The sequence below is a fragment of the Pseudobacillus sp. 179-B 2D1 NHS genome, from assembly GCF_045370945.1.
Taxonomy (GTDB): Bacteria; Bacillota; Bacilli; order Bacillales; family Domibacillaceae; genus Pseudobacillus.
Map to the genome: position 1 here is coordinate 57,672 of NZ_JBIQDP010000008.1, position 57,671 is coordinate 115,342.

Genomic DNA, 57,671 nt, shown 5'->3' on the forward strand with positions numbered 1-57,671 from the left:
GACGTCGTCCGAGTGGAATATCCACTTTGCACTCATTTGCGATTTTTACCGTTTGTGCCAGAGCATCCGGCAAGTCTGCGAATAACTGAGCCATCTTCTCTTTGGAAGAAAGGTACGCTTGATTATTATCATCTATCTGTTTATCTGCCAGCTTCACTCCATCCCTGATCGCTTCTAAGCATTGAACGGCAAATGCTTCTTCTTCATTTAAATAAGTAACTCGATTAGACACAAGTAGCGGAATTGAAAGGGAATGACTTAATTCTCTCATTTCTTGGATAATTGTTTCCTCATTCTTTCTCCCGTGACGTGCAACCGATAAGAAAAAATGGCCTGGATCAAATTGCTGTTCTAACAATTTAGCTGCCTTCTTCGCTTGTGCAGGATCGATTAAGAGCCATTGCTCCACCTCTCCTTCTACCCCTGGAGTAAAGGCAAATAAACCAGCTGAATAACCTTTGAGCCACTTTAATGGAATGCCTTCTTTAGCTCTTGTTTGAATGGCACTGGAAATCTTCAATAGATGATGGTAACCTATATTGTTTTTCGCCAGCAGTACAAGCGGATAAGAACGTCCCTCCTCCAGGCTGCTTTCAACATCGGCAATTAAGCCGATAATCGGCTTGATTCCAGCCCGCCTGCATGATTTGTAAAAAGGAACCACCCCGTACATAACATTGCGGTCTGTGATGGCGAGTGCGTCATAGCCCAGCTCTTTTGCCTTGACAGTCAACTTGTCAATAGCTATGGAGCTAGACAATAGGCTGTAGCCTGTTTGAACTTGCAGATGTGTGAACATCCTTCTCATCCTTCCTTGACACTTTTCGTCCCTAGCCTCTTTCTTCATTATAAGACGGCCGCCATAAAAAAGAAAATATGTTCTGCTTTCATAGGAGACTCTTTCTTTACATATATAAATAGAAAGACAAGCTATTATGGAGGGCGTATGGCAGAAACCTTTTTTGATGAATTATTTAAATGTTACTTTATCGCATTTGGCGTTTTACTCGGCGGCTCGCTAATCGGGGGACTAGCATCGTTTGCAACCGGAAGACCGCTTTTTACGGGCATTTCACAAATTAGTGAAGGCTTGCGAATTTGGGCAATTATCGCTGCCATCGGAGGAACCTTTGATACCGTTTATAGCTTTGAACGAGGCTTTTTAAATGGTGAAACAAAAGATTTATTTAAACAATTCTTGCTCATTTTGTCGGCAATGGGCGGAACAGCTACCGGAACGGCTATTATCGTATGGCTGACTGGGGAGCATATTTCGCCATGAGAGTGCCAACTTTGCATAAGCAAAAGAGTTTGCAGCGGCTGCTGGCCGGGGCAGCGATCGGCTTCTGCCTTAGCTGGGTGCTCTTTCTTTATATGTTTGGAGCTTCCCAGGAAAGGCAAGCTGCTTTACTGGAAAAGCAAAAGAAAACGATTGATGAATTAAAGGTCCAGCTAGAAGTTTGGCAGGAGGAGTATAAAGAGCTTAATAAAAAAAACCTGCACAAGCTGATTGTGCAGGAAATTGAAATTGATATTCTCAATTATAAAAAGTATGGCATTGATGACTCCCAAAGCATTTTCAATGCAAAGGAACAGCTAAAAAAAGATCTATCTGTTTTATATGCGAAGGACCTCGAAACAGTTTATTCTCATAAAGAACTGATTCGACAGACAATTGAAAACAAAACACTAAAAATCAATAAACGAAGTTATTCCCTTCATGTAAAAGAGTGGTATTTTTATACCACTATCCATATTCAGCTCGAGATGGATTTAGAAGGCGGTTAAGCCTCCCGGCAAAGCTTATCAAGATCAGCCGCTACGTTTTCTGCCTCTTCCCAGGAATAAACGGAAGCCCCGGCAGCGAGTGGATGGCCGCCTCCTTTATACCTTTTCGCAATCTCATTAATTACAGGTTTTTTAGAGCGAAGACGGACACGGATTTGATCTTCTTCTTCGATGAAAAAAACCCAAGCCTTGATCCCTTTTACATTGCCGAGTGTGCTGACAAGCAAGGAGGCTTCTGAAGGGGCTACTTGAAACTCCTCAAGAAGCTCCTTTCTTAAAACGACAGAAGCCGCTCCACTTGCTGATAGATTGAATGTTTGCAGGATATACCCTTGCAATTTCAATACTTTCTCATCCGTCTCATACATCCGGTTAAACAGCTCGTCACGATCAAAATCAAACTGAAGAAGCTCTCCTGCAAACACCATGGTACGTCTCGTTGTACTAGGATACAGAAAGCGTCCGGTGTCACCGACAATGCCAGCAAACAATAGCCGGGCTGCCTCATCATTCAAGCTTAGTCCTTCCTCTTTGCCGCTTTTATATAAATCATAAATCATTTCACTCACCGAGCTGGCAGAGGTATCTACCCACAGAAGATCGCCATACGGGTCCTCGTTTGGATGATGGTCAATTTTGATCCACTCTTTTCCAAGACGATAACGGCGGTCACAAATTCTCTCCTGATTGGCTGTATCACATACAATCACGAGCGCTCCCTCATATACTTCATCCGCGATGACATCGAGCTTGCGCAAATAAGCAAGTGTCGGCTCTTCCTTTCCAACCGTGTATACCTTCTTATGGGGAAAAGAAGCGAGGATCATTTCTGCCAGCCCCCCCTGCGATCCGTAGGCATCTGGATCGGGACGTACATGACGATGAATAATAATCGTATCATATTCTTTAATTTTTTGGATAATTTGACTTTTCATTCCTGTCTCCTTTGTGACATTCCGTTTTTTTAGTAGAATTTCCTTCTTGTTCTCGTTAAAATGAAGATGTCTGAACAAATAAATGGAGGAAAACTTATGCCCGTTTTAGCATTTATTATTGTTTTATCGTTCGCTTTTTACATTTTTTATAAGGTCCAATACGTTAGAAGCAGACGTCCCATGGAGAAAAAATGGCTATCTGCTAAATCCAGCATGGCGCTTGGCCTATTTGTCGGCTTCTTTGGTTTGAATACATTATTTATCCAGCAGACGACTATATCTTATGTGATTGCTGCTCTGTTTTTGCTTATCGGTTTTTCTAGCTTATGGGCAGGGTATAAAGCTTACCGTCATGTTCTTCCTTACGCCCAAAGAGAAGCTGAAGAATTAAAAAATCAATAATGACCTAAAAGGAGGATGACCTAAAAAAATCTTTGGGACATCCTCTTTATTTATTTGTCACATCCCATCCGCCGGGAAGGTTACAGAACAACCTTCCAAACGGCTCGTCTTGTGCTTGACGGGACATAGCAGTCGGCTTCGCTTTTCTTTGGCTAGCTCCGCCTCCTTGTCCCTCGAGGTCACAATCCCATCCGCCGGGAAGGTTACAGAGCAACCTTCCAAACGGCTTGTCTTGTGCTTGACGGGACATAGCAGTCGGCTTCGCTTTTCTTTATTGCCTATCTAGGATTTGGCACATCATGAGGGCTTTTCCGACGAGCATGCCTCCGTTGTATACTTCCACGTCCACTTTTCCAAATTTTCGGCCGACTTCAAGTACATTTGGATGGATTTCCAACAAGCTTTCCATTTGTACGGGCTTTGAGAAATAGATAGTAATGTTCTCTACGACAATGTCGCCCTTTTTCTTAGCCCGCAGCGAGCGCCTTGCTGCTTCTGTAACAATCGTTGTAAATACTCCATAAGAAATAGCTCCCAGCTGATTGGTCATTTGGGGCGTCACTTCAAATGTATAAGTTTCTTCGGACTTATCGCCCGAAAGATCAATCTGGTTTGTAATCGTATCATCAAGCGTTTCACCCATTTGCGGTTGTCGCTGGGCCATTTGTAATGTTTTCAATACATCTTGACGACTGACAATTCCCTGGATACGACTCTGATCATCGACGACCGGCAAAAGCTCAATCCCTTCCCAGATCATCATATGAGCAGCAGCAGCTACACTCGTTTTCATGGTGACGGTGATCGGCTGCTTTGTCATGACTTTCTCAATAGGCGTCTCCTGTTCTGCTCCCATGATATCTTTCGCTGTCACAATTCCTTGTACTTTTAAATGGCGATCAAGAACAGGAAAGCGACTGTGGAGCGTCAATCGATTTTTGTCAATCCAATGGCTAACTTTATCACCGATAGTGAGTGAAACTGTCTGGTCAAATGGCGTAAAAATATCACCGACAAGCACGATTTCCTTTTTGATCAACTGATCATAAATGGCACGATTGATCATGGTCGCCACTGTAAAAGTGTCATATGTTGTGGTAATGACCGGCAACTCTAATTCATCTGCAAGTTTTGTTACATGGTCATCCGCCTGAAATCCTCCCGTGATCAACACGCCTGCTCCTGCTTGCAGGGCCAGTTCATGTGCTTTCGTCCGGTTGCCGACAATCAATAAATTATCAGGCCCAGTATATCTCATCATGGCCTCTAGTTTCATGGCGCCGATCACGAAACGGTTTAGCGTTTTATGCAGGCCAGCCCGGCCTCCTAGTACTTGCCCATCAATAATATTCACTACTTCAGCGAAGGTCAGTTTTTCAATATTTTCTTTTTTCTTTTGCTCTATCCGGATGGTGCCAACTCGCTCGATTGCTGAGACAAACCCCTTAGTTTCCGCATCTTTTATGGCTCTATAAGCCGTTCCCTCACTGACTGAGAGCGCTTTAGCAATTTGCCGGACAGAAATTTTCTCCCCTATCGGCAGCCCCTCTATGTATTGTAGAATCTGTTCGTGTTTTGTAATCAACTGTTTCACCTGTCCCTTTCAGACTCGCTAATACAGTTATTATACTTTGAAAAGCACAGCGATTCAATTCAATTCAGAAAAGGCTGCAAGGTTCTTCTCGCAGCCTGAATCCTGTTACAATTCGATAGCTTGTCCAGGTTCTAACACTTGTCCATTTTTCGTTTCTAGCTTCTCAATAAATGCATGAGGGTCCTGTTTGATCGGCGGGAAAGTATTGAAATGAATAGGAACGACTTGCTTTGCTTGTAAAAATTTAGCCGCAAGCGCTGCATCATCTGGTCCCATTGTAAAATTATCACCAATCGGGAGAAATGCCAGGTCAATCGGGTGCAATTCACCAATTAATTTCATATCGGAAAAGATCCCCGTATCTCCCGCATGGTAGATTGTTTTTCCTTCAATCATTAATAAAACGCCCGCCGGCATGCCCATATAAAGGAAGGTCCCGTCTTCTTGTTCAATTCCCGAACCGTGAAATGCCTGAGTAAATTTTACGCGGCCAAATTCAAACTCACGACTTCCACCGATATGCATAGGGTGAGTATTAACTCCTTGGTGACTGAGATAAGTAGCCAGCTCATTTACAGCAATAACGAGAGAATTATTTTTTTTCGCAAGTTCTACTGTGTCACCCACATGATCACCATGACCATGCGTCAAAATGATGACATCCGGCTGTTCATTTTCCACTTGCAGATCGGTTAAGTCATTCCCTGAGATAAACGGATCGATTAAAATTGTCTGGCCGTTCGTTTCTACTTTTACAATTGAATGTCCATGATAGGATACTTTCATAGGTAAAACCCCTTTCTTAAAATGATTTCCACTCCTACTATTCGATGAAACAATAAATTCCCCTGCATGTCTACTTATTTACTTACTCATCATTTATTGATACGCTTTTAACTGGTAAATGCATTGTCTAAGGAGGAAACAACATGAACAATCGACTAACAAAATTAATGGAGTGGCTGAAAGAAAAAGACATTTCCTTGGCCTTTATCACTGCTCCTGAGAATGTCTTTTATTTAACTGGTTTCAGAAGCGATCCGCACGAACGTCTGCTTGGCGTAGCCATCTTCCCTGAATCTGAGCCTTTTCTCATTTGTCCAAAATTAGATGCATCCGATGCTAAAAACAGCGGCTGGGCATTTGAAATTGTCGGCCATACAGATATCGAAAATCCCTGGGAAATGATCGAAACCCGTGTAAAAAAACGGTCCGGTCGCATCAATCGAATAGCCGTTGAAAAACAACATTTAAATGTTGAACGCTACGAGGAGCTTTCCAGCCGTTTTCCGGGTGCCGCGTTCGTTGCCGCCGAGGAGAAAATGCAGCAGCTTCGATTGATAAAAGACAAAAAAGAACTTGCCTCTTTAAGAAAAGCTGCAGAGTATGCAGATTTAGCTGTAAAAACCGGAGCAGAAGCCATTCGTGAAGGCAAATCGGAGTTAGAAATTCTCGCTGAGGTTGAATTCGAAATGAAAAAACAAGGCATTGCTGAAATGTCTTTTTCTACGATGGTATTGACCGGTAAGAATGGCGCTTCTCCACACGGGACACCTGGAAACACAAAAGTGAAGAAAGGGGATCTCGTTTTATTCGATCTCGGGGTTGTATATGAGGGCTATTGCTCTGATATTACGCGTACGGTCGCTTTTGGAGAAATCTCAGACAAACAACGTGAAATTTATGAAACGGTGTTACAGGCTCAACAGGCAGCTGTGGCAGCTGTAAAGCCTGGAATGACTGCTAAAGAGATTGACCTGACTGCAAGAAAGGCGATTGCAGACGCAGGATACGGCGACTTTTTCCCACACCGGCTCGGACACGGTCTTGGAATCAGTGTTCATGAATACCCAAGCATCACTGAAACAAATGAGCTGCTTTTACAAGAAGGCATGGTATTCACAATTGAGCCAGGGATTTACGTGCCGGATGTGGCCGGTGTGCGCATTGAAGATGATGTATACGTTACAGCGGACGGCGTTGAAATTTTGACCGCCTTCCCTAAACAATTAACATTTGTTTAAGAATTTTCATATTTTTGGATACATCTCAGCTGTCATCTTTCTCCTTTTCATGTAGAATAAAAGAAAAGGAGGAATGTATAATGAGCATGAAGTATGAAAGCATCCTTGTGGCGGTTGACGGGTCGAAGGAAGCGGAGTGGGCATTTCGAAAATCAATCGAAATCGCTAAACGCAATGATGCGGTACTCAACCTTGTACATGTAATCGACACACGCTCATTTGCAGCCATTGAAGCATATGACCGCTCCATCGCCGAACGGGCTACTACTTATGGCAGTGATTTGCTAAAAGAGTACAAATCGTCAGCTGAATCGGCAGGTGTCGGAACCGTCAACACTTATGTTGAATACGGCTCGCCTAAAGTTATCATTCCTAAAGAAGCAGCAAAGCAAGTAAAAGCAGACTTAATTGTATGTGGAGCAACCGGCTTGAATGCCATGGAACGCTTCCTCATTGGAAGTGTTTCCGAACACATTACTCGTTCTTCTAATTGTGATGTACTTGTTGTCCGCACAGATAAAGGCGAGTAATAGAAGAAAGACCGAAGCATAAGGATGCTTCGGTCTTTCTGGCTTGTAAGCAGCTTTCATATAATCTCTTCTATAGAATTCACGGTACATTTTCCCTTTTTTTGATCACTAACTATTTTTCTTACATCTTCTTTTCTAATGGCTATTTCCTAACTACTTTTAGCAGCCGATTCGGAGCAGTCGTTCATTTTTCAGCATTTTATCCAACTCACTTTGTCTTTGGCTAGCTGTTCTCCCCACCCATCCGGATAAGATGCATCAGAAAAAATATAATCCACTTTGTTTAAATTAGTAATTTGATAAGTAGCTTTTTTGTCTAGCTTCGAGTGATCGGCCAGTACGAATGTCTGGCTCGCTTGCTTAATCATTTGCTCTGACAACGTAGCATTCTCTAATTCATAGCACGAGAGTCCAAACTTTGGCAATATGCCGTCTACTGAAATAAATGCCTTTTCAAAATGAAGTTGGTTCATAATTTGCTGGGACATTGGGCCAGCTACCCGATAGTGCTGAGAACTAACCTTTCCCCCAATAAATATCACTTCCCCCTCAAAAAACTTTTTATTGATTGCTGAAATCAGTTGATTAGCTAGTGCAAAAGAATTTGTAATTACAGTTAAGTTTTTGTAATGGAGCATATAAGGAATCAGTTGCAACGTAGTGCTTCCCTCGTCAATCATCAGCACATCTCCATCGCGTATAAAGGCAGCAGCCTTGTAAGCAATTCTTTTTTTCTGTTCTATGTTCCAAATTTTCCTCTCTATCATCGAAGGCTCCACTAATGGGGAGTTCGCCGACTTAACAGCTCCCCCGTATACCTTCTTCAGCTTCCGCTCTCTATCCAATTCTTCTAAATAGCGGCGGATCGTTTCTGTAGATACAGCAAACTCATTCGCTAAGTCTGCTACCTTCACTTTTCCCTTCACTTCCACTTTTTCTACGATGATCCGCTTTCTCTCTTCACTTATAACGGACACTGCTGCACCTCCAATGCCAGTCTCTTTTTGTTAAATGTGCGGCAGGGCAACTTCTTTTTCTATAACACTTACCTTTTCATGGATAAAAATCTCTCTTTTTTTTAGCTCTTCAAAGATGATAGACGGATTAGCAAACGCTTCTTCTGGCGTGATTATCCCCTGCTTTTTTACATGCCCTTTGGCAATTAAACTAGCTGCGATAGCAAAAGGGATTGCTACATTTCGAGTATAAGCTCTTAACCTCTCCCAACCAGGCACAGATCCATCCGAAGCAGGATGTGTATGATACAATGTATGCCGCATCTGTTTTCCTTGCTTTGTTCCCTCCACCTCTACATGAAGGGCATATCCATATAATTCTGTTGTCTGCCCTTCGTCAGATGCCAATAAATACTGGGATATACAATCCATAATTCCAATCTCTTGACCGTTTACAGTAATCTGTGTATTCTTCAACATTCCATAATCAAATAACGATTTTACTAGACTCATGTTCTTTTCAGGCCATGCTCCCCGGGTTTCAATTAATTTAACCCCTTTATCCTTCAGTGCTTGAGCGAGGGTGATCGTTTCAGCATGTGGAATAATATATTGAATCGTTTCTCCATAAGGGTCCGGCAGCTTGACTTTTCGCGGCCGAGCAAAGGGTGGCACTTGCTTCATTTCTCCGTTTTCAAATACCACTCTTGTCGGCAAGTTCGGGTCGTATTCGTAAGTAGTTGTTTCAGCAATGGAAGCTGAGAAAGCAATCGGCCGGAAAGAACCATGGCTTACCCGTACACTTTCAACGGTATCTAATTGATTGGCCGCATGCATCGCCATCATTTGCGTTAATCCTGGGGTCATGCCGAAACCCGGGAGAAGTGTTTTTCTATTTTTCACAAATAGATTGTTCCACTTTGATTCTTCGCCAAATCCATTTAAGTTAACGCCATGACATCCTGCTTTCGCAATACATTCGGAAGACAAACCATTCAGCTTAATCGTCGTTCCATCTAAAACGATATCGTATCCCTTCATTTTTTCCACAGTTTCGTCTACGTTGGTCACGTCCACTTGGACAAAGTCTATTCTTGGGTCATTCAACCACTTTACAACCGCTTGTCCTTCTTGTTCATTGAAATCAGCTACTGTAATTTTTTCGAATTTAGAGTACTGAACGAGATCTAAAATCGCTTCGCGGCAAATTTTCCCGGCTCCTCCTAAGCAGAATACCTTCATAGACAAACCGCCCTTCTTTCAACAGCTTTTGTTAAGGCCAAAATATCAGCGGCATGCACATTACCAATATTGCCAATTCGAAAAGTATCTATTTGAGAAACCTTTCCTGGATAAATCACAAACCCTTGTTCTTTTAAATAGTTATAAAACGATGTAAAGTCAAACTCTTCGTTCGGAAAACAAAATGACGTGATAATGGGTGAATGGTATTCTTCTTTAATAAAAGGCTGAAAGCCAGCTTCCTTCATCCGTTGCACTAATAAGGTCTGATTCTGCTCATAGCGTGTTTGTCTCGCCCCGACACCACCCTCTTCTTCAAGCTCGAGCAACGCTTGATAAAACGCTCTTACTACATGGGTGGGAGAAGTGAATCTCCATTTTCCGTTAAACTGTTCCATTGTTTGCCACTGATCATACAGATCGAGCGACAGGGAACGTGCCTGTCCCTTGCATTTCTGGAGTTCCGCACGATTAGCAATAACAAAACCAAACCCAGGCACTCCTTGAATGCATTTGTTGGCACTGCTGATTAGAAAATCAATTTGCCAGCTTTCCATATCTATTTCAACTCCGCCAAAACTGCTCATCGCATCAATGATTGTTCGTTTGCCATACTTTTTGGCTGTTTCAGCAATGGCCCGTACGGGATTTAATATTCCCGTAGTCGTTTCACAGTGAACGGCTGCCACATGAGTAATGTCTTTGTTGGCAGCTAAGACATTTTCCAGTTGTTCAATTTCTATCGGTTTATTTTCCTCAGTCCTGCATATAACAGTTGGGATACCGAGAATCCTGGCAATTTTGACAATCCTGTCTCCGTAAGCTCCATTTACACAAACTAATAGTTTACCGGATGATTGAACAACTGATCCTATCGTGGCTTCTACAGTAAATGTTCCGCTTCCCTGCATAAGAACCGCTGTATAGTCATCCGTATTTGTTACAGCCAATGCTACAAGCTTTTGACGAACTTCCTGAACGAGATCATTATACTCTTTATCCCATGTACACCAGTCCCTCATCATTACGGCTTTCACTGTTTCAGTAGTAGTAAGCGGTCCAGGCGTTAATAGTAAATAATGTTTGTTTTCCATATGAACATCTCTCCTTTATGAAACAGTTATAGATTGCTCGAATTCGATTTTATCAATTACCTTTTCCAAGTCATCCAGCTCTAAAATAGTGAAATCGGCTCCCGCTTCAATAAAGCGTTCCCTTACTGCTTGTATTCTTCTGTCTAACTCGTTGATCTCCATCGATTTTACTTCCTCTTCTGAAAGACCGAGTTCACTGCCTCCTAAAATAACCCCTACTGTCCACATTCCAGCGTTTTTTCCCTCTTGTATGTCTGAAATCGTGTCTCCTACCTTAATCATAGAATTCATTGGATAAATCCCTAAGTGTATGGCATTTAGATAACACATCCATGGATAAGGGCGCCCTGCAGGCACTCCATCGGATGTAATGAGATAATCAGGAGCATAGCCTTGTTTCTCTGCTTGGAAGGTAACAACTTTCATCATTTCTGCTGTGTAACCTGTTGTCGAGCCGATCTTGATCCCCCGGTGACGGAGTTTCTCCATGAGTTCTAAACAGCCGGGAACTGGTGTAGCGTAATCAGGAAGAATCGCAAACAATTCTTCTTCAAATCGGTCGTACATCTCTTTAATATCGTTTTCTTCTGGATCGCGTCCATGAATGGTGTGCCATAGCTCCTTGATACGCGGCATTTCAGTGAGTACGCGAATGTGATCTATTTTCAAAAGCCCCATCGGCTTGCGAGCCTCTTCAATCGTAATATCAATGCCTTTCTCCTTAAAAATGCGGATGAATACTTGCACAGGTGCAAAGCACCCGTAGTCTATTGTTGTTCCTGCCCAATCGAAAATGATTCCTTTAATTTTTGTTTTCATCTTGTCTCTCCTACCTTTGCTGCCAACGGATTACCCACAGGCGCATCGTTTTTGTTATTCCTTCATGCAAAATTTTCACAATAATATTCGCTAATAAAATAAGTGAACTCATGGCAGCCGCCGCAGCCAAGTTTCCAGCATCATCCATGTTTACAATTGAGATAGCCGCCAACTTGAAGTCCGGCGAGTACAAAAACATGACCGCAGAAACGGTAACCATGGAATTGACAAAGAAGTACATGGCCATTTCCAGAATAGCTGGCAAGCACATAGGAACCGTTACAGTGAAAAAGGTTTTGTAAAGGGGAATCCCCATGGATTCTGAAACAACTTCATATTCTTTGTCTAACTTTTTTAACGCTGTCGTCGCCGTAACAAAAGCAACGGAATAGAAATGGATAATATTCGCCATAACGACTATCGCTACTGTTCCATATAAGAAATGAAAAGGGTTGGCCAACTTCCATGAAAAAATCTGAATGTCTGGCTGGCTGAAGAAAAATATATATCCAAGACCAATTACAAGGCCTGGCACAGCCAATGGGATGACTGATAGAAAATAGCCCACTTTTCTCAAATGAGATAGCCCACGGATCTTCTCTATTGCGTAGGCGAATAAAAAGGTCAAACAAGTTCCGATAATTGCTGTAATTCCAGCTACGATCAAGCTGTTTGTAAATGCCTCTATTCCGTTGCCTGTATAACTGGAAAACCCGAGGTGTTCAAGGGTAAAGCTTAAATCATATGGCCACACTTTTGTAAAAGCAGCAATTAAAACGGCCAATATCATAAACAAAATGGCTCCTGTAATAGCTGAACAAAACAGGAACAACAATGTATCTCGTAATCTTCCTTTTTTGATTTGAAATGGCTTCGATTTAGCTGAAATGAATGAAGCGTGTTTTTGCTGTGTGAGTCTATCGATAACAAAAGCAAAAATAGCAGGAAGCATAAGAATCATGCCAACAGCAGCCCCCATGGCTATGTTTTGCTGCCCGATCACTTGCTTGTATACGTCTGTTGCCAACACATTATATTGTCCTCCGACGATTTTGGGTGCGCCAAAATCTGTAAAACTTAAAGTGAAAACAACAAATGACGCACTGATCAATCCATATTTCACCCCTGGCATCGTGATTATCCAAAACTTTTTAAGCTTTCCTGCCTGGAGAATATCAGCCGCTTCATACATCTGATAATCTGTTCCTTGAAAGGCGACCAATAAAATTAACAGTGCCTGCGGGAAAGTATAGATAACTTCCGCTATGATAATACCTATCGGGCCATATAACTCCAGTGATACTCCCGGAAAAATCCCCAAAAATCCATTGGTGAGCAGCCCTTGATTGCCAAACAAATAGACAAGGGCGATTCCGTGCATCATGGTTGGGGCAAACAACGGAAGAAGTGCTGCAGACTTAAAGAATCCCTTTCCGGGAATTGCTGACCGAACGAGTGCATAGGCGTAAACAAACGCCAGGGAAACTGAGATGAAAGTGGTAGCGCCAGATATAAAAACCGTATGCTTTAATGACTGAACAAGTGCCGGTGAGGAAAAATACTGAATGAAATTTTCTAAGCCGGCAAATGAGCCATCTTTCCGATAAAATGCATGAATAAATAACTGGCAGAGCGGAAGAACAAGAAGAAGCATAAAAGTGCCGATTAATCCGAGAAGGAGCAATCGCTGCAGCCAGTCATTTTTCCCGCTTTCTCGTTTTATTCTCTTAAGCGCAGCGGCTGTTCCACTTTTTTCTAACCACTCCATTTAAACGCCCACTTTCTCCCGATATGACAGCATCTGCTTTTCACCTAAAGACAAGGTGAGCAGGCTGCCTTTTTTGATTTTTCGCTGCTGAACGATATTTGTAGCTATATCAATCAGCAACAGCCTCTTATGTAATGGTGAATCGACGTCTTCAAGTCTGACTAATCCTCTGTATATCGGGCCTCTAAACTCAAGTTTTTCTACAATGGCACAGATACCTGCTTCATCGGTTAACATGATCTCTTCTGGGCGGATGGCGAGCATCTGTCCATTCTCTGTATCCTGATGAGCATGGATAAAGTTCATCGCTCCAATAAAATCAGCTACAAATGGATTAGCTGGCATTTGATAAATTTCTTGAGGGGTCCCTATCTGCATAATCTCTGCGCTTTTCATGACGATTATCTTATCTGCCATGGTTAAAGCTTCCTCCTGATCATGAGTTACCATAATCGTCGTAATACCAAGTTTTTCTTGCAGGGAACGAATTTCAAATCTGAGTTTTTCCCGCACCTTCGCATCTAGGGCAGATAACGGCTCATCAAGCAAAAGAAAGTCCGGTGACAGGGCGAGTGCGCGGGCAAGTGCTACCCGTTGTTGCTGTCCTCCTGATAACTGTGCAGGATAGCGATCTTTGCTATCTAGCAACCCAACCATCTCCAAAGCTTCAAGCGCCTTCTCTCTCACTTCAGGCCTCGGAATCTTTTTAGCTTTCAAACCAAATTCAACATTTTTTAAAGCAGTCAAATTCGGAAAGAGGGCATACGATTGGAAAACCACCCCGACATTCCTTTTTGCCGGCGGAACAGCAGTCATATCTTTTCCTTTAATAAAGACTCTCCCAGAGGATGGTTTTTCCAATCCGGCAATAATACGAAGCAATGTTGTCTTGCCGCAGCCACTAGGCCCCAATAAACAAAGGAACTCTCCTTGAGACACATTAAAAGAGAGATTATTTAACGTAGTAAGCTCTCCAAACGTTTTTTTAACGTGGTCAATTCTTAAATAATCCTTCATAGCGTTCGCCGTCCTTTCTATCTTATTCTTCTTTTGCTTCTGCCTTTTGGCCGAATTCATTTTCCCATTTTTCTAAAATAGTCTCCCGGTTTTCTGCCGCCCATTTCAAATTATTTTCAGTAAATAATTGATCGGATACACCTTTAGGAAACCCGTCTGGTGTTGTGAAATTATTTTTAATCGTGGCAAATCCATTGGCTTCAAAATATTCCTTCATGGCTTCATCAGAAATGGCCCAATCTAAAAATGCTTTAGCAATCTCTTCATTTTCCTTTTCATCCTTCTTAATTAAGGCATTGGCTTCCACTTCCCAGCCCAATCCTTCCTTTGGCAAAATAACAGCAACTGGTGAGCCTTTTTGTTTCTCTTTTACGCTGCTGTAAACCATGGAAATACCAATCGGATACTCCCCTGCTGAGGCAAGCTTGGCCGGTTTTGATCCAGAATGAGTATACGTCGCTATATTTTTATGCAATTTCTTCATATAGGCCCATCCTTTTTCCTCCCCCATCATTTGCAGCCAAGCAGAAACCGTTAAAAATCCGGTTCCTGAGGATGCAGGATGCGGCATGACGATCATTTCTTTATATTCGGGTTTTACCAGATCTTCATATGATTTAGGCATTGGAATGTTTTTCTTCTCTAGTTCTTTTTTATTCACAGCAATCCCCGTCATGAATGCTGTATTTCCTACCCACTTCTCCGGTTGGTTTGAATCTTTAAATAGGGGTTGTACTCTGTCCACTCCTTCAGGTGAATAGCCCTCAAGCATATTCTTTTCATCAAGCATCAGCAAACTGGAAGCTGCTGTTCCCCAAACAACGTCAGCAGGAGTGTTTTTCCCTTCTGCTAGAAGCTTCGCTGTGATGACCCCAGTTGAATCACGGACAATATTGATGTCTACTTCCGGATACTTCTTCTCAAATGATTCAAGATAGACAGGAACCAGCTCCTCCTCAATCGCTGTATAGATGGTTAGTTCTCCCTCCAGCTTTTCACCGCCAGTCTCTGCAGCAGTTTTTCCTTCTTTGCTTGAGCATCCTGTCATTAAGGCTAAACTGAATATGGCCGCTAGAGCAGCTAATCTTTGCTTTTTCACCTTCAAGTTTCTCTCCCCTTTTTAATTGGTTGTTTCTCTATACATTCACTATAAAAAAGAAAAGTAAAAACCGATTAGGTAAATTGTTAATCGTTTGTTTTTTATGGGAAACCGTTGAATTATGTGTTTTTAACTTAAAAGCAAACGAATACCACAATTTCCGCTCTATATTCTTTACATTGGCTTAACATACGGCATAAACTCCCACAAAAATAACTTGGCTTTTTCACATGAAGGGGATAGATAGAAGAAAATAAATTGGAGAGAGCGGAAGGAGTGTAACATTCAGAGATGCTACTCGTTATTGCTTATGAATGATGAGGGTTTAGTGTGTAACTGCAGGAATAACAACAGAAAGAGCGGGAAAGAAAAGCACAAAACAGGAACAAACGAGGATGTCGCAAATAATAGGCATAACAAAAACAGCCCCTTACTTCTTAAGGGGCTGTTTTTCATTTACCAAATGCTTGGCTGTCTCGATTTGGAGCTGAACCTGGTCGAAACCAGTGCCGCCTAAAGACTTCCTTCTTTTAACGGCCTCATATGGAGACAACACCTGGTAAATATCTTCTTCAATGTTCGCTGATGCTGACTTTAGCTCCTCTAAAGACAGATCGGCAAGATAGCATTGATTTTGAATGCAATGAAGCACAAGTTTTCCAACAATCTCATGTGCCTCCCGGAATGGAATGCCTTTTGACGCCAAATAATCGGCGAGCTCCGTAGCATTGGAGAAATCATTGTGGACAGCTTCCTCTAAGCGGCCCTCATTCACCTTCATGGTCTGAACCATTCCTGTAAAGATCTTCAAGGAACCAATGATCGTATGTACCGTATCGAACATGCCTTCCTTGTCTTCCTGCATATCTTTGTTATATGCAAGTGGCAGGCCTTTTAATACGGTGAGCAAACTGAACAGGTTTCCATAAACGCGTCCTGTTTTTCCACGGATTAACTCCGCCATATCAGGATTTTTCTTCTGCGGCATAATGCTTGAGCCAGTAGAAAACGCGTCGTCCATTTCAATGAATTGGAATTCCTGGCTCGACCAAAGAATCATTTCTTCAGCAAGACGGGATAAGTGCATCATTAAAATAGAGGAACTGCTTAAGAACTCAAGGATAAAGTCCCGATCACTGACTGCATCCATGCTGTTAGCATACACCCCGGAGAACCCGAGCAGATCTGCTGATAATTCACGGTCAATCGGGAAGGTGGTTCCAGCAAGCGCTCCCGCCCCTAAAGGCGAGACATCTATGCGCTTTAAGCCTTCCTGAAACCGCTCTTTATCTCTTTGCAGCATCCAGAAATATGCCATTAAATGGTGACCGAATGAAATCGGCTGTGCTCTTTGCAGGTGGGTATAGCCAGGCGCAAGTGTTTCCACATGCTGTTCTGCTTTTTCCACCAAAGTTGCTTGAAACTGTTCAATCAATCCAATGATAAGTTTGACTTGCTTCTTCAAGTACAAATGCATATCAGTGGCAACCTGATCGTTACGGCTGCGTCCGGTATGCAGCTTGCCGCCGACCGCTCCGATTTCTTCGATCAAGTATTTCTCCAAATTTAAATGGATGTCCTCTTGGGCAACCGAGAATATTAATTCACCTTTTGAAGCTTTCTTCTTTAAAGCTTCAAGGCCGCCCAAAATTTGATTCATTTCTTCTTCTGTTAAAATGCCCGTTTTTCCGAGCATCGTTACATGTGCCATGCTGCCCTCAAGGTCTTCAAAAACAAGCTCCTGATCAAAGTGGATAGAGGCGCCGAATTCATCTACCCATTCTTCAGCTGTTTTTTGAAAGCGTCCTCCCCAAAGCTTGCTCATTGCTGGACTTTCACTTTCTCTTGCTGAACCATAGAATTCACTTTTGTCGGCAGACCCCAAAGCTGGATAAAGCCTACTGCTGCTTCATGGTCAAATTGATCTTCTGTTGTATAAGTAGCTAATTTTTCATCGTATAATGAGTACTCAGACTTTCTTCCTTCAACAATCGCATGGCCTTTGAATAATTTCACACGTACAGTTCCAGTGACAAACTGCTGTGTTTGTTTCAGAAATGCTTCAAGCGCTTTTTTCAATGGTGAGAACCAAAGTCCTTCATAAATTAATTCAGTCAATTTCTTTTCAATGACTGGTTTGAAATGAGCCATTTCTTTAACGAGTGTTAAGTCTTCTAATTCTTTATGCGCCAAAATTAATGTCATCGCACCTGGGCACTCATACACTTCTCTTGATTTAATCCCAACCAGACGATTTTCTACATGGTCGATTCTGCCAACACCGTGCTTGCCGGCAATCTCATTCAACTCAAGAATTAACTGAGCTAGAGAGTAGTTTTGCCCATTCAATGCAACTGGAACGCCTTGTTCAAACTGAATTTCAATGATTTCCGGAACATCCGGTGTGTTTTCAAGAGAGGCGGTTAAATCATAAGCCTCTTCCGGAGGAGCTGCCCATGGATCCTCTAAAATTCCACATTCGTTACTTCTTCCCCACAAGTTTTGATCAATAGAGAACGGGCTGTCTAAGTTAATCGGGATCGGAATATTGTTTTGTTTTGCATACTCAATTTCTTCTTCGCGCGACCATTTCCAGTCACGTACAGGCGCTAACACCTCAAGGTTTGGATTTAATGCTTTAATCGACACTTCGAAACGAACCTGGTCGTTTCCTTTCCCTGTACATCCGTGAGCCACAGCGACCGCATTCTCTTTTTCAGCTACCTCTACTAGCTTCTTCGCGATAAGCGGACGTGACAGCGCGGATACTAATGGGTATTTCCCTTCGTAGAGCGTATGACCTTGAAGAGCAAGCAATGCATATTCATTTGCATATTCTTCTTTTGCATCAATCATGTAACTGGCTACAGCTCCCACTTGCAAAGCTTTCTCTTTTACGAATGCTAAGTCTTTCCCTTCTCCTACATCTAAGCAGCAGGCTACTACATCGTATCCTTTGTCCTTTAGCCACGGGATGGCTACTGATGTATCTAAACCGCCGGAATAAGCTAACACTACTTTTTTGTTCATTGATATTTCCTCCTCTTAGCTGCTATCTATTAGTATAAATATACATTTATTTTTATTTTTATTCTTTTGTATGAATAAAATATAACATGTTATTTCTTAGCTTTCAAGCATTTATTTGAAAAAAATTCATTTTGTTGAATAAATAATCAATCCCCCAAATTCTTTTGCAGAAAATCCGGAAAACAGATACGATAAAAGAAAAAAAGAGGAGACTTATATGCACTTTCTTTTAAATGAACGGCTTGGTATTTTACTTCCTTATTCTGAAAAGGAATGGGAAAAATACCCAGCCGTGGAGCAAGAAAAAATCCTTCAAAAATGGGAAAATATCCGTGGAAGTATTCCCGATCGCATACAAGAGCTTGAGAAGCAGATTAACATCCTACAGCACCAGCTGAATCACGAAGAAGATTTTTCACTCTCCTGCCGTCTTAATGAAGAAATCAGTGAGCTTGCTTCCATTATTAATGATTTATGGCTTTGGTTCCGCACGACTCCTTCCATAAAAAATCAGCCTAGAGAAATCAATGCAGCCGACAATAACAGCCGTCATCAATAAACTGCCGGCTGTTATTTTTTTATACATAAATTACACATTTCCTCAGTTATTCACATAAATGTGAAATTAACCACAATCTTTCCATTAAGATAAAAGTAAAAAAGAGCGTTTGGGCTGCGGCACCCGAACGCTCTTTTTTAGTATCCAATTACCTTTTCTATACGCAGCTCCTAAAAGGCTCTAGACGCTTTCTTTTCCTGCAGCCAACGGTACTGATAATACTTTTCAGCAAATTCGGTCATGCTTTTTGTCAAGCGATAATTCGCTCCGGCACCAATCGCTAGACTAATAAGCGGCAGATTTGCCATTTTTTTATTTTTAAACAGCGTAATAGCTAGCAGCTTGCTAAATTGCTTTATCTGACCTTCCATCCACGACGGATCGATCAGTTGTTCCGTTTCATTGTAAAAATAAGGATGTTCCCTTTCCTCAAGATCAATTAGCAGCTCTTGCCATCCATCGGCTTTGAGTCGTTCAGGCAAAGCAGCAGCATGAAAGACTTTCAGAGAAGCCATCATTTCAAATGGCAACTGAGGATCATATCCGTACGTCATTGCAGTAATTTGGATGGCTCGCAGGTTAAGAACGGCCATGGCCGCAAAGTCAGTGCTAAGCGGAATGGCGCCTCCTGTCCCGGTAATCCCGCCCTGAATGAGTGAATAAAGTCGATGCCTTGATGACTGCTGGCTATTCAAGTAGCGAAGTTGATCAATCGTTAGCTTTTTTAAATCATCCAGTACTTCCACATCTTCTCTAAATACGCGAGCAGATGTTAAAATTCGGTCCCTCGCTTCATTTTGAAATTGTGAGCCTTGAAGCAACGAGTGCATATGAAACAGCACACTGTCTAGCTGTCCGAAAAAAGAAGAAAGCGCCTCTTCAGGAATAGTTGCCAGTGCTGCATTTAACCACTTCGAATATGTATATTGAAAGTCATTGCCGTCATAGTCAGCCATTGACTGTTCCCACGCCATGATTTCTTCCCAAACGGCTTTCTCCCGTTCTGTCCAAGCCATATTCGCGTCCCCTTTCCATGCTATTTCCGTCCTTTCATTTTCTATCATCAACCAGTAAAAGTCAATTTCGACGGATTGACAAAAAACAGTGGTTGACAAGTAGCTTCTCCTTTATTTAGCTGGATTCCCCGTCCTCACTCTGGATCAAGGCGTAGAGTAGTTCAAATGCAGCTTTTGCTTTTCCCTCGGAATAGGAACCCTTTCCATTGCATAGTTTTTAACGAGGACTTGGACAAGGAGAGGATAAGATCGTAAAAAAGATACTTATTATTGGATTTGCAGCTGTGCTCATTGGAATAGGGATTAACGGATTCATTCTTCCCTTTCATCTTCTCGAAGGAGGAGTGTTTGGAATTGGCTTGTTATTCAACTATTTATGGGGATTTAAAATAGGAATTACTATTTTATGTTTAAATTTCCCAATCTATCTTCTCGCTTTTAAGTTGGAAAGATCGTATTTTTTTAACAGCTTATATGGGACTCTTTTAACGCCCGTCGCAATCGATCTACTTCTCCCTCTGAAAGGAACAATTGACCTGCCTATCCTGATGAGTGCTTGTGTTGGTGGTCTATTCATTGGAGCCGGAACCGGTTTAATGCTAAGGTATCACATCTCTCCAGGAGGGGTGGATTTATTAGCTCTTTTGCTGTCAAAACACCTGGCTGTCAATGCTGGTTTTTTTATCTTCTTTATGGATTCGTTGATCCTTGCTTCCGGCTTATGGATTTTTAAGGACCCCACAATGATCTATTCTTTACTTACACTAATGGCTGTTGCCTTTTTAGTAACTATTCTTACTTCGTTTCGCTCAGTAAATATTTATTCAAAATAAACATCCTCTGCCATAGAATGGGAGTTCCATACAATGCCAGAGGATGTTCCTCTTGCTATCATTGAAATTGACAGCTTCCTTATATCATTATAATCCCGCTAGTTTTACCGTATCGCAGGCGATCATCACTTCTTCATCTGTTGGAATAATGATGACTTTAACTGGGGAATGAGGATAATTAATAAAAGCCTCTTGACCGCGCACTTGATTGCGCGCAGGGTCCCAATAGACGCCCATAAATTCAAGTCCGCGAAGTACACGACCGCGAATAACAGGGCTGTTCTCTCCAATGCCAGCTGTAAAAATAATGGCATCAACCCCAGACATCCGTGCTGCATAGGAGCCAATGTATTTATGTATTCGACCGGCGAACACTTCAAGAGCAAGCTCAGCTCGTTCATTTCCCTTGGCTGCTTCTTCTTCAATATCGCGAAGGTCGCTGGAGAAACCGGAAACTCCGAGCATCCCTGATTCCCTGTTTAACACATCTAGTACTTCATCCGCTGTTTTCCCTGTCTTTTCCATAATAAATGGAATAAGAGCTGGATCAATATTCCCTGATCTCGTACCCATGGTAACACCGGCAAGCGGTGTAAATCCCATGGACGTATCAATCGACTTGCCGCCGCTGATTGCTGCAATGCTCGCACCATTTCCGAGGTGACAGGAAATTAAGCGCAGCTGTTCAATGGGCCGTTCAAGCAACTCGGCCGCCCGCTGTGAAACATATTTATGAGAGGTGCCATGGAAACCATATTTTCGAATGCCGTAATCTGTGTAGTAATGATACGGCAGACTGTATAAAAACGAACTCTCGGGCATCGTCTGGTGAAAAGCCGTATCAAAAACGGCAACGGCCGGCACATTAGGAAGCACTTCCCTAAATGCCCGGATTCCGGTTACGTTTGCTGGATTATGGAGCGGTGCTAAATCGGACAACTGTTCGATTTTCTCTATCACCTGATCCGTAATGATGACTGAATCTGTAAATATTTCTCCTCCATGAACCACACGATGGCCGATACCGTTTATTTCTTCAAGCGATTGAATAATCCCCATGTCGGTCAGTTTATCTAAGAGAATCCGGACCGCTTCTGCATGGTTCGGAATATCCATGATTTCTTTTTGTTTGTGCCCGTCTACTGTAATGTTAAATAAGGCTCGTGGCAGGCCAATCCGTTCCACAAGTCCCTTTGTGATAACCCGTTTTTCCGGCATTTCAAACAGCTGAAACTTTAATGAGCTGCTCCCGGCGTTAATGGCAATAACTTTTGACATAAAGACCTCCTCATTTTCACAAAGTGCTGGCACGGCCGATTATATTCAATTATCTAGCTTTTACTTATTTTCTTTGAACCATGTCTCCAATTTTATCATGATCGACTGCATGGCCTTTCTGTCCTTCATAGATGGCATGGTTGCCAAAAATACTTGTTTTGGTGCAAGGCTTTCCACTTGCTGCTTTTGTAAAATCAAAATACTTTTTGCCGCCTGCTTGTTCTTAAACATAGTCATTGGCAATTGAATCAGCCCTTGAATATGAACATGTTTTTGAAAAAAGCGATGCAGCTTATCAGCTCCCGCCTCCTCAAATAAACCATTTGGAACAAGCAAGAATAGATAACCACCTGGCTTTGTATGCTTTACACTTTGCTCTATAAATAAATGATGGGCATAGGAATGTCCCTCTTCCGCTTGCAGCTCATAGTCTGCTGCCCTTCTATCATTAGGGTACCAGCCGACTGGCAAGTCGCAAATAACTGCATCCACTGGGTCAATTAACAATGGCTCTAATGCATCTTGATTATAAAGCTGGACAGACTGCTCGATCAAGTTGGCTCCACACCAGGCGAGTTTTAATAATAAATCATCTATTTCTACCCCTGCAGCGGCAATGGCTGCTTCCGGTTGGCGATTTAAAACTGTCATCAAAAGATTCCCTGTTCCAGCCGCGGGATCAAGAAGGGTAAATTCTTTTTTTCCTTGCATGAATTTTTCCAGTAAATAGCTCATAAATAATCCGATAGAATCCGGTGTCATTTGATGATGCGGCTGTACATTTTCTTGCATTCCTTTTAAAATAGCGAACTGATAAGCTTGACGAACTTCCTCTTTCGAATAATTGTCAAGGTTTGTTTCCTCATATTTTTTACATACCCGTTTCTTCGTAAAATCGCTCATTTCTTCTTGCAAAACTTTTTGTTGAAATAAGTTTTCCGCAGTTTCTGCTAATGCATCTAGATAAGAGCATTCTAGCTCTTGCTGAAGAATAGCCGCTGTTTCATCGAAGATTTTAAATAGGTGTTCAATCGGGGAAAAGTCACTCATATTCGTTCCTCCTGTAAGTCTCTATCGCTTTAAAAAGGCTGACTCATAAAGAGCCAGCCTTTCATTTTTTATTTTTACTTGGCGGATTTTGCTGCCTCAATCGCTTTTTCATAGTCCGGATGGTTCGTTCCCTCACTTACATATTCTACATATGTAACTTTCCCTTCGCTATCTAAGACGAATACAGAACGTGCCAATAGGCGGAGTTCTTTCATATGAACACCATAAGCATCCCCGAACGACATATTGCGATGATCAGAATAAATTTTTACATTTTCCAGTCCCTCTCCCGCACACCAACGCTTTTGTGCAAACGGAAGATCGGCAGAAATAGTAATGACTTCTGCATTGCTAATTTTAGAAGCTTCTTCATTAAACTTGCGTGTTTGCTGCTCACACACGCCTGTATCAATGGAAGGAATCACACTAATTAAACGCACTTTGCCATTAGAATCGGCTAACGTAACCTCTGATAAGTCTGTTGCAAGCACTGTAAAAGCAGGTGCCTGGTCGCCCACCTTTACTTCGTTTCCAAGCAGTGTGACCGGGTTTCCTTTGAATGTTATATTTGCCATATTCCTAATCCCTCCTCCATCTTTTTCACACTTAATATCATACTTGTTTGAACGAGGGAAATGCAAGGAAAAGTCCTGCTATTGCTCAATCTCTCTGCTAAATTGTAAAATCTGAAGAAGATTTTTTAGCTGACGATTGTTTGGACTGATTTTTTTGGTTAAGCATATTTTGAATTTTATCTATGACAGCCGGCGCGAGGTCAATAATCTTGTCTAACAAATGTGTGTTTTCGTCTAGATGAAGCATGCGTACACCGCTTGAATTAACAATTAAAAAAGCGATAGGTGTAATGGACACACCGCCCCCACTACCGCCGCCAAACGGGCTTTTCCCCTGGCCTTCTCCCTGCTTATCAAGCATAAATTCACTTCCGCCTGCCGCAAAGCCAAAGCCAACTTTAGAAACAGTCATAATTACACTGCCGTCAGGTGTTTCCACCGGATCTCCAATAATTGTATTGACATCAATCATATCTTTCAAGTTTTCCATAGCTGTGGTCATTAATCCTTCGATTGGATGGTCGCCCATGTTCATCCCTCCAGTTGTTTACGCATTTTAAAAAAACAGCCCGGTATTCGAACGTTTTTTTCGGCTTCGCCGGTGAAAAAATAGTTGAATAACTGCAGTTATAGCATGCCCTGCACGAAAGGAAATCATACACGAACATTCCACTTTCCAAATAGATTGGCCAAAAACGGGTGTGACCTCGATTTCAGGAATGGCAGTCATATTCATCATGCGATGTGCGGCTGAAAGGACACTTCCTTTTATAGCCCAGAGCGAACCTGCTGCCACACCTGTCCAGGCGGCGTCCTTCATACCGATAGCTGTCCGCCACAAAAAAGTGTGGATTTCTATTTTATTTAAAAATGAACGAATAATATAATGAAGATTTTCAATGTGCTCCAACTTCTCCTTCACTTGGATGAAAAATTTTTCCGCCTCCTCAGGTGTCACTTCTTCATCTGCTCTTTTTCTTTGAGTCTCAGAAATTGAACTGTCTGTAAGTGGAATATAGAGAGTATAAGATAGCAGTCCGTGAAGGAAGGAAAAACGGACATAGGCCTCTTTGCTTTCAGGTACGCGAAAAAAGTAAAAAAGGAGCCTGATTTTCAGGAAATATATAGATAAACAAAGAATTAAAAAAACAGCCAGTCCCCACCATACGTAACCCATACGGTTCCCTCCTTTTTCGCTAAACAGTTTGTCCGCAGGAAAAAGAAAGTAAACATGAGGAACCAACGTATTCTCTAATGGTTACAAAGAGCATAAAAAAGCCGCCGGCAATCAGCCGACAGCTTTTTTATAAGGAATGAACAGGAGACTGAACAGCTAGTGAATACTCGTGGATAACTGTTGTACCCGCAAAATAGTCATGCAGTCCTTGTTTTCTTGATAAAAAGGCAACAAGTACATATAAAAAAGGTATGGTTACAGATAAGTAGCGGCCAATCCACTCGCGGAATAAAATCGTCTTCCATGAAAGACCGGAGTCCGTCAATGAAATAACTTTTAGGCCAAACACCATTTTTCCCACCGTTTGCCCCCACCATTTTGTCATTAAAACAAAATATAAATAAAAAACAAGGGCGGTCGCTATATTAACTGCGGAAAAGAGCCCATCGCCTGTCGTATCGATCCCAACGGCCCGAAATAACGGATAGACGAGAAGGCGGGAAATGCTTCCGACTACAATTAAATCGAGAAGATACGCCCAGAACCGCATCCAAAAGCCGGCATAATGTAAAACAGGTGGAGCAGAAACAGCCAACGGCGCTTTTTCTTCTACCGGTGGACCGAACGCATGCGCAGGCTCTTCTGTTGGCTGCTCCTCCTCAGGACGCTTTGTCTCTTCCGTTTCATTGTTCCAATCTTCTCTCATCATCTGTCCCTCCTTTATTCCGCATATAAATACATCAGCCGCGGAGAATTTGGATGTGAAAAGATTTTCATTAACGCTTGGACTTCATCATTTCCACCGATCAGCTGCTGCGCTTTCGCTGTTAAGAAAGACGGCAGGCCAAGATTAGACTCATACGTCACCACTTGGGCACCTTTTAAGTTTTTATCCTGTTTCAATGCATCAATGGTATCTTCAAGATAACCAAAATCATCAATCAAGTTAAGCTTTTTTGCCTGGCGGCCATCATAGATGCGGCCATCAGCAATTTTTTTGACTTGCTCTTTCGACATCCCGCGCCCACTAGCGATAACATGAACGAAACCTTCATAGGAGTTATTAATCATTGATTGTAGAATTTTTCTTTCTTCTTCTGTCATTTCACGCGTCGGGCTCATAATGTCTTTGTGAGGACCGCTTTTTATGGTAACAAAATCAACTCCATACTTTTGCGCAAGCTTTGAATAATTGACGCTTTGCATAATGACTCCAAGTGAGCCAGTCAACGTTTCAGGGCTCGCATAAATTTTATCAGCGGGAGCTGAAATATAGTAGCCGCCTGAAGCTGCCATCGAACCCATGGATACATAAAATGGTTTTTTCGTTTTTTCTTTAATCTCTAAAATCTTCTCGCGAATTTGAGCGCTTTCTACTACTCCGCCACCCGGTGAATTTACTTGTAGAATGACAGCTTTTACCGTGTCATCCTCCTGAACCTTATCGAGTTTTTTCATAAACTGTCGATGATTATAGCCGGGAGACGAAAAAAGTGATTCAGCCGTGCCCGTATCTTGGATAACTCCCTCCACTGGCAAAACGGCAATCTTTTTCGCAGCATTCCCTTCTTGCTCCACCTGCTCGGTGAAATCCTCATCACTGGCTCCCATCGCGCTTTCGAACGCTTTAGAAAAGTCTGTTTTCATTGCCATGGATGCTACATTAACAATAATGGAAACAATAAATAATCCAGCAGCCAGTGCGAGGGCAACCATTCTCTTTTTGTTCAATTTACTCTCTCCTTCCCTATCTTTTTAGTTCACCAGCTTCGAAAAAACAGCTGGCACATGGTAAACTTGAAACAGGTACACCTTATTCTAACAAATCATTTAATAACAACCATACTAACTTTCCCAAAAAAAGGAGACTTTCTTATGGATCAGCGCCGGAATGTCTATTTTTACGAAACCCGCCGAAAAAATGTGGCAGAAAAAGTAGCAGAAATAAAAAAGCTTGCCGTAAAACACGGCTTTACTATCGTTGAAAAATCAGCAGATGCAAATATCATTGTCAGCATCGGCGGCGATGGCACATTTTTGCAGGCTGTTCAAAAAACCGGATTCCGCGAGGATTGCCTATATGCCGGTATTTCTATTTTTAATGAGTTAAATATGTATTGTGATTTTCATGCAGACAATATCGCAAGCCTCATTGAAGTGATGTCTAAAGCAGAAATGGAAGTTCGCCGTTATCCCGTTTTACAAATTTCTGTCGATGAAGAAGCTGTCTTTTACTGCTTAAACGAATTCAGCATTAAATCTAGCATTATTAAGACAATGGAGATGAATGTGTATATCGATGACCTCCATTTCGAAATGTTCCGCGGTGACGGGATGATCATTGCTACACCGACAGGCAGTACAGCCTACAATAAGTCCGTAAGCGGAGCGGTAGTCGATCCGCTGCTTCCTTGCATGCAGGTGAGCGAGCTAGCCTCGCTAAACAATAAGCGCTACCGCACACTCGGCTCCTCTTTTATATTGAGCGGCGATCGTACACTAACGCTGAAAATGCTGAAAGGGAGCAACAACTATCCAATTATGGGGATCGATAATGAAGCACTGAGTATCCAGCATATTGAAGAAGTAAACATCTCATTAAGCAATAGACGCGTAAAAACATTGAAACTAAAAGATAACTCATTCTGGCACAAAGTAAAACGGGCCTTTTTATAAGAAAAGCGCAAGGCACATGCTCCGTATGACATCGGATTGGACTCCCCAACAAGTAGGCGTTTTTCAGCCTTCGATAGAGAGTGTAAAATCAGCTCACTTGCTAGTGTATGCAGCTAGAACAAGAAAAAAGAAGCGCCTAATGGACTATCGTCTATTAGGCGCTTCCTTTTTCTTGTTTTCTCGTCATTAAATGTCTTTTTTGATACCATTTTGTCTGAGAAAGTGTAAACACAACCAGCGCTAGCCAAATAAATGAAAAAGAAACAAACTGGATAACAGAAAATGGCTCCTGATAAACAAACACACCAAGCAACAGCGTCATAGTTGGTGTGATGTATTGCAAAATGCCAATCATTGACAACGGAATTTTCGGTGCACCCGCTGCAAACATCAGCAATGGAAGTGCTGTCACGGCTCCGCCAAGCATTAACAGTACATCGGTAGAAAATGAGCCAGAAAACAACAATAGCTCTCCTTTGGACCACCAATAAACAAGAAAGGCAACCGCAATTGGCGTAACCGAAAAAGTCTCAAGCGTTAAACCGACAGCTGCCTCCACTTGAATGGTTTTCTTCATTAATCCATATAAAGCGAAAGTTACAGCGAGCCCCAGGGATACCCATGGCAGTTGACCATAGGATATCGTAATAATCGCTACACCAATGGCTGCCAAAGCAACAGAAAATACCTGTGCTTTAGACAAAGACTCTTTTAGAACAAAAACTCCGAGCAGCACACTCATGAGCGGGTTAATGTAATAACCTAGACTTGTCTCTATCACACGTTCATCATTGATCGCCCAAATAAACAAAAACCAGTTGCCGCTCACAAGAAAAGAAGCAATGACAAGAGCCGCTGCCTGCTTTGGCTTCTCTTTCATTGTTTGGAGCGTAGCTTTTAAGTCTCTTAGTTTTCTAGTAAACACGAGCAGCAGCACCATTGAAACAAACGACCAGAGTACACGATTAGCAAGAATCTCATGAGCGGTTACATGCTCCAACATCTTCCAATATATTGGGAATAGTCCCCATAGTAAGTAAGATAAAAATATGTATAGAGCCCCTTTTTTTGTCTGCTCATTCATGTGATCACCTATTTCCTTCCACTCCCGAAATAAATTTCATTATACTCCTTTCCTTTTAAAAATCAATAGAACAGCTAAGAAAGAACCGGGCTAAACAAAAGTAACTTATCCAAAGGCCAAACTAGGTAAGTTTCCTAAGATAGCCTGCAGCAATTCGTCTGCAGGTTTATAGATGAGACACAACAAAGATCGAACGGTAAAAGCCGTTGAACATAAGAAAAACAGCAATACTACATTGCTGTTTCCCCTCGTTTCCTATTTTAGCTGGAAGTCTCCTGATTTGGTTCGTACGATAAGCTGCAGTTTGCCATTGGCAATTTTCCCGATCACTCGATGCTCTTCCTTCGTTGTGTAAGTCACATTGGATGCACGAATGCTGGCCTCCCCGGATCCGGCTTTAAAATCAATGGAAAATGGCAACGAATTTTGACTTGTATCTATAAGGACAGTGCCACTCGATGTTTCTAAATTCACGTTGCCTGCTTGCTCATTAGGACGAATCTCGATGTCTCCAGACTGTGCTTTCGCTAAAACTTCTCCACTTATATCCTTAAGGTTAATATCTCCTGATTTAACCGACAGATCAGATTTTTCTGCGTCTAATTGATTGGCTATAATAGCTCCGCTTTCCCCTTGTATCTTTACCTGTTTTTCAACTTTCGTATGATCTATTGAAATATCCCCACTGCTACTTTTGAGTGACAGGTTGTATGCATGATTGCTTTCGCCCTCAATATCTCCGCTGGTTGTTTCAGCGTTCAATTCTTCCTTTAAAACAGTCTCTTTAATGATTAGGTCTCCCGAATTGGATTGGAATGTCGCCTTGTTTGCCTGGCCGTCTTCCAACGTAATATCACCCGATGTAGTCTTTAAGGCAATGGATTTATACATTTTTTCTGGTAGTTTTACATGCAATTGAACATGGCTATAGAAGGTAATTCCCCACTTGATATGATGCTTCACCTTAACTTTCAATGTATCACGATCCTCATCAATGACTAGATCATATTCTCCGTCTCTTTTCCTGCTTTCTTTTCCAATTAATTCAACTTTCACACGATCACTATTTCCTTTTTCAATTATAGTATCAACAGCAGCCGAATCGATATCGATTTTGTCTATTGAACTGGCTTCAACCGTTTGCTCTTCCTTCCATTTAACAGGTTCAAGCAAGTGTATATCTGAAAAGTAAAGTGAAGAGGCTGTGCCGATCAGTCCTATGATAATTAGTGCAAACGCAACAATAACCAGTTTTTTCATGATATTTTCCCTCCTTTCATCACTTTTATATTAAATTTTGTATATTGCAGCATGATTTTGTAAGAAAATTTCCCGATATGAATGATAGCTATACTTAGTAAAATTCCAATGCCGCATAAAGTAACGGACATAAAAAACTGAATCATAAAGTCCTCAAAACCCGTAAAAATTCCCCAAAGCACAGCCAACAATGGAGAGACTGTGAATGAAAATGCCGTTACACATAGGCTAAAATATACTCCAATCAGCCCAATGACTGGTCCTAGCAGAAATACTAGGTTAAAAAAGCTTAAACCTATCGTTGCGAAGACCGTACGGGATGTATTAGGAACAGATGGTCCTTTTTCTGCCCTTATCATCTGATAATCCGCAATTAAATCCTTGGCAATGAGATGAGGATCTCCGAGTTCCTCTACGACTTCTTCTTCTGTTTTTCCATTTTCTATTCCCACTGTAAAATGCTCGTCAAAATCATAAAGCATATCTTTTCGATCATGTTCAGGAACCTTCGCAAGATAGGCCTCCAGTTTTTTCATGAATTCATTCCTTTTCATTTTTCATCCCCTCCTCAATGAACTGATTCACTGCATTTGAAAATTGCTGCCATTCTTGAATTAAACTATTCATATAATCGATTCCTTTTGCTGTAATTGAATAATATTTTCTTGGCGGCCCCTCTGTTGACTCTAAAAGATAAGTTGTTAAGAGGTCCTCCTTTGTTAATCGTCTCAATAATGGGTAAAGTGTTCCTTCAGCCACTTCAATTTTCCCGGAAATACTTTGTGCTAATTCATATCCGTACTGGTCCTTTGATTTGATTAAAATCAAAACACACAATTCTAAAACACCTTTTTTAAATTGTACGTTCAAGGATTTCACCTCCTATAAACTAATAACAGCTATTAAATATTATTCACTAGTCGATAGCTATATCATATCCGATAGTACTGATCAATGCAAGGTACCGAACAATAAAAATGGAAAATGATTCAATCACCCATCATTCAAGCAAAAAAATAAGCCGGATCTATAGCGATGATCCGACTTAAGGGGTACTTTTATATGATCTAGCTCTCGCTCATTCGGGCATTGATGAGCGAGGTGCTTTTCGAATTCTTTAGAAACAGACGCTTTTATTTCACGGCAGTATGTTTAATTTTTCTAAAATTAACTTTTCACTTGCTGTTCGGCCTGACGCAATTCAATGCGGCGAATTTTTCCGGAAGTAGTTTTAGGCAAGTCTTCAACGAATTCTATCTTTCTAGGATACTTATACGGAGCGGTTAATTCCTTGACATGGTTTTGCAGCTTTTCCACCAATTGAGGATCTTTTGCATCCACCCCTTCTTGCAAGACAACAAATGCTTTAACGATGTGGCCACGAATTTCATCCGGACTGGCCACAACGGCACACTCTTTAACATCCGGATGCTTAACGAGCGCGTCCTCTACTTCAAATGGTCCGATCGTATAGCCTGAACTGATAATAATGTCATCTCCGCGCCCTTCAAACCAATAGTAGCCGTCCTCATCTTTTTTAGCTTTATCACCAGTTAAGTAGTAATCTCCCCTAAATTGCATAGCCGTTCTTTCTGGATCTTTATAATATTGTTTAAATAGAGCCGGTGTATCGATGTGAACAGCAATATCTCCTACGACCCCTGCCTCTACAGGCTCCCCTTCATCGTTAATAATCTCTACACGGTTGCCCGGCGTTGGTTTTCCCATAGATCCAGGTTTGACTTCCATTCCTTTTAATACACCAATTACAAGTGTACTCTCTGTCTGGCCATACCCATCTCGCACGTCAACGTTAAAATATTTGCGGAACGTGTCAATGACTTCGCGGTTTAACGGTTCGCCAGCGGACACAGCGCTATGAAGGCTTGATAAATCATAGTCTGCCAAGTTATCTACTTTCACCATGAGTCGGTATTCGGTTGGTGTACAGCATAATACATTGATTTTATTTTGCTCAAGCAGCTCCAGATATTTTTTCGGTTCGAATTTTCCATTGTATACAAATCCTGTAGCTCCAGAACCAAGAACGGACATAAACGGGCTCCATGTCCACTTTTGCCAACCAGGACCTGCAGTGGCCCAAACAGTATCTCCCTCTTTGATACCGAGCCAGTTTGGCGCTGCTGTTTTAAGATGCGCATACCCCCATGCATGCGTATGAACGACACCTTTAGGATTGCCGGTTGTACCTGATGTGTAAGGAAGAAAGGCAATGTCGTCTTTCGATGTGTCAACGATTTCCAACTCATCGGAAGCTTCGGCCATCTTTTCCTCAAGGTTTATCCATCCTTCTACCTTTCCTCCGAATGAAAAGGCAGTTAATTCTTTTATCTTTTCTACTTGTTTAAATTGCTCGGTAAATGGCGCGTAGCAGACAACCCCTCGTACACCAGCATGCTCGATGCGATAATTTAAATCTTTAGTACGCAGCAATTCTGCACTTGGGATAATAATCAGGCCTGTTTTTAAGGCGGCAAGAAACACCTCGTATGCTTCAATTAAACGCGGCACCATAATAAGAATCGGATCTCCCTTTTTTAATCCGCTCGCAAGGAAAGCGTTTCCAATCTTATTTACATTTTTTATTAATTGAGCATATGTAATTTCCTTTTTTTCCCCGGCTTCATTCTCCCACTTTAGCGCCAGTCGATCGGGGTCTTTTGCAAATTTTTCTACTTCCATGACGATGTTATATTTTTCAGGTGCAAGCAAGTCTTCTCTTTTCATTATTCTACCCCCTTAATAATATGTCTCCATTATACAGAATAATGGAAAACTTTTAAATATTTTAACATAGCAATCTGTTACTTTTATCTTTTTAATACTTGTTTTGCGCAGACAACAGCTTTTAAAAAAGCCTATGGAACATTCGATCCCATAAGCCATTACATACGTACAGGTTGTTCAACAATAAAGCTCAACCAACCTTCTCTATATTCCGCATGAATAATACCATGATGAAGTTCAACAATCCTCTTTGAGATAGCAAGTCCAAGTCCCGTGCCTTGATTATCTTTTCTTGCCTTATCGCCCCTGAAAAACCGTTCAAACAATTTATTTGCCTCGTTAACAGGGAGATTCTCCACTTTGTTTGATACTTTCAAGATCGCTTTGTCTGCTTTAAGTTCCAGGCTTATTAATAATTCAGATGGTTTTCTACTGTATTTTATTGCATTCATAAAAAGATTATCATAAACACGAACCATCTTTTCTATATCCATTAAAATAGGGATATTTTCTTCTGTAATTGATTTTTGAACACTTAATTGTTCCTTTTCAAAAATAGGCATGTATTCTCCAACTACTTGTTCCAACAAACCTGACAAGTCTACTTCATTAAGGTTTAACGTAACATCTGGACTTGATAAATGAGTATACTCAAACAGTTCATCAATTAGGTGTTTTAGTCTTTGCGATTTTGAATAAATAGTTTCAACGTATTCTTGAAATTGCGCTTTACTCACGTATTGTTCTTTTTTCAGTAAATCTAAATATCCGATAATAGATGTTAAAGGTGTCCTTAATTCGTGAGAAACATTTGTAATCAGTTCATTGGTTTAGATTTGTAATCCTACTTTAAAATTCAAACCTGAAGAAAAAGGAACAAAAATCCTTAAAAATTCTTAAGCTTTGATCTATCTCTTTTCTGAACACGGTTACCCTTACTTTAAAAGGACAGGTGTTTATTGTTATTTATGAAACAAACACTTGTTTTATAATTCTATGTCCATTCACCTATTGATGTTTATCTTACAAGATAAATAAAGAAATTCGTTGATTTTCTAATGTGAAAACAACCGGATTTTAAAAACAGATGCGAAAAACACTTTAAAAAGGAATAACTAGCAAGAAAACCAATCAAAAAACCTTACATTCATCAGACTTAATGAATGTAAGGTTTTTATGATTACAGCAAATCCAAAAACTCACTGGCTGTTTTTTCTTGAGGAAGCTGAATTGTTTCCATTTCTTCTATCGCTTGATCAATCATCTCTTCAAAGTTAACGAAGCTCTCGAAATGCTGTACTTTTTCAAGCTTTGGCCGTGTTTTTGGAGATGGTGGTGTAAAAATTGTGCAGCAATCTTCATAAGGCAAAATCGAAATGTCATGAGTGCCTATTTTTCTGGCTATATCGATAATATCAAGCTTGTCCATTGCAATGAGCGGACGTAGTACCGGTGTAGATGTTACATCATTAATGGCTCTCATGCTCTCAAGCGTCTGACTTGCCACTTGTCCGAGACTTTCACCGGTTGCAATGGCCAGTCCACCACGTTTCTGACGAATTTTGTCGGCAATGGCTAGCATCATGCGTCTTGTTGAGGTCATCGTATAATTCTCGGGCACTTGCTCTTGAATTTTTTGCTGAATGGCGGTAAAAGGAACGATATGAAGCTTGATTTCCGCTCCAAATGCAGTCAGCCTCTCAGCTAAATCAATCACCTTCTGCTTTGCTCGCTCACTCGTATATGGCGGGCTGTGAAAATGAATAGCTTCGATTTCTACCCCTCTCTTTAACATGAAATAGCCAGCTACAGGGCTATCAATTCCTCCAGAAAGCAAAAGCATTGCTCTTCCGCTTGCCCCTGACGGCAGTCCAGCAGCCCCTGGATACTTCTCACATGATAAAAAGACGCCTCCCTTGCGAACCTCTACAAGCAGATTAATATCAGGGTGTTTAACATCCACAGTTAAGTCTTCGATGTTCCTGAGCACGTGGCTGCCAATAGCGTAATTAATTTCATTCGTATCCAACTCAAATTGCTTATCGGAACGGCGGGCAGATACTTTAAATGTTTTTCCTGCACTAAAATTTCGTTTAACGAGTTCAAGAGCAGCTACTTTCATCTCTTCGATATCATGGGCTGTACGGACCACAGGGCTGAATGATTGGATGCCAAACACGTGACTTAGCCGATCCTTTATCGCTTCGAACGGTACGTCATTTAAATGGATAAACATCCGATCATGACTTAATTCAATCTTTATTCCCGCAAATTCTTTTAACGCCAACAAAATATTTCTTTTTAATTTAGTTATGAATTGTTTACGATTACGTCCTTTCGTAGAAAGCTCACCGTATCGAATTAATACGCGGTCGTAATTCATCGTTGTCACCTCTGGACTTTCGTTAGTTTAGGAATGATTTCTTTTAACACCCGGATAAATATCTGCGCTTCTTCTTTTGTATTCTTATAAGATAGGCTCAGTCGGACACTGCTATCAGCTACGGCTGCCGGCAGTCCCATCGCTGTTAATACGGTACTCGTTTTCTTCTGTCTGGAGGAACAGGCGCTCGTTGTGGATAAATAACAACCTTGTTCTTCAAGAGCATGAATGAGTACTTCCCCTTTCATTCCAGCAATTGAAAAGTTTAAAATATGGGGAGCACAGCCTGTTTTCGGTGTATGGATGGTTACCCCGCTGATCCTTTCCAGTTCCGTACGCAAAAATTGCTGAATGCCCCTCATTTCTTGGACGCTTTTCACTCGTTTTTCCTCTGTCAGACGCAGCGCCTTAGCCATGGCAGCAACCCCGCCTGTATTTTCTGTGCCGCTCCGCCAGCCTCTTTCCTGATCGCCACCGGATAAGAGTGCAGAAAGCTTGACTCCTTCTTTCTTGTACAGCACACCACTTCCTTTTAACCCGTGAAACTTGTGCGCAGATAGAGAACAAAGATCGATCCCGTCAAGATCTAATTCTACTTTCCCGCGGCCTTGTACATCGTCCACATGAAATAGGGCTTTCGGGTACCCTTTCAACAGCTGGCTGATTTCCGCTATTGGCTGAATCGCCCCTGTTTCATTATTAACATGCATAATAGAAACGACAATCGTTTCATCTGTCATTGCTTCTTTCAGCTCTTGCACAGAAACTTTTCCCGATTCATCAACCGGCAAGTAGGTTACTCGAAATCCAAGCTCTTCAAGCTGCCGGCACGCATTCAACACTGAAGGGTGTTCAGTTTGCTGGGTAACGATATGATCTCCCCGTTGCCTGTTCGCAAGAGCCGCTCCTTTTAATGCTAAATTATTTGCCTCCGTTCCCCCAGAAGTAAAGACTACCTCTTCTGGCTTTCCGCCTATCAATGAAGCAATTTGCTTACGAGCTTCCGCCAACAGGCGATCCGCCTGCATGCCTAGCTGATGAAGAGAGGAGGGATTACCAAAAAATTGCTCGTTTGTCTTTATAAAAGTTGCCAAAGCTTCTTTGTATGGTTTTGTCGTTGCGCTATTATCAAAATAAATCATGATCGCACCTGCTTCATTTCAGTTTGTTCAACTATTTATCATAACATAGCTATGTGTTGAAGAAAACTTCCCATATACATAGCTGTAAACATAACAAAAGCGATCCCGGCTAAATTGAAGGCCAATCTGCCGGCACCGCTTCTGTTTATTTTTTATTCATCATATCCTCAAGCTGTTTCAACCCTTTTGGATCAACTTTATCGATCGCTGTAGCCGCTTCTTCAAGAGCGGAGCGATAGTCATAATTGCGAAAAGCACGTTCCGCCTCGTAAAGCTGATCACTAATAGCCGGATGGGAACGCTTATATCTGTTTCCGTATTGGATAATACGCTCAGCAAGCTCGGCTTGCTCGATCACTTCCTCTGTTTTACGCTCAAGGTTGCTTACAGAGGAAACCGCCTCACTTAGTTTTTCCTGAACGGCTTTCATATTTAATGGCTTTTCATTTAATGCCTGTACAACCTCGCCAATACGCTCTGTTGTTTCTTCTGTCAACGACTGATAAAACCCCGGTACGCCTGGCATGTTGCTTTTATTGACCATACGGAAGATTTCATTGATCTTCTTGCGGAGTGCCGCCAGACTTTCACGGGCAGCCATCTCATCCTTGCGCAATGTTTTTAAGAAGCGGCTAAAACTCGCTTGTTCTTTTTGCAGCTCTTCAAGTTGAGATTGCAGTTCTTGTAATTCTTCATGTAAAAAAGAATAGGCCGTATTCTGTTCGGTAATTCTGGCTTCTAATAAATCGTACCGCTTTACAAGGCGAAAAATATCTTCTTCCAGCTTTTGAGGGACGACCCATTCATCTTTTGCTAGCTGATAGCTTTGTCGCACATGTTCCGTCTCCGCCTGCAACTCTTCATTGGCAGTCCGCACATTGTCTAACTGCTCCCTCGTTGCCTTCTCATTTTTCACAAGAAAGTGCTTGGCGTCGACTTCTTTCTCAAGCAGCTCATAAAAGAATTCTATGTTTTCTTTTACATCTTGAATTCCCACTTCTACTTCGTTCGTCTCCGTTTTAATAATAAAATCTTTATAAAGAGAAAGCTGCTGACGCAAGCTGGCAACTTCTTTTTCAATCTGTAAATGGTCAAGCAAATAGCCCTTTTGCTTCATTTCTTTGTAGCCAGATTCAATTTCATTTAACTGTGCTGGCAACAAGTTCGTTGTTTCAGCCATCAACACCGGAATAACTTCCATCTTATGTAGAATGGTATCCATATCATGAGTCAGCTTTAAAATGATCTCCCTAGCTGCGAGATAGTTTCCTTCATTAGTCAGCTCTTCAAATTTATCAAACTCCGAGGATAGAGCATCAAGCTGAATTTCAAGCACGGATGCAGCTTTGCCAAATGTGTGGCGATGAGCAAGCAGCTGCTTTCTTGCCGACCGGCGCTTTTCTTTCAGTTCTTCACTCTCTTCACGGTTATTCTCCTCACTGCCAATTAATTCATCCAGCTCGGTCAGGATGCCTTCCACTTTCTGTTCAGCCTCTTCCAGCCTGCTGACGATGGTTTCATTGATCTCTTTTGCTTTGCCAAATCTAAATTGATCCAATCGTTCTTCTGATTCAAATAACTTTTCTTCAACGTCGGCTAAATCGACAGCAAGCACCTCGTCCCATGTTTGCCGCCAACGGTCGAAAAGTTCTTCCGTCTGACCCGTCATGTTAAGGCGCTTCACTTTAGCCAATTCGTCAGTGACTGGCCGATTCATAATTTCCGTTTTCCTTTTTTCTAACATATTAATTTCTTTGTATATTTTTTTTCTATTAAAATAGGCGATAATCACTAAAATGGCTGCTATTAAAATCGCAGCAATGATGAATTTCATCGTAAGCCCCCTGTTCTTCTGCCAGCAAAAGTAATCGTTTCATCTATGTGGTAAGATATAAATTTCACTCAATTATTACTAATGATACCACAGGATGTAGCATTTTTTGACGACAAAACTCGTTTTTTTTTAAGCTCCTGATTAAAATTTTTGTTACACTATAAATAGGATTATTTTTCAGGAGGTTGTTCTATGAAAAGAGACGGACACATTCACACACCTTTTTGTCCTCACGGAACGAAGGATTCGCTGAACAGCTACATTGAGGAAGCAATTAACCAAGGTTTTTCCCAGCTCACTTTCACTGAACACGCTCCCTTGCCCTTCGGCTTTGTAGATAGTACGCCTACAAAGGACAGCGGAATGAAACGAAGCGATTTAGATGCCTACTTTTCTGCTTTGCAGCAAGTAAAACAAGAGTATGCAACCGATGTAGCTATCCAAATCGGACTGGAAGTTGATTATATTGAGGGCTTCGAAAAAGAAACGTCCATTTTTTTGAATGAGTATGGTCCACTTCTTGATGACTCTGTTTTGTCTGTTCACTTTTTAAAAGAGCAATCTAACTGGTACTGTCTTGATTATAGCGTGGATTTATTTGGAGAAATGATAAAAATCTTTGGATCGACTACTGTTCTATATAGAAAGTATTTTGAAACTGTACAGCGCTCTATTGAAGAGGATCTCGGCCCATTCAAACCGAAGCGAATTGGCCATTTGACGCTCGTGCATAAATTTCAACACCGCTTCCCGTGCGAAGCAGACTTCAGCGCTGAAATAGAAAATCTCTTAACAACGATAAAAGCCAATGGCTATGAAATTGACTTTAACGGCGCTGGTCTGATGAAACCGTTCTGCCTGGAATCTTATCCACCGTTAGAAGTTGCCCAAAAAGCCCGGGAAATGGGCATCCCGCTTGTATACGGGTCAGATGCTCATCAATCTAAGGATATCGGACAAGGCTACAAAGAAATGTTTCCTCTGCAAGAGCAAGCCGTTCCTCGTCCATAAAATACGTTTGATAAAGGAGCCATCCATCATGTTTCAAACAACTAGTTATACAGGGAAAAAAACAGAAAACTATCAACTCGTTATTAAACAATTGCGAGCGCTGCTCGCAGGAGAAAGCAATCAAGTCGCTAATTTAAGCAATGCTTCCGCCTTATTAAACCAGTTTCTCGACCGCATAAATTGGGTCGGCTTTTATTTAGCTGAAGGGGAAGAGCTTATACTCGGTCCTTTTCAGGGTCTTCCAGCATGTGTGCGCATTCCATTTGGCAAAGGTGTATGCGGGACAGCGGCCAGTGAAAGAAAAACGCAAAGAATTGCAGATGTTCATTCCTTTCCAGGCCATATTGCATGCGATGCTGCCTCTCAATCTGAAATTGTTGTCCCCTTGCTAAAAGACGGGCGTTTGATTGGCGTACTTGATATTGATAGCCCGGAAACAAACCGTTTTGATGAAACAGACAAAGAAATGCTTGAAGCTTTTGCGACTGCTTTAGTCGAATACTTGTGATGTCTGTACTGCCAAATAAGAAGTTTTTTTAAAATTGACAGTCATAGCGTAAAAAGAGCTGGATAACCAGCTCTTTTTTCTATAAACAGCAATAGCCGATAGCCACTCTGTTCTTTCCAGCTTCCTTCGCTTTATATAAGGCCGTATCGGCATAATTAAATAATTGTTTTTTGGAGGGAGGATTCGCCTTTGACCAACAGGATAATCCACAGGAAATAGTGACTGCAGGCTTAGTATTTTCTGCTACTTCACTTATGATTCTTTTAGCTGTCATCGCCCCTTCCTCTAAAGAGCAATTGGGCAAATAGACAGCCAGCTCCTCTCCTCCCCAACGGGCAGCTACGTCTTCTTGCCGAATAGCCGTTTTCAAAATTTGAGCAACTTGAATGAGTATCTCATCTCCAGTTTGATGCCCGTATGTGTCATTAACCTTTTTAAAATTATCAATATCCATTAACAAAAAGACACCCTTCTCATCTTTCTCAACGGACTTTTGAAGCAATTGATCTAAATAGTTTCTTGAATATAAATGTGTTAGATGGTCAGTAATAACCATTTCTTCTAATTTTTCTCTGAGCATGGCATTGGCTAAGGCAAGTGTAGAATGATGGATCAGTGACTGCAAAAGCTTATACATTTCAAACGTAAAGCTATATGGCTCTTTTTTTAATACGATACAAAATCCTCTCAGCTCATTCCCCTGTTCCATAGGAACAGCCATCATCGCATGGAAAGTCAAGCAGTCCCTTTCTAGCTTATTCGCCAATTCACCAATAAAAAAAGCTTCTTTATCTTTTATCAGCTTCTCAGCAGTAAAATGAATGAGTTCTTTTCCTTCCATCTCGTAAAAAAAAGAACTGCTGCCCGGCAATGTTTCTGTTTCTTTTCCATTTAAAAAAATAAAGCCAACGGCACAAGCGTTAAAGGAACGAATGATTTGAGAGTGTAAAAAATTAGTGACATCGGAAAAGCGCAAGCTGGAGTTTAATTCGTGGGATGCATCATTAATTAACTGCAAATCTGAATTAAGCTGTCGCGATTGATCATATAGCATTACTTTCTCAATGGCGCCTCCTCCTGCGTTAGCGAGCATACGGATAAATTCTTTTTTTGTCTCAGGGATATTTTTTTCTTCGGAAAAATTCACTTTCAGTACACCATATACTCCCTGTTTGCCAATTAAAGGAGCATAGAGAATCTTCGAAATATCATCAACTTGGATTGTTCCATTTGTATATGAGGCCATCCCCGCTTCACTTACTTCATCAAAATTAAAGTGAGTTACTGGCAGGCCGGTATAGGATCCCTCCATTGCCATAAGGAAATGATAGGAACATAGCGGGAAAATCTTCTGTAAGGTGGTAATGATTTCTTTCAGCACAAATTCAATGTCTGTAGAGGAATGCAATCTTCCTGTTACATTAAACAACTCTTTATATCTATTGACTCTTCCTTCCATCACATGGACATAGTTCGCCCATTCAATTAAGCGGCTGCTTTCTTCCGTAAAAAACAACAAATCCTCTTCTGTAAGGACGGCCATTACCTCCTTATCCGCCCGCAAGAATAAATAAGTGTTTTTTTCTTTACAAAAACCTGTTAGTCGAAATCCTACATTGTAGGCAGCAGGTAGCGGCCATCCGTCTATTTCTTCCTTACAAAAAAGGTATGGCTGTGTAAAAGCCTGGCTCAACGCCTCCTTTTGTTCTCTAGTCCAGTCTAACTTCTCTTGGCTACTTGCATTAAACAAGTACAGTTGAGACGTGCGAAACTGTCTGCTGACGAGGCGAAGCCATTCCTTCTGAAGTTGTTCTACATCGAATAAAGCATCCCGGAAGCCGGCCATCAAGTCATATAGCAATGCTTTCCAGCTTATCGCCCACTTGCTTTCATAACGCTGATTCATGTAGTAATCACCTGCCATTCAAATTGGACAAAACAGCTGTTCTTCCTTTTTATACCACTATTGGAACATTATTCACTTTTACAAATTTAAACATCTAAAGAAGAGCTGACCTACTCATCAATAGGATAATTATACCACACGAAATGAGCCTAAAGACTTACTAAATTTATTATTTTTTCATATATTGCAATCTTACCTTGACAGAAGGGCCTGTCAATTATATACTAGCATTTGTGTAAAATATCGCAGCCTATGTGAACACCTTTATGTGCTCATTTTGTTCCTTTGCCTTTAAATGCAAATGGTGCATCGCGTAACCCTCTGCTGCTGGGGCGATGGTGCATGAAAACAAAATGACCTAATTGCTGTCTCACCGGTTTTTATTTTACAACAAAATAAAACCATTAAAGGAGGAGCTATATTATGGCTCGCTATACTGGCCCAAGCTGGAAACTTTCCCGCCGTCTTGGAATCTCTCTAAGCGGAACTGGTAAAGAATTAGAAAAACGCCCTTACGCACCTGGACAACACGGTCCAAACCAACGTAAAAAATTGTCTGAATACGGACTTCAATTACAAGAGAAGCAAAAGCTTCGTCATATGTACGGTGTAAATGAGCGCCAATTCAAAAACTTATTCGTAAAAGCTGGTAAAATGAAAGGCGTTTACGGCGAAAACTTCATGATCCTTCTTGAAGGCCGCCTAGACAACCTTGTTTACCGTCTTGGCTTAGCTCGTACTCGTCGCCAAGCACGTCAGCTTGTTAACCATGGTCATATCCTTGTTGATGGAAAGCGCGTTGACATTCCATCTTACCAAGTAAAACCTGGTCAAACAATTTCTGTTCGTGAAAAATCCAGAAACCTTGCTATCGTTAAAGAAGCTGTTGAAGTAAATAACTTCGTACCAGATTATTTAACATTTGATGCAGATAAGCTAGAAGGTACATTTACTCGCCTTCCAGAGCGTTCTGAGCTTCCAGCTGAAATCAACGAAGCTCTTATCGTAGAGTTCTACTCTCGTTAATTCTATTGCTTATCAAATAGCAATAGGCAAAACCCTAGAAATATTGGTATACCAATATTTCTGGGGTTTTTATTTTACCTTAGAAACTCACCAATCGACTCTTCTCTTAGAATAAAGAATTGACTTTTTCTCTTTTGTCGGGGGCAGTTTTCTTGCTTTTTATTTCAAATGCTATATGGGTCCAGCGCTAGAGACTAAGTCTTTTGTTTGTAGCAAAAACAAGTAAGTATCCATATTATAATCAAGTAAACTTGCGTCATTTCCTTTCTAATTTCCCCTGTATGATGGAGGCTCATAAATGATTATTAGAAAATCAAATAGGAAAGAGACAGATTTTATTTTAGCTTTTTCGCAAAAGGTAATCGAAGAAAGTTCAATGGGATATCTTAAACCCGGTCATCATAATATCGTAACTGAGATGTTTGAACCTGCTCTTCAAAACGGGGCTTACTATTTGGTGGCTGAGAAAGAAAATAAATTGCTAGGATGGATCTTAGTCGGAACAACTATTGACCCTTATTCTCTTGAAGAAATTGGGTATCTTCTCGATATTTATGTTTTTCCCGACTATAGAAAATCCGCGATAGCCAAAAAGCTTACACATGAAGCCTTAACACGATTAAAACAAGACCATTACAAGAAAGTTCAATTAAGTATTTTTTCTGGTAATCACTCAACAGCTCTTTGCCAACAATTTGATTTTAAAGAAGTACTAACTGTTTTTGAAAGACCTCTCTAAACTCCTTCTTTAACCTAAAATAAATGTCGCCAGCTTTTATTTAGATTAGCTTCCCCCAATTACTTTTTGACCAGTGTAAAGCTATGATCCCCCCTTTTAATCATCTATCAAAACTGTTACCAATTTAGCTATCATTGATTCCTAAAAATATACGTCTCTCCTCTTTATTTGTATACTAATTGTATAGAAAAACTCATTGCGTGTACCGCACAATAAATAGTAAATAAGGGGAAGAATTTTGAATGTCCATTCTAATTGTTGATGACAACAAAGTCAATTTATTTGTAATCGAGAAAATATTAAAAAACGCAGGATATGAGAACTGTGTTTCTCTATCATCCGCTCAGCAGCTATTCAATTATATTGAGAAAAATGAGCAACACGCCAACAAAGTCTCTATTGACCTTATCCTGCTTGATATCATGATGCCAGAGATTGATGGTATAGAAGCTTGCCGCCGCCTTCAGCAGGATGACTGCCTTAAAGATATCCCGGTTATTTTTATTACAGCTCTTGAAGACTCCAATAAACTTGCCGATGCGCTGGACGCAGGTGGAATGGATTATATTACAAAGCCGATCAATAAAGTTGAGCTGCTGGCGAGAATAAGAGTGGCACTTCGCTTGAAATATGAAAAAGACTGGCATGCAGAACAAGAACAAAAGATTCAAAATGAACTTGATCTGGCCATGCAAGTTCAGAAAGGACTCTTGAATCCTCCTTTAGAGACAGACAATATCACAATTAATGTCTCACACCTTCCCTCCTTCAAACTTGCTGGTGATATGTATTATTGGCACAAATTTGAGGATCACAGATACGGCGTTATTCTTTTAGACATGATGGGACATGGCATTTCTTCCTCTCTTGTCTGCATGTTTATCTCTTCCGTCTTGAGAGATATTATTAAAGAACTGTCTGATCCTGAACTGGTCATTAAAGAATTAAACCGCTATATGGCACTTCTGCATCATCCGAAAATTGATTACAATTACTATTTTACCGGCATTTATCTTTTGGTTGATACCGAAAGAAAAATCGTTGAATATGTGAATGCAGGTCACCCAGAAGGGTACGTTCTCGTTGATAATGCTTCATTATGCACAATTGAAAGAAGCAGCTGTGCCGTGGGATTTTTTGATCAAATGGAAGTCAAAAAGTCAGTCATCAGTTATGAAGACAACATTCAGCTTCTGCTCTTTACCGACGGCGTAATAGAAGTGAATCGCAATGACGAACAGTCTATGCTGAACAAGTTAAAATATATTGCCTCTCAAAAATGGAGCAATGTACGCTCTCCCATCCATCTTGTCATCCCGGAAGAGCAGCATGCTGGACAAGGCGATGATATGTGTATCATGATGATTCATGCTAAATAAGAAAGTGAAAAGCAGAATAAAAAGGAGAATGATTCTCCTTTTTATTCTGCTTTTAATTTTTTTGATAAATTTTTACATGTTCAGCAAAACTTTTATATTTTTCTGCGCAACTTGCAAATTGAAGGGACTCTTTATCCCCCAAACCAAGAAATCCCTTCGGGCAAAGACTGTCAAAGAATAGTTGGTGTACTTGATTTTGCAGATCAACTGTAAAATAGATCAGTACATTTCGGCATAAGATGACATGAAATTCATTAAAGGACTGGTCCGTGACAAGATTATGCTGGGCAAAGCTGATTTTATTTAAAATCGAAGGATTTAAATAAGCAAAATGCCCATCAGCTGTATAATACTCAGAAAAAGCTCGCGCTCCTCCTGCAAGCATATAATTCTTCGTGTATGTCTTCATTTTACTGAGTGGGATGAACCCTTTACGAGCCTTCTTTAGCACCTCTTCATTCATATCTGTGGCGTAAAGCTTCGTCTTATGCCCAAGCCCTTCTTCTTCTATTAAAATAGCCATTGAATACACTTCTTCACCTGTCGCACAGCCTGCATGCCAAATTCGTATTTCCGGATAATCCTGTAACTGGGGAAGGACCGTTTGTCGGAAAACTTTAAAAAACTCCGGATTTCGAAACATCTCGGTTACGTTAATAGAAAAATCATTAAGTATTTTTGTCACGAAGGACGGATCATGAATCATTCTGTCAGTAATCTGAGAAATCGTTGAGATCTTCTCAAGCTGCATGCGATTTTTAATGCGCCTGTAAATGGAGGACCGCATATATTTCCGAAAATCAAATCCAGATACACGGTAAAGTCCCTCCAGCAATAAATCCATCTCGATTGCTTCTTTAAAACTAAAGTCTTGTTCTTCTTCGTTATTCCACATACTGTTCATTTAAAATCTTATCCTCACTTACCTTGTCATCCAGACATTCATAACGGAAAATAGCTGCTCCAGCTTCAGCGGCTTGCTAATGTAGTCAGATGCCCCTGCCTCGAGACATTTTTCGCGGTCATTTTTCATCGCCTTAGCCGTCAGAGCAATAATTGGTAAATCATCGTATTCTTTCGACTGGCGAATTCGCTGCATCGTTTCATATCCATCCATGTCCGGCATCATAATATCCATTAAAATTAGATCAATGCTCTTGCTGGAACTGAGAATATCCAAACATTCAATCCCATTGTTTGCCACTAGTACATTCATTCCTTTTTGTTCAAGCGCTGTCTTTAGAGCAAAAATATTGCGGTTATCATCATCTGTGATCAATGCCGTCTTTCCATAGAATACATTGTCCTGAGCCTTTGGCTTTTCTTGCAGTCCTATAACTGGAGTGGTCTCCTCCCCCATAGAATCTGGAGGTGAAATTGTGGCTGCAATTTCTCTCGATGCCTCTGTGAATAAGTCAGCAGGTATGTTTCCATCTGAAATATTAGGAAGGAGAAGAACAAATGTACTTCCCTTTCCTTCTTCGCTAAAGAGCTGAAGATTGCCGCCTAACAGTTTGGCAAATTGACTGCTGATCGACAACCCTAAACCGGTGCCGCCATATTTTCGGATAGTAGCTCCTTCACCTTGCTGGAATGCTTCAAAGATGAGCGCATGCTTTTCTTTTGGAATGCCGATCCCTGTATCCGTTATGGCGATTTCAAGCCAATAATCTACATTTGTCTGGTTGGCGTCCGCCCCCACCTTCTTAATATTTGCAGAGACAGAACCTTCTTCTGTGAATTTAAAGGCGTTAGACAATAGATTTCTAATAATCTGCTGAAAACGCTTTTCATCCGTTTGAAAGATGGCCGGCACATCTGGGCTCATGCTAATGTTAAAATCAAGCCCCTTTTGGTTAGCAATATGGGTGAAATTCCTTTCAAGACTCGCAGGAAGCTCCGTCATATTTACTTCATTGATCACAACGTCCAGTTTTCCAGCTTCCACTTTTGATAAATCCAAAATATCATTGATTAAGTTCAGCAAGTCTTGTCCAGAAGAATGAATAATTCCCGCAAACTCTAATTCTTCCTCCGAAAGGGAACCGCTGCTGTTTTCGGCGAGCATTTCTGACAAAATCAAAATGCTATTCAATGGTGTGCGCAGCTCATGAGACATATTAGCAAGGAATTCTGATTTGTATTTAGAGCCAAGTGTCAGTTGCTTTGCTTTTTCTTCCAAGTCTTTTTTTGCCACTTCAAGATCTTTCGTTTTTTGCTCAGCTTCTTGTGTGCGCGATTCCAACTGCTCATTGATCATCTGCAGTTCTTCCGATTGCATCTTCAACTCTTCAGACTGCGTTTGCAATTCCTCTGATTGCGCCTGTAACTCTTCTGTCATGGCCTGGGATTCGGACAGCAATCGAGCAATTTCCATTCGGTCAATCGCTCTATTAACCGTTAATCCGAATGTTTCCAGTACTTTTTCTATAAAAGCAACGTGCAGTGAAGTATATTCGTTAAGGCTTGCAAACTCCACCACCGCGATAATTTCCTCCTCATATACGATAGGAGCAATTAAAATACTCCTTGGCTTTGTTTCTCCCAGTCCAGAGGAAATTAGCCGGTAGTCTTCGCCAACTTTGTTAATCACTTGTATCCGTTTTTCTAGTGCACATTGACCGATCAAGCCTTGGCCAAGAGCAAAACTACTTCGGCCTACGTCATCAGCTGAATCAGCAAATGCAGCCTTTTTTACTAAAATAACATCATTTTCTTGTTGCTCTCTGCTATAAAAAGCCCCAAACGATGAACCTGTAATCTGTGCGGCTATCGAGAGAAATGTCTCCGCGAGATTTTCTAATGAAGAAATCCCCTGATTCTTGCTCATAACATCTGCCACACTTCTTTGCAGCCAATCCCGTTCTTCTAAAGAATCCAAAAGCTCATTTGTCGCACTTCCCAGATCCCTAATTTCATCGTTCGTTTTCACTTGAATACGGCTGCTAAGATCTCCACCCGTAGACATGGCACGAATAGTATTTACTACCGCTTTAATCGTTTTAATAATAGAGCCTGAAATGATCATGGCCAGAATAAAAGAAACAATAATAACAAAAGCCAACAAGCTGTACAGCCCAATATCTAGATACTTATTCTGTTTATTTAGTTTATCAGCACGTTGGTCAATCAGCTCTTTCTCCTTGTCTCGGAAAGAATCAAACTGCTGCTGTACTTGCTCAATTTTTTGTCTTCCAGTATCTTCTTTAAAAAATGTCATAATGCTTGTTGTATCGTTCTGCTGTTTCATTTTAATGGATTTATCACCGGCATCCGATACCCAATCTTTGATGTTCTCGTTAATCTCAGCTACCTCTTTTTGCTGCGCCGGATTATCTGACAGAAGATTGTCCAGTTTATTGAAATTCTCCGTCCATCGAGAACGCGCTTCATTATACAACCGGAGATATTCTTCCCCTCCCGATATGATAAAACCTCTCTGTCCAGTTGCCATCTTAAGCAGATCCTTTTCTATTTCATTCGTCAGATCCCTTACGACAAAATCACGTTGAATGATAAAATTTCTTTCTTCCTGCATCGTGTCCAACTGTTTATTCACAGCAAGAATCGCTATAACCAAACAGATAATGATAACCACATAGCCGGTAATAATCTTCTGGCGTATTCCAAATCTAAAGTTCTTCATCCTTATGTATTCCTGCCTTTTTATAAAATATGCTCTGTTGTTAATTATAATGTTTTTACGGTTGATTAGATAGTATGGCCGCATTGTAGGTACAAGAAAGAGATGCACTACCATTATCATACGTTTCAGCGCTATTAATCTAAAACTAACCTGTCCTGTTAATTTTAGATCAGTACGCAAAAAGTGGTTTTGGCTATTTATCCTCTCTGGATTTCTGTCTTTTCAGGTTGACTGCTTTTTCTCTCTAAACCATTTGTACCTTTCCATAATAAAAAAATGGATGTGGCTAGCACATCCATTTTTTATTCAACATCGTATCCTTGATCATCAATCGTCTCTTTAATTTTATCTAAGTCCACTTTGTTTAAATCATACTGTACTTCAACTTTTCCACTTTCTAGAGCTACTTTTACGCTCTCCACTCCCGGCAATTCGCCAACGCTCCCCTCAATCGCTTTCACACAATGGCCGCATGACATTCCGCTTACTTTTAATGTGATATTATTCATAAATTTCCCTCCATTATTATTTTTTCATTAATTTTTGTACGGTAACTAATACTTCGTCAAGAACTTCGAAATCGCCTTCCTGAATTCTTTCAACAACGCAACTCTTCATGTGTCCTTCTAAAAGAATTTTCGCCACACTGTTTAACGCTGACTGTGTAGCTGATATTTGTGTAATGACGTCATCACAATACGTATCCTTTTCAATCAAACCTTTAATACCACGGATTTGCCCTTCAATCCGGTTTAAACGGGTCGTTAAATTCTTTTTCACCTTATCAGAATGATGGCTTTTTCGCTCAGAATGATTGAAATCACCATGATCAGCTTCGAAAAGCTCTTCGTATTCACTATTCATTAACATTCCTCCCCCTCTCCTTTAATTGTACATTACCCCCCTACCGTATGTAAAGAGAGAGTTCGAAAGATGATCTACTATTTTCTTGGTTTGTAGAAAAACGAACGAATTTATCACCTTCACAGATGATTTGTTTTAAACTGAGACTAGCGCAGCTAAAATGGGGAATCTAAAAGCAAATAAGGTGTCAATTTGCATTGTTTTCTGTTGAATAAGCCTCCATTTTTATCAGACTTTCCTCTTCTAAAAGGTGGATTTTTTAAAAACAAACTTTATACTATTAGCTTAACGTATACTTTTGAAGAATGCGGTCTCCCACTTTATTTTTGTCCGGACTCATGGATTTACTAAAAACTCATTTAAAGAAAAGGCATTCCATTTGAGTCTTGATGCTCGAATTAGTTAGTGTTACAACCATTGCTCAGTAAATTGGATGAAAAGTATCATTTCATGTGAAGTTATTTTAGGACCGTATAACAGCATTGTGCCGATAGAAAAGAATAACACGCCAATGTGAACGAGGGAACAGGAGGATTGGATGTATAAAATATTAATTGTTGAAGATGAAATAAATATCTCCCATACATTGAAAAGTCATCTTGAAAAGTATGGTTATCAATGCCGGCTTGTAGTAGATTTTGAAAAAGTATTTGAGCTGTTTCAGGATTTCCAGCCGCATCTTGTCATAATGGACATTAATCTCCCTGCTTTTGATGGCTATTATTGGTCCCGTAAAATAAGACGGGTATCAAATTGCCCCATCATGATTCTCTCTGCTCGTATAAGTGAACTAGATCAAGTGTATGGTATTGAAAATGGGGCAGATGACTTTATTACAAAACCTTTTTTAATGAACGTAATACTTGCAAAAATAAACGGACAAATTCGCCGTATATATGGTGAGTATGCAAAGGATTCACAAACCCGGATTTTAAAGAAAGGGAATACAACTTTAAACCTGGATACTGTTCGATTGTCTACACGTGAAAAAGAGGTGTTATTGACAGTAAAGGAACTCCAGCTATGTGCCCTGCTTTTAGAAGCATGCCCGAATGTAGTGGCAAGACAGCAGCTACTTACGGCTATTTGGGATGATGAGACGTTTGTTGAGGAAAATACACTTACGGTTAATATCGTAAGATTGCGAAAGAAATTAGAGGCGATTCATTCCTCATTAGAAATTATAACAATCCGAGGAATTGGCTATCAATTAACGGAGAAAAGTGTATGAAACTCTTTTTACGGGACCATTTCAGCTTTATTATCCTTTATATCATTACATTTATTAGCTTGCCAATTGTCATCCATCGACTAGATGGCATGGAAAATCATTATCCCTATTTTATATTTTTAGCCATCACTCTGCTGGTTATTTTCCTTTTCTTTCGTTATATACGCCGCAAGAAAATGTATGCAAGTGTCAAAGGAAGGAGCCTGGAGACAGGGGACTTTCTCATTCATCAGCCAGTTGCTCCAATTGAAAAAGCATATGCAGCTCAATTGCAATCAATTCAGTCTTTTCTTCTTTCAAAAGACGATAGTTACAGGGATTTCTTACAAGAACAGCAATTGATGATTTCTCATGCTGTTCATCAAATGAAAACCCCCCTCTCTGTCATTCAGCTACTTATACAATCTAATCAGTTTGAAGAGCCAAGTGTACTACTAGAGTGGCAGAAAGTTAAAACGGAATGCAACAAGTTGAATTTTTCTTTAAATCAATTATTGACGTATAGTCGCTCTACAAAACTATTGGCGGATCTAAAGATAGAATCAATTTCATTAAAGAGTGTTGTACAGGAAGTTATTAATGATTTAAAAGACTATTTTATTGAAAAAGAAATATATCCTAAAAGTACCATTGGAGAAAATATAGTGATCTATTCAGATCGCAAATGGCTAAAAGTCGTTATTTACCAGCTGTTAAGTAATGCAATTAAATATGGGGAGAAACAGTCTTCCGTTATCATTCTTTATGAAAATGAACAATTATACATCAAAAACAAAGGGGAAACGATACCTGAAAGTGAAATCAAACGCGTTTTTGAATTATTTTATACAGGCACTAAAGGACGTACTAAGGGTGAAGCAACCGGCATTGGGCTTTACTTAGTAAAGAAGATTTTATCTACCTTAAGCCATCCATACACATTGTCTTCTATTAATCATGAAACAACGTTTGCCATTGACTTTTCTGGAAGAGTAGAAACGGCTGCCAAATGAGGCAGCCATTTTGAATGTGACGTTTTTGTCATATTGCTGTCACGTTCAGAGATTTTAGGGAACAGAAAGGTTTGTCTATACTAAAAGCAAAGAAAGACGCAAGGGAGCGAAAAGCTAATGGCAGATACTATTTTACATGTAAAACAACTTCAGAAGGAATATACAGGGGAAATCACATATAAAGCCTTAAAAGGCATTGACTTTGATTTAAAGGAGAGGGAATTTGTTGCAGTAATGGGACCATCCGGCAGTGGGAAAACAACATTCCTTAACTGCATTTCAACCATCGATCGTCCTACAAGCGGCTTCATTACAGTCCGCTCAAAAAATCCATATGAATTAAATGATGATGAACTAGCGAAGTTTCGCCGCAAGGAATTAGGCTTTGTTTGTCAGGATTTTAACCTTGTTCATACGTTAACAGTAGAAGAAAATATTTTATTGCCATTGACACTTGATTCTGTAAATGAGAAAGAAATGAGAAAACGCTTAGCAAGAATTGTAGACTTTTTAGGTATTGAGGAGATAGTAAAGAAACGCACATTTGAAATTTCAGGTGGACAGAAACAACGTGTGGCCATTGCAAGAGCAGTTATTCATGAACCCGGCTTATTGTTAGCGGATGAGCCGACTGGAAACTTGGACTCTAAATCGGTAAATAGCGTTATGACATTGTTTGAATCGATTAACCATGTGTTTCACACAGCTATTTTGATGGTGACGCATGATGCCTATGTCGCTAGTTTTGCGCAGCGTGTCATCTTTATAAAAGACGGTATTCTTTATAATGAGATACACCGAGGTGAAAACAAGCAGCAGTTTTATCAAGAAATTATGGACACACTCACGTTTTTGGGCGGTGGTCAACATGAGTTTTAATCATATTGTCGTTCAAAACATTTTACGTGATAAATCCACATATATTTCCTACTTTTTAAGCAGTGTATTCTCTATTTTGGTCTTTTTCTTATTTTCAACTACAGCTTTTCATCCAATGATGACGAAAATTGATCATACGAGTACACTTGGACTGACAATGATGCTCGCTAGCTTTTTTATTTATATTTTTTCATTTGTCTTTATCATTTATTCGCTGTTTGCTTTTTTGAAAAAGAAAACAAAAAATCTTAGCGTATTTATGATTACCGGTGCATCCACGAAGCAAATCAGCAAAATGATTTTCAGAGAAAATATGCTCATTGCCGGTGCAGCGATCGTAACAGCCATTGCAGTTGGACTTATCGTTGCCCCCTTATTTTTAATGGTAGCCAAAAGGGTTTTGCGTGCGGATAGCTTTGGTATGTATGTACCATTACAGTCCATCGCATTAACGGTTGTCTTATTTACTATATTATTCTTTATTGTTTCTAAATTGATGACGCGCTTTATCAACAAAGAAGAAATGGTCCAGCTGTTAAAAGCAGATATAACACAGGAAAAGCTAATTGCACCGGCACCATTGAAACTGTTGCTATCTCTTATGGTGAGTGGATTTTTATTCCTTTCAATTATAAAGGAAATGAATTGGATAAAGTCTTTTGAAACCATTTGGTATATGAGCTTATTTGCCAGTTTGCTATTATCCATTTATCTCCTTATTACTCAAGGAACACTATTGATTATTCGCCTATTACAGAGACGGCCAGCGTACCTTCGAAAAACAAATATGCTTTTTATTTCTAATTTAAAAGCTAAAGAGCGTTCTCATGCACATATCATTTACTTATTAACCGTATTACTATTAGGTGTTTTTGTATGTACGAGCGTTCTATATAGCTCCTATTATAATGTGAAGGAAAAGACAGAAGTGCTATATCCTTATAGTGTCCAATATACTTCACTTCCTGCCAATAAGTCAGGAGCTGAGCAAGAAGATATTGCGTTTATTGAAGCGACATTAGATAAAGCAGGTACGTATGATGTCTATTATTCGGCATTTAAAACCGATGAAGATCGCCGGATTGCCTTTATGTCCGTTTCAAATTACAATGCGCTTGGCCAGCATAAGGCGATCACACTAAGTGACAATGAGTATTACGTTGCAGCTGGACATGAAGGCGTACTGCCCAATCGAGAAGCTATTCATGATTACCCGCTTGGAAAGCTTGAGTATGTAGGTTTGGAAGAACAAAATATTTTATCAACGGGCTTACAAAATGTGTATTATATCGTACCCGATAAGGTTTACGAAACAATCGATTATCCAGTCTATAAAGTATTTGCCTATGAACTGGAAGATTGGGTAGAAAAGATCGATGTTGCTGAAACCATTTCATCAGAAGTTCCTACAGATCCCAATGTTCGCTTGGTGGCTTCTAAAATTGAGTTATATGATGCGGAGAAGTTTGTGAAAAGCATCATGTTTTTTATCGGTTTTATGCTCAGTCTGATCTTTTTGAGTGCGGCAATGAGCATTCTTTACTTCTACTTACAAACGTCACTTGAAGGAGAAAAGAAAAAATATGAAGGCATTCGAAAAATTGGCCTTTCTTTTAAGGAACTAGCTTCTGTCGTAACAAAAGAATTAGCAGCTTTAATTTTTATTCCATTTACAGTGGCAGCTATTATTTTATTTGCAGGGATGTTTGGCATGCGAAACTATATTTCACCGACATTTTATCAAATGACAGCGATCGGTGTAGGTATATTTTTATTGCTGTTCATTATAAGCTTTTTTACTATTCGACGGGGTTATTTAAATAAACTTGTGAATTGATCATGCTCGGTTTTGCCCAACAAAAGAACCATGAGAATAATGTTTTTTTCTTCCCCAGTTCTTTCAAACTGAATTTAAATGGGTGTATGTAAAAATCTATGCTCTTCATTGAAATTAAGAAACCGTAAACATGAAAACCATTCATTTTTATCTATATTTAGTTGTCTAGTCATTTCTATGTTGGTTGGTTTGGGTAAAACAGATAGTATGTTTGAAAAAGATCATTATTTGCAAATTTAAATTGCCTAAAGAGCTTAAAAAGAACTTTTATCTACAATAAATAGAACTTATAACGATTAAGTTTCACTCTTGTTAATAAAAGAGAGGATGTCCCCAACTTGTTGGAGCATCCTCTTTTTTGATCACTTGTTTTTTACTTATTTGTATTTAATTAAGTAGTACTTCTTTTTGCCACGACGAATGATTGTAAATTCGCCTTCCATTTTATCCTCTTCCGATAAAACATAGGCTGTGTCTGTTACTTTGTCGCCATTAATAGAAACCGCACCATTTTGGACATCTTCCCGCGCTTGGCGCTTCGACGAAGAAATACCAGCAGCGACAAGCAAGTCTACAAGACCTATTTCCTCTTCGCTTGCCTGTTCAAATGATGGCACATCTTTAAATCCTTGTTTAATTTCTGAAGCTGTTAAGCTTCTGACATCTCCGCTAAATAGAGCATCTGTAATTTTCTGCGCTTGCTCCAGTGCTTCGCCGCCGTGAATTAAACGAGTCATTTCTTCAGCCAGTGCCTTTTGAGCTTTACGCAAATGCGGCTCTTCCTGTACTGCTGTTTCAAGCTCTTCAATTTCTGCAGGGCTTAAAAACGTGAATATTTTCAAGTATTTAACAACATCTGCATCGGCTGTATTAATCCAGAACTGGTAAAACTCATAAGGTGTTGTTTTTTCGGGATCAAGCCAGATGGCTCCGCTTTCTGTTTTGCCAAACTTCGTACCATCTGCTTTTGTAACGAGCGGGATTGTCAAACCGTACGCCTTCTCGCCTTCTGGTTTCATTTTGCGGATTAGCTCCAGCCCGGTTGTAATGTTTCCCCATTGGTCACTGCCGCCAATTTGCATTTTACAATTATGATCTTCATATAAATGCAGGAAGTCCATTGCTTGCAAAATCGTATACGTAAATTCCGTGAAGGAAATACCAGTATCCAGTCGGGACGCTATAGTATCTTTTGCAAGCATGTAATTGACGCCAATATGCTTTCCGAAATCGCGTAAAAATGTCACGATATCCATAGAACCAGCCCAGTCATAGTTGTTCACAAGCTCGGCTCCGTTTTCTCCATCAAAGTTAAAAATCTTCTCTAACTGCTTTTTAATGCAGGACACGTTATGCTGAACCATCTCAAGCGTCTGCAGCTTCCTCTCTTCTTTTTTACCGCTTGGATCTCCAATTAATCCCGTTGCTCCTCCCACAAGAACAATCGGGCGATGTCCATTATTTTGGAAACGACGCAGCGTTAAAAATGGCAGCAAATGGCCAATATGCATGCTGTCTGCTGTTGGATCTACTCCGCAGTAAAGTGAAATTTTCTCTTTTTCTAACAGTTCTTTAATTCCTTCTTCATCTGTTTGTTGATAAATAATCCCTCTCCATTGCAATTCTTCCAATAGATTCATCTCTTATCTTCCCTTCTTTTCTATATTTTCACAAAATAAAAACGCCCCTGCAGTTACTGCAGGGACGCTATTAAGCGCGGTACCACCCAAGCTTGAGAAGATGATCTTCTCCACTCATTTAGATAACGGTTGTTCCGTTTGCTGCTACTGATCTGGTAAACACGTTTCACAGCAAAAGCTCCAGGAGGTAATTCATTCAACTATTTGTACCGGTTTCCACCAACCACCGGCTCTCTTTTAACAGGGATAGCGAACTACTTAATCCTTTCATGGCTTAAATATGTAAATGTATACGTTATATTTAAACAAAGCGTTATAGAAAAGTCAAACCCAATTTAAGAAAAGTTGATCTCCCACTGGATGGTTGATTTTGTTGAAGTCGCCGAATACAGTGAACACTTCCTATAAAAAACTTTATTTATCTTTAACAGAATCCAAGAAAAAACCGGTCTTAAAGCGTTAGAAAAGTCGCTTCAAACCGGTTAGATCCTTCTTATTAATCTTCCATTGTTGACAAATCACCTGTAGGAAGATCAAGCTCCCAAGCTTTTAAAACACGGCGCATGATTTTTCCGCTGCGTGTTTTTGGCAGCTTGTCACGAAACTCAATTTCACGCGGTGCCGCATGAGCAGCAAGTCCCGTCTTAACGAACTGACGGATTTCTTCTTTCAGTTCATCTGTTGGCTCGTATCCTTCTTGAAGAGCAACAAATGCTTTGATAATTTCTCCACGAACAGGGTCTGGCTTACCGATAACACCTGCTTCGGTCACAGCCGGGTGTTCAATCAGCTTGCTTTCTACTTCAAACGGTCCGACCCGCTCACCAGCTGTCATAATTACATCATCCACACGACCCTGGAACCAGAAATAGCCATCTTCATCCATGTAAGCAGAGTCTCCGGATACATACCAATCGCCCGGCATAAAGTAAGATTCATATTTTTCCGGGTTATTCCAAATAGCAACCATCATAGATGGCCAGCCCTTTTTGATAGCCAAGTTGCCCATGCGGTTTGGCGGCAATTCATTTCCTTGATCGTCAACAATTGCGGCCTTTACCCCTGGAACTGGCTTACCCATCGATCCAGGGCGAATGTCCATGGATGGGTAGTTACAAATTACGAGAGCACCTGTTTCCGTCATCCACCATGTATCATGAATACGGCGGTCAAATACTTTGGCTCCCCAGCGAATAACTTCTGGATTGAGCGGCTCTCCCACACTGACAATGTGGCGAAGAGAACTTAAGTCAAACTTCTTCACAACCTCATCTCCGGCTCCCATCAGCATGCGAAACGCAGTTGGAGCGCTGTACCAGACAGTAATCTTATAATCTTCAATGGTTTGGTACCAAGTTTCCGGTTTGAAACGACCTCCGACAATAACGTTCGTTGTGCCTGTAAGCCATGGCCCGAAAATCCCATAAGATGTTCCAGTTACCCAGCCTGGATCAGCTGTGCACCAATATACGTCATCCTCTTGCAAATCAAGTACCCATTTAGCTGTCATGTACTGCTGAACCATCGCTCGATGAACATGCAAGACGCCTTTCGGCTTACCTGTTGAGCCAGAAGTATAGTGGAGAATCATGCCATCATCTAAATTCATCCATTCAATATCGAATGAGGCGTCTGCTTCTTTCATTTTGGCGTTAAAATCCACATATTTATCTCCAGTCGGCACACTGTCACCGACGATAAAGATCTTTTCTAAGGCTGGTAGATCATTAATAGGCACACGATCAAGCAAGTCTGGAGTCGTAACGAGCACCTTTGCGCTGCTGTCCTCCAAACGGTCGCGAACAGCCCCTTCCATGAAGGCTTCAAAAAGCGGACCGACAATCGCTCCAGCTTTAATGGTTCCAAGTACGGTAAAATAGAGCTCTGGTGAACGCGGCATGAACACGAAGACCCGGTCTCCCTTTTCTACTCCGCCTGCTGTCTTTAAGACGTTGGCTGCCTTGTTCGTATATTCTTTCATTTCTTCAAATGTATATTTTTCATCTCTATCCGCGTCTCTGTAATAGAGAGCAATTTTTTGTTTAAGGCCGGATTCCGCATGACGGTCAATTGCCTCGTAAGCAATATTGATTTTACCGG

54 protein-coding genes, 1 pseudogene and 1 other annotated feature (2 of these 56 cut by a window edge) are annotated in these 57,671 nt (G+C 40.7%); of the genes and pseudogenes, 17 read left to right on the forward strand and 38 right to left on the reverse strand.

Going from position 1 to position 57,671, the window contains the following annotated elements; genetic code table 11:
- Nucleotides 1-799 carry the beginning of a DNA polymerase III subunit alpha gene (gene dnaE, locus ACH0BF_RS10075; RefSeq protein ID WP_406909339.1) on the reverse strand. It extends 2,555 nt beyond the left edge of the window, so 799 of the gene's 3,354 nt are visible here — the first part of the coding sequence; its start codon is at nucleotides 797-799; its stop codon lies beyond the left edge, outside the window.
- Between the two features lie 147 nt (nucleotides 800-946).
- Here dnaE and ytrH point away from each other — a divergent pair, with 147 nt between their 5' ends.
- Both ytrH and ytrI read left to right on the forward strand, forming a co-directional pair.
- On the forward strand, nucleotides 947-1,282 hold the full coding sequence (gene ytrH / locus ACH0BF_RS10080; protein ID WP_120033753.1) for a sporulation membrane protein YtrH: 336 nt from the start codon (nucleotides 947-949) through the stop codon (nucleotides 1,280-1,282).
- Entirely contained in the window at nucleotides 1,279-1,788 is a 510-nt protein-coding gene (gene ytrI, locus ACH0BF_RS10085) for a sporulation membrane protein YtrI (protein ID WP_120033755.1), read from the forward strand. The genes ytrH and ytrI overlap by 4 nt, the downstream gene beginning before the upstream one ends.
- Here ytrI and ACH0BF_RS10090 read toward each other — a convergent pair.
- Nucleotides 1,785-2,723 carry a DHH family phosphoesterase gene (locus ACH0BF_RS10090; RefSeq protein WP_406909340.1) on the reverse strand — a complete coding sequence of 313 codons (939 nt, stop codon included), beginning with the start codon at nucleotides 2,721-2,723 and terminating at the stop codon, nucleotides 1,785-1,787. The genes ytrI and ACH0BF_RS10090 overlap by 4 nt on opposite strands.
- A gap of 96 nt (nucleotides 2,724-2,819) precedes the next feature.
- Here ACH0BF_RS10090 and ACH0BF_RS10095 point away from each other — a divergent pair, with 96 nt between their 5' ends.
- On the forward strand, nucleotides 2,820-3,125 hold the full coding sequence (locus tag ACH0BF_RS10095; protein WP_120033757.1) for a YtpI family protein: 306 nt from the start codon (nucleotides 2,820-2,822) through the stop codon (nucleotides 3,123-3,125).
- 46 nt (nucleotides 3,126-3,171) lie between these two features.
- On the opposite strand, the gene ACH0BF_RS10100 is transcribed toward ACH0BF_RS10095, so the two are convergent.
- The 3 genes from ACH0BF_RS10100 to ACH0BF_RS10110 all read right to left on the reverse strand — a co-directional run bounded on the left by ACH0BF_RS10100 (nucleotide 3,172) and on the right by ACH0BF_RS10110 (nucleotide 5,505).
- The gene (locus tag ACH0BF_RS10100) at nucleotides 3,172-3,375 is read right to left on the reverse strand and encodes a hypothetical protein (RefSeq protein ID WP_406909341.1); all 204 of its coding nucleotides are present in this window, start codon (nucleotides 3,373-3,375) and stop codon (nucleotides 3,172-3,174) included.
- 21 nt (nucleotides 3,376-3,396) lie between these two features.
- Complete coding sequence (locus tag ACH0BF_RS10105) at nucleotides 3,397-4,710, reverse strand: DRTGG domain-containing protein (RefSeq protein WP_120033761.1); 1,314 nt, start codon at nucleotides 4,708-4,710, stop codon at nucleotides 3,397-3,399.
- A gap of 114 nt (nucleotides 4,711-4,824) precedes the next feature.
- Entirely contained in the window at nucleotides 4,825-5,505 is a 681-nt protein-coding gene (locus ACH0BF_RS10110; RefSeq protein WP_120033763.1) for a metal-dependent hydrolase, read from the reverse strand.
- A gap of 143 nt (nucleotides 5,506-5,648) precedes the next feature.
- Here ACH0BF_RS10110 and ACH0BF_RS10115 point away from each other — a divergent pair, with 143 nt between their 5' ends.
- Both ACH0BF_RS10115 and ACH0BF_RS10120 read left to right on the forward strand, forming a co-directional pair.
- Nucleotides 5,649-6,743 carry a M24 family metallopeptidase gene (locus tag ACH0BF_RS10115; protein WP_406909342.1) on the forward strand — a complete coding sequence of 365 codons (1,095 nt, stop codon included), beginning with the start codon at nucleotides 5,649-5,651 and terminating at the stop codon, nucleotides 6,741-6,743.
- Nucleotides 6,744-6,823: 80 nt separating this feature from the next.
- Nucleotides 6,824-7,273: a universal stress protein gene (locus ACH0BF_RS10120; RefSeq protein ID WP_340852913.1), complete on the forward strand. Its 450-nt coding sequence runs from the start codon at nucleotides 6,824-6,826 to the stop codon at nucleotides 7,271-7,273.
- Nucleotides 7,274-7,464: 191 nt separating this feature from the next.
- On the opposite strand, the gene ACH0BF_RS10125 is transcribed toward ACH0BF_RS10120, so the two are convergent.
- From ACH0BF_RS10125 to ACH0BF_RS10165, 9 genes are all read right to left on the reverse strand, one after another.
- Complete coding sequence (locus tag ACH0BF_RS10125) at nucleotides 7,465-8,250, reverse strand: DeoR/GlpR family DNA-binding transcription regulator (protein WP_120033769.1); 786 nt, start codon at nucleotides 8,248-8,250, stop codon at nucleotides 7,465-7,467.
- A gap of 30 nt (nucleotides 8,251-8,280) precedes the next feature.
- Nucleotides 8,281-9,471: a saccharopine dehydrogenase family protein gene (locus ACH0BF_RS10130; RefSeq protein WP_340852909.1), complete on the reverse strand. Its 1,191-nt coding sequence runs from the start codon at nucleotides 9,469-9,471 to the stop codon at nucleotides 8,281-8,283.
- Nucleotides 9,468-10,565, reverse strand: coding sequence for a 2-aminoethylphosphonate--pyruvate transaminase (gene phnW / locus ACH0BF_RS10135; RefSeq protein WP_340852907.1), 1,098 nt, complete (start codon nucleotides 10,563-10,565; stop codon nucleotides 9,468-9,470). Before phnW ends, ACH0BF_RS10130 begins: the two co-directional genes overlap by 4 nt.
- Before the next feature lie 15 nt (nucleotides 10,566-10,580).
- Nucleotides 10,581-11,384: a phosphonoacetaldehyde hydrolase gene (gene phnX / locus ACH0BF_RS10140; RefSeq protein WP_406909343.1), complete on the reverse strand. Its 804-nt coding sequence runs from the start codon at nucleotides 11,382-11,384 to the stop codon at nucleotides 10,581-10,583.
- Nucleotides 11,385-11,394: 10 nt separating this feature from the next.
- Nucleotides 11,395-13,152 (reverse strand): putative 2-aminoethylphosphonate ABC transporter permease subunit, encoded by a 1,758-nt coding sequence (locus tag ACH0BF_RS10145; protein ID WP_340852905.1) that lies wholly within the window; start codon nucleotides 13,150-13,152, stop codon nucleotides 11,395-11,397.
- Nucleotides 13,153-14,169 carry an ABC transporter ATP-binding protein gene (locus ACH0BF_RS10150; RefSeq protein WP_340852903.1) on the reverse strand — a complete coding sequence of 339 codons (1,017 nt, stop codon included), beginning with the start codon at nucleotides 14,167-14,169 and terminating at the stop codon, nucleotides 13,153-13,155.
- Nucleotides 14,170-14,191: 22 nt separating this feature from the next.
- Nucleotides 14,192-15,268 carry a putative 2-aminoethylphosphonate ABC transporter substrate-binding protein gene (locus ACH0BF_RS10155; protein WP_406909365.1) on the reverse strand — a complete coding sequence of 359 codons (1,077 nt, stop codon included), beginning with the start codon at nucleotides 15,266-15,268 and terminating at the stop codon, nucleotides 14,192-14,194.
- A gap of 430 nt (nucleotides 15,269-15,698) precedes the next feature.
- Nucleotides 15,699-17,093 carry an argininosuccinate lyase gene (gene argH, locus ACH0BF_RS10160; RefSeq protein WP_340852902.1) on the reverse strand — a complete coding sequence of 465 codons (1,395 nt, stop codon included), beginning with the start codon at nucleotides 17,091-17,093 and terminating at the stop codon, nucleotides 15,699-15,701.
- Nucleotides 17,090-18,298, reverse strand: coding sequence for an argininosuccinate synthase (locus ACH0BF_RS10165; RefSeq protein WP_120033779.1), 1,209 nt, complete (start codon nucleotides 18,296-18,298; stop codon nucleotides 17,090-17,092). The genes argH and ACH0BF_RS10165 overlap by 4 nt, the downstream gene beginning before the upstream one ends.
- Nucleotides 18,299-18,515: 217 nt before the next feature.
- Between ACH0BF_RS10165 and ACH0BF_RS10170 the strand changes: the two genes are divergently transcribed.
- Entirely contained in the window at nucleotides 18,516-18,857 is a 342-nt protein-coding gene (locus ACH0BF_RS10170; RefSeq protein ID WP_406909344.1) for a hypothetical protein, read from the forward strand.
- Nucleotides 18,858-19,027: 170 nt separating this feature from the next.
- On the opposite strand, the gene ACH0BF_RS10175 is transcribed toward ACH0BF_RS10170, so the two are convergent.
- A complete protein-coding gene (locus ACH0BF_RS10175) occupies nucleotides 19,028-19,873 on the reverse strand; it encodes an EcsC family protein (protein ID WP_340852899.1) in 846 nt (281 codons plus the stop codon).
- A 269-nt stretch (nucleotides 19,874-20,142) separates the two neighbouring features.
- Here ACH0BF_RS10175 and ACH0BF_RS10180 point away from each other — a divergent pair, with 269 nt between their 5' ends.
- Entirely contained in the window at nucleotides 20,143-20,706 is a 564-nt protein-coding gene (locus ACH0BF_RS10180; RefSeq protein ID WP_259455790.1) for a YitT family protein, read from the forward strand.
- Nucleotides 20,707-20,793: 87 nt separating this feature from the next.
- On the opposite strand, the gene ACH0BF_RS10185 is transcribed toward ACH0BF_RS10180, so the two are convergent.
- The 7 genes from ACH0BF_RS10185 to sppA form a co-directional block, all read right to left on the reverse strand.
- Entirely contained in the window at nucleotides 20,794-21,984 is a 1,191-nt protein-coding gene (locus ACH0BF_RS10185; protein WP_340852897.1) for an acetate kinase, read from the reverse strand.
- A 60-nt stretch (nucleotides 21,985-22,044) separates the two neighbouring features.
- Nucleotides 22,045-23,034: a class I SAM-dependent methyltransferase gene (locus ACH0BF_RS10190; RefSeq protein ID WP_340852895.1), complete on the reverse strand. Its 990-nt coding sequence runs from the start codon at nucleotides 23,032-23,034 to the stop codon at nucleotides 22,045-22,047.
- A gap of 74 nt (nucleotides 23,035-23,108) precedes the next feature.
- Nucleotides 23,109-23,609: a thiol peroxidase gene (gene tpx / locus ACH0BF_RS10195; protein WP_120033795.1), complete on the reverse strand. Its 501-nt coding sequence runs from the start codon at nucleotides 23,607-23,609 to the stop codon at nucleotides 23,109-23,111.
- Nucleotides 23,610-23,706: 97 nt separating this feature from the next.
- A complete protein-coding gene (ytfJ, locus tag ACH0BF_RS10200) occupies nucleotides 23,707-24,138 on the reverse strand; it encodes a GerW family sporulation protein (RefSeq protein ID WP_340852891.1) in 432 nt (143 codons plus the stop codon).
- Nucleotides 24,139-24,165: 27 nt separating this feature from the next.
- The gene (locus tag ACH0BF_RS10205; protein WP_340852889.1) at nucleotides 24,166-24,786 is read right to left on the reverse strand and encodes a DUF2953 domain-containing protein; all 621 of its coding nucleotides are present in this window, start codon (nucleotides 24,784-24,786) and stop codon (nucleotides 24,166-24,168) included.
- 127 nt (nucleotides 24,787-24,913) lie between these two features.
- Complete coding sequence (locus ACH0BF_RS10210) at nucleotides 24,914-25,492, reverse strand: RDD family protein (RefSeq protein ID WP_406909366.1); 579 nt, start codon at nucleotides 25,490-25,492, stop codon at nucleotides 24,914-24,916.
- Between the two features lie 14 nt (nucleotides 25,493-25,506).
- Complete coding sequence (gene sppA / locus ACH0BF_RS10215) at nucleotides 25,507-26,517, reverse strand: signal peptide peptidase SppA (protein WP_406909345.1); 1,011 nt, start codon at nucleotides 26,515-26,517, stop codon at nucleotides 25,507-25,509.
- A gap of 144 nt (nucleotides 26,518-26,661) precedes the next feature.
- Between sppA and ACH0BF_RS10220 the strand changes: the two genes are divergently transcribed.
- A complete protein-coding gene (locus ACH0BF_RS10220; RefSeq protein ID WP_120033805.1) occupies nucleotides 26,662-27,462 on the forward strand; it encodes an NAD kinase in 801 nt (266 codons plus the stop codon).
- 154 nt (nucleotides 27,463-27,616) lie between these two features.
- Here ACH0BF_RS10220 and rarD read toward each other — a convergent pair whose 3' ends face one another.
- From rarD to ezrA, 9 genes and pseudogenes are all read right to left on the reverse strand, one after another.
- The gene (rarD, locus tag ACH0BF_RS10225) at nucleotides 27,617-28,546 is read right to left on the reverse strand and encodes an EamA family transporter RarD (RefSeq protein WP_340852881.1); all 930 of its coding nucleotides are present in this window, start codon (nucleotides 28,544-28,546) and stop codon (nucleotides 27,617-27,619) included.
- 255 nt (nucleotides 28,547-28,801) lie between these two features.
- Nucleotides 28,802-29,806: a DUF4097 family beta strand repeat-containing protein gene (locus ACH0BF_RS10230; protein WP_340852879.1), complete on the reverse strand. Its 1,005-nt coding sequence runs from the start codon at nucleotides 29,804-29,806 to the stop codon at nucleotides 28,802-28,804.
- Nucleotides 29,803-30,360 (reverse strand): DUF1700 domain-containing protein, encoded by a 558-nt coding sequence (locus ACH0BF_RS10235; protein ID WP_406909346.1) that lies wholly within the window; start codon nucleotides 30,358-30,360, stop codon nucleotides 29,803-29,805. The genes ACH0BF_RS10230 and ACH0BF_RS10235 overlap by 4 nt, the downstream gene beginning before the upstream one ends.
- Nucleotides 30,347-30,676 (reverse strand): PadR family transcriptional regulator, encoded by a 330-nt coding sequence (locus ACH0BF_RS10240; RefSeq protein ID WP_120033813.1) that lies wholly within the window; start codon nucleotides 30,674-30,676, stop codon nucleotides 30,347-30,349. Before ACH0BF_RS10240 ends, ACH0BF_RS10235 begins: the two co-directional genes overlap by 14 nt.
- 297 nt (nucleotides 30,677-30,973) lie before the next feature.
- The gene (gene mbcS, locus ACH0BF_RS10245) at nucleotides 30,974-32,554 is read right to left on the reverse strand and encodes an acyl-CoA synthetase MbcS (protein WP_340852875.1); all 1,581 of its coding nucleotides are present in this window, start codon (nucleotides 32,552-32,554) and stop codon (nucleotides 30,974-30,976) included.
- Between the two features lie 158 nt (nucleotides 32,555-32,712).
- Nucleotides 32,713-33,381 (reverse strand): annotated as a pseudogene (locus tag ACH0BF_RS10250) (sensor histidine kinase); the annotation flags it as partial.
- A 353-nt stretch (nucleotides 33,382-33,734) separates the two neighbouring features.
- Nucleotides 33,735-34,937, reverse strand: coding sequence for a tRNA uracil 4-sulfurtransferase ThiI (thiI, locus tag ACH0BF_RS10255; protein ID WP_340852874.1), 1,203 nt, complete (start codon nucleotides 34,935-34,937; stop codon nucleotides 33,735-33,737).
- A 5-nt stretch (nucleotides 34,938-34,942) separates the two neighbouring features.
- Nucleotides 34,943-36,079: a cysteine desulfurase family protein gene (locus tag ACH0BF_RS10260; RefSeq protein WP_340852873.1), complete on the reverse strand. Its 1,137-nt coding sequence runs from the start codon at nucleotides 36,077-36,079 to the stop codon at nucleotides 34,943-34,945.
- Nucleotides 36,080-36,224: 145 nt separating this feature from the next.
- Nucleotides 36,225-37,913: a septation ring formation regulator EzrA gene (gene ezrA / locus ACH0BF_RS10265; RefSeq protein WP_340852872.1), complete on the reverse strand. Its 1,689-nt coding sequence runs from the start codon at nucleotides 37,911-37,913 to the stop codon at nucleotides 36,225-36,227.
- Between the two features lie 192 nt (nucleotides 37,914-38,105).
- Between ezrA and hisJ the strand changes: the two genes are divergently transcribed.
- A complete protein-coding gene (gene hisJ, locus ACH0BF_RS10270) occupies nucleotides 38,106-38,924 on the forward strand; it encodes a histidinol-phosphatase HisJ (protein WP_340852870.1) in 819 nt (272 codons plus the stop codon).
- Nucleotides 38,925-38,952: 28 nt separating this feature from the next.
- A complete protein-coding gene (locus ACH0BF_RS10275; protein ID WP_406909347.1) occupies nucleotides 38,953-39,432 on the forward strand; it encodes a GAF domain-containing protein in 480 nt (159 codons plus the stop codon).
- 79 nt (nucleotides 39,433-39,511) lie between these two features.
- Here ACH0BF_RS10275 and ACH0BF_RS10280 read toward each other — a convergent pair whose 3' ends face one another.
- Nucleotides 39,512-41,338 (reverse strand): sensor domain-containing diguanylate cyclase, encoded by a 1,827-nt coding sequence (locus tag ACH0BF_RS10280; protein WP_340852865.1) that lies wholly within the window; start codon nucleotides 41,336-41,338, stop codon nucleotides 39,512-39,514.
- Nucleotides 41,339-41,761: 423 nt separating this feature from the next.
- On the opposite strand from ACH0BF_RS10280, the gene rpsD reads away from it, so the two are divergent.
- The 3 genes from rpsD to ACH0BF_RS10295 all read left to right on the forward strand — a co-directional run bounded on the left by rpsD (nucleotide 41,762) and on the right by ACH0BF_RS10295 (nucleotide 44,482).
- A complete protein-coding gene (rpsD, locus tag ACH0BF_RS10285) occupies nucleotides 41,762-42,364 on the forward strand; it encodes a 30S ribosomal protein S4 (RefSeq protein ID WP_120033832.1) in 603 nt (200 codons plus the stop codon).
- 298 nt (nucleotides 42,365-42,662) lie between these two features.
- Nucleotides 42,663-43,103, forward strand: a complete 441-nt coding sequence (locus tag ACH0BF_RS10290) for a GNAT family N-acetyltransferase (RefSeq protein ID WP_340852860.1) — start codon at nucleotides 42,663-42,665, stop codon at nucleotides 43,101-43,103.
- Nucleotides 43,104-43,345: 242 nt separating this feature from the next.
- A complete protein-coding gene (locus ACH0BF_RS10295; protein WP_120033836.1) occupies nucleotides 43,346-44,482 on the forward strand; it encodes a SpoIIE family protein phosphatase in 1,137 nt (378 codons plus the stop codon).
- A gap of 52 nt (nucleotides 44,483-44,534) precedes the next feature.
- On the opposite strand, the gene ACH0BF_RS10300 is transcribed toward ACH0BF_RS10295, so the two are convergent.
- From ACH0BF_RS10300 to ACH0BF_RS10315, 4 genes are all read right to left on the reverse strand, one after another.
- A complete protein-coding gene (locus tag ACH0BF_RS10300) occupies nucleotides 44,535-45,386 on the reverse strand; it encodes a CheR family methyltransferase (RefSeq protein WP_340852854.1) in 852 nt (283 codons plus the stop codon).
- A gap of 18 nt (nucleotides 45,387-45,404) precedes the next feature.
- Nucleotides 45,405-48,128, reverse strand: a complete 2,724-nt coding sequence (locus tag ACH0BF_RS10305) for a response regulator (protein ID WP_340852852.1) — start codon at nucleotides 48,126-48,128, stop codon at nucleotides 45,405-45,407.
- A 302-nt stretch (nucleotides 48,129-48,430) separates the two neighbouring features.
- Nucleotides 48,431-48,637, reverse strand: coding sequence for a copper chaperone CopZ (gene copZ, locus ACH0BF_RS10310; RefSeq protein ID WP_340852850.1), 207 nt, complete (start codon nucleotides 48,635-48,637; stop codon nucleotides 48,431-48,433).
- 16 nt (nucleotides 48,638-48,653) lie between these two features.
- Entirely contained in the window at nucleotides 48,654-48,992 is a 339-nt protein-coding gene (locus ACH0BF_RS10315; RefSeq protein ID WP_120037860.1) for a metal-sensitive transcriptional regulator, read from the reverse strand.
- 538 nt (nucleotides 48,993-49,530) lie between these two features.
- Here ACH0BF_RS10315 and ACH0BF_RS10320 point away from each other — a divergent pair.
- From ACH0BF_RS10320 to ACH0BF_RS10335, 4 genes are all read left to right on the forward strand, one after another.
- A complete protein-coding gene (locus ACH0BF_RS10320) occupies nucleotides 49,531-50,223 on the forward strand; it encodes a response regulator transcription factor (RefSeq protein ID WP_120033844.1) in 693 nt (230 codons plus the stop codon).
- Entirely contained in the window at nucleotides 50,220-51,215 is a 996-nt protein-coding gene (locus tag ACH0BF_RS10325) for a sensor histidine kinase (RefSeq protein ID WP_120033846.1), read from the forward strand. The genes ACH0BF_RS10320 and ACH0BF_RS10325 overlap by 4 nt, the downstream gene beginning before the upstream one ends.
- Before the next feature lie 117 nt (nucleotides 51,216-51,332).
- A complete protein-coding gene (locus ACH0BF_RS10330) occupies nucleotides 51,333-52,094 on the forward strand; it encodes an ABC transporter ATP-binding protein (protein ID WP_406909348.1) in 762 nt (253 codons plus the stop codon).
- A complete protein-coding gene (locus tag ACH0BF_RS10335) occupies nucleotides 52,084-53,931 on the forward strand; it encodes an FtsX-like permease family protein (RefSeq protein WP_120033850.1) in 1,848 nt (615 codons plus the stop codon). The genes ACH0BF_RS10330 and ACH0BF_RS10335 overlap by 11 nt, the downstream gene beginning before the upstream one ends.
- A gap of 377 nt (nucleotides 53,932-54,308) precedes the next feature.
- On the opposite strand, the gene tyrS is transcribed toward ACH0BF_RS10335, so the two are convergent.
- Both tyrS and acsA read right to left on the reverse strand, forming a co-directional pair.
- Nucleotides 54,309-55,571 (reverse strand): tyrosine--tRNA ligase, encoded by a 1,263-nt coding sequence (tyrS, locus tag ACH0BF_RS10340; protein WP_120033852.1) that lies wholly within the window; start codon nucleotides 55,569-55,571, stop codon nucleotides 54,309-54,311.
- A gap of 57 nt (nucleotides 55,572-55,628) precedes the next feature.
- Nucleotides 55,629-55,851, reverse strand: a binding site (T-box leader).
- 216 nt (nucleotides 55,852-56,067) lie between these two features.
- Nucleotides 56,068-57,671: the 3' portion of an acetate--CoA ligase gene (gene acsA, locus ACH0BF_RS10345; protein ID WP_120033854.1), read on the reverse strand. It continues 115 nt past the right edge of the window; 1,604 of the gene's 1,719 nt are visible here — the last part of the coding sequence; its start codon lies beyond the right edge, outside the window; the stop codon is at nucleotides 56,068-56,070.

Excerpts from the sequence above, each read along its gene's own strand:
- ytrH (WP_120033753.1), top strand. The coding sequence starts at position 947 with ATGGCAGAAACCTTTTTTGATGAATTATTTAAATGTTACTTTATCGCA.
- ytrI (WP_120033755.1), top strand. The coding sequence starts at position 1,279 with ATGAGAGTGCCAACTTTGCATAAGCAAAAGAGTTTGCAGCGGCTGCTG.
- ACH0BF_RS10090 (WP_406909340.1), bottom strand. The coding sequence starts at position 2,723 with ATGAAAAGTCAAATTATCCAAAAAATTAAAGAATATGATACGATTATT.
- ACH0BF_RS10095 (WP_120033757.1), top strand. The coding sequence starts at position 2,820 with ATGCCCGTTTTAGCATTTATTATTGTTTTATCGTTCGCTTTTTACATT.
- ACH0BF_RS10100 (WP_406909341.1), bottom strand. The coding sequence starts at position 3,375 with ATGTCCCGTCAAGCACAAGACAAGCCGTTTGGAAGGTTGCTCTGTAAC.
- ACH0BF_RS10110 (WP_120033763.1), bottom strand. The coding sequence starts at position 5,505 with ATGAAAGTATCCTATCATGGACATTCAATTGTAAAAGTAGAAACGAAC.
- ACH0BF_RS10115 (WP_406909342.1), top strand. The coding sequence starts at position 5,649 with ATGAACAATCGACTAACAAAATTAATGGAGTGGCTGAAAGAAAAAGAC.
- ACH0BF_RS10120 (WP_340852913.1), top strand. The coding sequence starts at position 6,824 with ATGAGCATGAAGTATGAAAGCATCCTTGTGGCGGTTGACGGGTCGAAG.
- ACH0BF_RS10130 (WP_340852909.1), bottom strand. The coding sequence starts at position 9,471 with ATGAAGGTATTCTGCTTAGGAGGAGCCGGGAAAATTTGCCGCGAAGCG.
- phnW (WP_340852907.1), bottom strand. The coding sequence starts at position 10,565 with ATGGAAAACAAACATTATTTACTATTAACGCCTGGACCGCTTACTACT.
- phnX (WP_406909343.1), bottom strand. The coding sequence starts at position 11,384 with ATGAAAACAAAAATTAAAGGAATCATTTTCGATTGGGCAGGAACAACA.
- ACH0BF_RS10145 (WP_340852905.1), bottom strand. The coding sequence starts at position 13,152 with ATGGAGTGGTTAGAAAAAAGTGGAACAGCCGCTGCGCTTAAGAGAATA.
- ACH0BF_RS10150 (WP_340852903.1), bottom strand. The coding sequence starts at position 14,169 with ATGAAGGATTATTTAAGAATTGACCACGTTAAAAAAACGTTTGGAGAG.
- argH (WP_340852902.1), bottom strand. The coding sequence starts at position 17,093 with ATGAGCAAGCTTTGGGGAGGACGCTTTCAAAAAACAGCTGAAGAATGG.
- ACH0BF_RS10165 (WP_120033779.1), bottom strand. The coding sequence starts at position 18,298 with ATGAACAAAAAAGTAGTGTTAGCTTATTCCGGCGGTTTAGATACATCA.
- ACH0BF_RS10170 (WP_406909344.1), top strand. The coding sequence starts at position 18,516 with ATGCACTTTCTTTTAAATGAACGGCTTGGTATTTTACTTCCTTATTCT.
- ACH0BF_RS10175 (WP_340852899.1), bottom strand. The coding sequence starts at position 19,873 with ATGGCTTGGACAGAACGGGAGAAAGCCGTTTGGGAAGAAATCATGGCG.
- ACH0BF_RS10185 (WP_340852897.1), bottom strand. The coding sequence starts at position 21,984 with ATGTCAAAAGTTATTGCCATTAACGCCGGGAGCAGCTCATTAAAGTTT.
- ACH0BF_RS10190 (WP_340852895.1), bottom strand. The coding sequence starts at position 23,034 with ATGAGTGACTTTTCCCCGATTGAACACCTATTTAAAATCTTCGATGAA.
- tpx (WP_120033795.1), bottom strand. The coding sequence starts at position 23,609 with ATGGCAAATATAACATTCAAAGGAAACCCGGTCACACTGCTTGGAAAC.
- ytfJ (WP_340852891.1), bottom strand. The coding sequence starts at position 24,138 with ATGGGCGACCATCCAATCGAAGGATTAATGACCACAGCTATGGAAAAC.
- ACH0BF_RS10205 (WP_340852889.1), bottom strand. The coding sequence starts at position 24,786 with ATGGGTTACGTATGGTGGGGACTGGCTGTTTTTTTAATTCTTTGTTTA.
- ACH0BF_RS10210 (WP_406909366.1), bottom strand. The coding sequence starts at position 25,492 with ATGAGAGAAGATTGGAACAATGAAACGGAAGAGACAAAGCGTCCTGAG.
- ACH0BF_RS10220 (WP_120033805.1), top strand. The coding sequence starts at position 26,662 with ATGGATCAGCGCCGGAATGTCTATTTTTACGAAACCCGCCGAAAAAAT.
- rarD (WP_340852881.1), bottom strand. The coding sequence starts at position 28,546 with ATGAATGAGCAGACAAAAAAAGGGGCTCTATACATATTTTTATCTTAC.
- ACH0BF_RS10230 (WP_340852879.1), bottom strand. The coding sequence starts at position 29,806 with ATGAAAAAACTGGTTATTGTTGCGTTTGCACTAATTATCATAGGACTG.
- ACH0BF_RS10235 (WP_406909346.1), bottom strand. The coding sequence starts at position 30,360 with ATGAAAAGGAATGAATTCATGAAAAAACTGGAGGCCTATCTTGCGAAG.
- mbcS (WP_340852875.1), bottom strand. The coding sequence starts at position 32,554 with ATGAAAAGAGAAGACTTGCTTGCACCTGAAAAATATAACATCGTCATG.
- thiI (WP_340852874.1), bottom strand. The coding sequence starts at position 34,937 with ATGAATTACGACCGCGTATTAATTCGATACGGTGAGCTTTCTACGAAA.
- ACH0BF_RS10260 (WP_340852873.1), bottom strand. The coding sequence starts at position 36,079 with ATGATTTATTTTGATAATAGCGCAACGACAAAACCATACAAAGAAGCT.
- ezrA (WP_340852872.1), bottom strand. The coding sequence starts at position 37,913 with ATGAAATTCATCATTGCTGCGATTTTAATAGCAGCCATTTTAGTGATT.
- hisJ (WP_340852870.1), top strand. The coding sequence starts at position 38,106 with ATGAAAAGAGACGGACACATTCACACACCTTTTTGTCCTCACGGAACG.
- ACH0BF_RS10275 (WP_406909347.1), top strand. The coding sequence starts at position 38,953 with ATGTTTCAAACAACTAGTTATACAGGGAAAAAAACAGAAAACTATCAA.
- ACH0BF_RS10280 (WP_340852865.1), bottom strand. The coding sequence starts at position 41,338 with ATGAATCAGCGTTATGAAAGCAAGTGGGCGATAAGCTGGAAAGCATTG.
- rpsD (WP_120033832.1), top strand. The coding sequence starts at position 41,762 with ATGGCTCGCTATACTGGCCCAAGCTGGAAACTTTCCCGCCGTCTTGGA.
- ACH0BF_RS10290 (WP_340852860.1), top strand. The coding sequence starts at position 42,663 with ATGATTATTAGAAAATCAAATAGGAAAGAGACAGATTTTATTTTAGCT.
- ACH0BF_RS10295 (WP_120033836.1), top strand. The coding sequence starts at position 43,346 with ATGTCCATTCTAATTGTTGATGACAACAAAGTCAATTTATTTGTAATC.
- ACH0BF_RS10300 (WP_340852854.1), bottom strand. The coding sequence starts at position 45,386 with ATGAACAGTATGTGGAATAACGAAGAAGAACAAGACTTTAGTTTTAAA.
- ACH0BF_RS10305 (WP_340852852.1), bottom strand. The coding sequence starts at position 48,128 with ATGAAGAACTTTAGATTTGGAATACGCCAGAAGATTATTACCGGCTAT.
- copZ (WP_340852850.1), bottom strand. The coding sequence starts at position 48,637 with ATGAATAATATCACATTAAAAGTAAGCGGAATGTCATGCGGCCATTGT.
- ACH0BF_RS10315 (WP_120037860.1), bottom strand. The coding sequence starts at position 48,992 with ATGAATAGTGAATACGAAGAGCTTTTCGAAGCTGATCATGGTGATTTC.
- ACH0BF_RS10320 (WP_120033844.1), top strand. The coding sequence starts at position 49,531 with ATGTATAAAATATTAATTGTTGAAGATGAAATAAATATCTCCCATACA.
- ACH0BF_RS10325 (WP_120033846.1), top strand. The coding sequence starts at position 50,220 with ATGAAACTCTTTTTACGGGACCATTTCAGCTTTATTATCCTTTATATC.
- ACH0BF_RS10330 (WP_406909348.1), top strand. The coding sequence starts at position 51,333 with ATGGCAGATACTATTTTACATGTAAAACAACTTCAGAAGGAATATACA.
- ACH0BF_RS10335 (WP_120033850.1), top strand. The coding sequence starts at position 52,084 with ATGAGTTTTAATCATATTGTCGTTCAAAACATTTTACGTGATAAATCC.
- tyrS (WP_120033852.1), bottom strand. The coding sequence starts at position 55,571 with ATGAATCTATTGGAAGAATTGCAATGGAGAGGGATTATTTATCAACAA.